The following is a 47,691-nucleotide window of genomic DNA, read 5'->3' on the forward strand; positions in this document are numbered from 1 at the left end:
CCACCGCCTCCCTCGCACCCCGGCGGCCCGCCGCCCGGCCAGGGCCCGTCAGCGGGGTACCGGCCGAGCCGCCGCCCGCCCGGACCGCGAGGAGCCCGGCGCCCGGCAGGCAGGCCAAGGGAACCGCCCCGCTGCTGCCGTCGCCGCCAATTTCCCTGCACCCCGGCGGCTCGCCGCCCGGCCGGGGTCCGGGAGTGGGGGACCGGCTTCGCCGTTGCTGCCCATCACGGTGACCACGCACGCACCCGGTGGCCTACTGACCCGCAGGTAGGGCCGCTGACCTCCGTCGTCGCTGCCGTCCACCCCACACCCCGGCGGCCCGCCGCCCGGCCGGGGCCCGCAAGCGGGGGACCTGCCGAGCCGTCCCCTCCCTTCGGGGATGTCCGGGTCAGGCCGCCCCGTCTCCCGCCAGGCCCAGCTCGTGGGCGGCGGCGATGCCCTTGCGCACGATGTCCACGATGAAGTAGTCGCCCGGGTCGCGGTCGTCGTGGAGGAGGTCCTCCCGCCCCTCCTCCACCCACATGAACTCGGTGTGCTTGCCCTCCTCCAGGCGCGGCGCCGACAGGTCGCCGTCGACGCGGACCAGGTAGTCCACCTCGTGCCGCTCCACACCGTCGTCCGGGGTCCACACCAGGCGGTACAGCTCCGCCTCGACCGAGCGCAGCCTCCACCCCGTCTCCTCGGCGATCTCGCGGGCCAGCGCCTCGGGCGCCGACTCGCCCGGCTCCACGTGCCCGCCCACCACGTCCCAGCAGTTCGGGAACGCCTTCCGGTCGGGGGAACGGCGCTGGGCGAAGGCCCGTCCGCGCCCGTCCACCACCACGGCGCCGACCACCCACCGGTTCCCGTCCCCGGTGTCCGGGAAGGCGATCCCCTCCCGCACCGCGACGCCGCCCGACCCTGTACCGTCCGTGTCCGTGCCGTCCATGACCGCGACCGTACCGCCCGCCCGAGCCTTCCGGCGGCCGCAGGGGCCGCGATAGCGTAGGCGCCCCTGACGCGTAGGCCACCCCCGAGCCGGCACGAGGGAGACGATGGACGTCCAGCCCATGCTCACCCGCGACCTGGTCCTGCGCGTATGCGCCAACTCCACCGAGTTCGACACCGCGTGGACCGACGACGAGCGCAAGGTCGTCGCCCCCTTCCTGGCGCCCCGCGACACCGCCCTCATCGACGCGGTCGTGCGCGGCGCCGCCGCCATGGGGGTGGAGCGGATCCTGGTCTGCCGCACCCGCGCCGAGCACGCCTACGAGCCGGTCACCGACGCCCCCGCCACCACGGGCGGCATCGTGGAGGTCATTCGCGGGTGGGGCGAGGACCCCACCGACCTGCTCGTGGCCGTGGAGGACCTGTCGGCGGCCGTGCTGGTCACCGCCGACGAGCTGACCGTGGCGGCCGGCCCCGACGCCTTCGTCCGCGCGGTCGTGGGCGCCGACGTGCCCGGGGTGCGCGCCGGGTTCGCCGAGGAGGCCCAGGACCGGCGCGACCCCGATCTGATGCGGTCCGCCCAGCGGTACGGGTGCCTGGAGCCCGGCGGCAGGCACGCCCGCACCTCCCGCGCCCCCGGCCCCGACCTGGCCGAGAAGCTGGCCGAGCGCGGCCGGTCGCTGCGCGAGCACGCCCCCGGCGCCGCCCGCGCGCTCCGCGCGGTGCGGGGCACCGTGTGCTGGGCGCTGCTCATCGTGCTCGGCATCGCCGCCGTGTTCTCGCCCGGCGTGTCCGCGGCCGTCCCGGCCGCCTTCGGCATGCTGTGGCTGCTGGTGCAGCTCGCGGTCCCCGCCCGGTCCCGCACGGTCGGGTTCGGCAGCCTGGTGCGGATCGTGCCGCTCGGGGCGCTGATGCTGTGGCCGGTGGCGTTCGCGCAGCAGACGCTCGCCGCCGCCCTCGGCCCGGCGGCGATGGACGCCGGGGCCGGGGTCTACGTGGCCGTCTACACCGAGGAGATCGGCAAACTGGTGCCGCTGCTGGTGCTGTGGCCGGTCGCGCGCCGCCGGCTCCGCCGCCTGGCCGCCGTCGACTACCTGCTGCTCGGCGCCGCCTCCGGCGCCGGATTCCACCTGGCCGAGCAGGGCCTGGCGGCGCTGGCGAGCCGCGGGGCGGTCGTCGGGGCGGCGGAGCACGGGCTGTTCACGCTGCTGCCCGGGGCGACCCAGCTCCTCCCGGACGGCCCCGTCTTCCCGGGGCACGCGGTGCTGACCGCGCTGGTCACCGGAGCGTTCGGGCTGGCCGCCGTCGGGCGCCGGCGCGCCGGGCGGTGGCTGTGGGCGCTGCCGGTGCTGGCGGCGGGCACCGCCGCCGTCGTGCACACCCGCTACAACGCGGCGGTGGAGGGGCTGGCCGTCGACCCCGTCGGGGCCTTCCTGGCCGCGCTCACCGGAGACGGCGCGCTGGTGCGGTGGATGCTCCTCGCGGTGCTGGCCGCCGCCGTCCTCCTCGACTACCGGCTGGCGCGGCCCACCGCCGACACGACGCCCCCGCTCCCCGGGGATGAACCGCTGGCGGGGCTGACCCGCGCCGCTCGCGGCCGCCAGGTGCGGGCGCGGGTCCGGGTCCCCGGCGACATCGCACCGGTGTTCCGCCGGGCGGCGCTGGCCGCCATCGGCGTGCCGGTGACGCTGGCCACCGGGGCGGCGGCGGTGGCGCACGAGCTGCAGGTGCAGTGGCGGGCGGCCCGGACGGGCCCGTCGGCGCTCTTCGACTCCTGGCGCTTCCTGCGGCACCGCCGCGCCCACGCGATGGGCGCCGCCCGGGCGGCCGGCCGCCCGTGGCGCCGGTACCCCTCGCACGCCCTGCTCGACGCGGCCCGGCGGCGCCTGGAGTCGGGCACGCCCGGGGCCGCCGCCGCGGCGGTCGTGGGCACCGCGGCCGCGGCGGCCGCCGCCCTGCCCGCACCGCCCCCGCTCGGCGCGGAACCCCAGGGGGCGGCGTACGCCCTGCCGGTGCTGCGGGCGGCGCTCGACACACTGGCGAACGGGCCGGGCGCGGAGACGGGCTGGGCCGTCGCCGGGGCCGCGGCGATCCTCGCCCTGGCCGTCGGCGGATGGTCGGTGCCGTGGTCGCCGCCCGCGGCGCGCACCCTGCTGCGCAGCCCCGGGCGGGCGGGTATGGAGATCATGGGCATGGCGGCGCCGGGCCAGCTGCCCTACGCGGCCGCGGGCCTGGCCTGCCTGCTGGTCCCGCGCCCCCCGAGGCAGTGACCGGGCGGGGCCCGCGAAGATCGCGGCAAAGGTGCGGTCGGGGAGGCGATCAGTTTGACCGCACGGGTCGGCACGATCGTGCGCAGCAGGCCGCCCCGGGCCAGGCAAGGCCGCTTGGGGCGGAGCCTGCGCTCGTCGGTGCGGGCCTGGGGCCAGTGGGCCCGGTAGCCGGTCCCGTAGCGCTTGCGCAGCCGGTGTCCGGGCGGGGAGTGGTGCATGCGGGGGTAGTGCGCTCCGCGGTGGTGGGCGCCGTTGCGGTCCGGCTCCCGGCCCACGGTAGCCGGGGCACGCCTCTGGCCCGGGCGGTGGCGGCCAGGGACGCGCCCTGGGTCCACATGTTCTCCAGCACCCCGGGTTTTGACAGCCCACTCGTCGAGATCATCGCCGACCCGCCGATGTGACGCGGGCGGTTTCCCCAGCGTGCAAAACTGATTCCATGCCACCGAACTCCGCCGAAGCCCACGTCGACCTGGGGGCCGTCGCCGAGAACACCGCGCTGCTGGCCCGCCGGGCGGGCGGCGCCGAGGTGATGGGCGTCGTCAAGGCCGACGGGTACGGGCACGGCATGCTCCCCGCCGCCCGCGCCGTGCTCGCGGGCGGCGCCACCTGGCTGGGCACGGCGTTCGTCGAAGAGGCCCTGGAGCTGCGCGCCGCCGGGATCACCGCCCCCACCGTGGCGTGGATCCTCCCGCCCGGCGCCCCGCTCGGCGCGGCCGTCGCCGCCGGCATCGAGCTCGGCGTCTCCGCCGGGCACGTGCTCGACGACGTGATCACCGCCGCCCGGACCGAGGGCCTGCCCGCCCGGGTCCACCTCAAGGCCGACACCGGGCTCAACCGGGGCGGCGTCACCGCCGACGCCTGGCCCGCCCTGACCGCCGCGGCCGCCGCCGCCGAGGCCTCCGGCGAGATCGAGGTCACCGGCGTGTTCTCGCACTTCGCGTGCGCCGACGAGCCGGGCCACCCGTCCATCGCCGCCCAGGCCTCCGCCTTCTCCGAGGCCCTGGAGATCGCCGAGAAGGCCGGGCTGCGCCCCCGCGTGCGCCACTTCGCGAACTCGGCGGCCACCCTCACCCTCCCCGAGACCCACTACGACCTGGTGCGCCCCGGCATCGCCTCCTACGGCCTGTGCCCGATCCCCGGCATGGACGTGCCCGGCCTGCGCCCGGCGATGACGATGCGCGCCCGCGTCGCCCTGGTCAAGCGGGTCCCCGCGGGCAGCGGCGTCTCCTACGGCCACCGCTACACCACCGCCGCCCCCGCCAACCTCGCGCTGGTGCCGGTCGGCTACGGCGACGGGGTGCCCCGGGCCGCCACCAACACCGCCGAGGTGCTGGTGGCCGGGCGCCGCCGCACCATCTCCGGGACGGTCTGCATGGACCAGTTCATGGTGGACCTGGGCGACGACACCGCCGAGCCCGGCGACTGGGCGGTGCTCTTCGGCGACCCCGCTCGGGGCGAGCCGGGCGCCCGGGACTGGGCGCGGCTGCTCGGCACGATCCCCTACGAGATCGTCACCCGGGTGGGGCCGCGGGTCGCGCGCACCTATTCGGGTCCCGGGGCGCCCTGAGGCCGCCTACCCTGGTACCCGTGAACCAGACCGACCTGATCCCGACCGACGCCGCCATGCGCGACCTGGGCGTGCGCCTGGCCGGCGTGCTCGCCGCGGGGGACCTGGTCATCATGTCCGGGCCGCTCGGTGCGGGCAAGACCACCCTCACCCAGGGCCTCGCCGAGGGCATGAAGGTCCGCGGCCCCATCACCTCGCCGACCTTCGTGATCTCGCGCATCCACCCCGCGCTCGCGGGCGGCCCGTCCCTGGTGCACGTGGACGCCTACCGGCTCTCCGGCGCCGACGAGCTCGACGACATCGACCTGGACATGACCCTGCCCGACGCGGTGACCGTCGTGGAGTGGGGCGAGGGCGTGGCCGAGGGGCTGAGCGACGAGCGCCTGGAGGTGGCGATCGACCGCCGCCCCGACGACACCCGCGAGGTGCGCCTGACCGGCATCGGCGCCCGCTGGGACGGCGTGCGGCTGTAGGCTGGTCGACCGTGCTGCTCCTGGCTTTCGACACCGCGACCCCGGCCGTCACCGCCGCGGTCTGCCAGGCCCCCGAGGGCGGGGGCCCACAAACCGTCCGCACCGCGGCCGCCACCTCCTCGGTGGACGCGCGCCGCCACGGTGAACTGCTCGCCCCGGCCGTCCGGGACGTCGTCGCCGAGGCCGGCGCCCGGCTCGCCGACATCGCGCACATCGCCGTGGGCGTGGGGCCTGGGCCCTACACCGGGCTGCGCGTCGGCCTGGCCACCGCGCTCTCCCTGGCCGACGCCCTGGGGGTGCCCTGCCACGGGGTGCCCACCCTGGACGCCGTCGCCTACGCCTCCGGGCGCACCGGCCCGTTCATCGCGGCCAGCGACGCCCGCCGCAAGGAGGTGTTCTGGGCCCGCTACGCCGACGCCTCCACCCGCACCGGGGAGATCGCCGTGGACCGGCCCGCGGACGTGGACACCGGCGGGCTGCCGGTGATCGGCCACGGCGCCGCGCTCTACCCCGCCGAGCTGGGCGGCGGAGCCGTCGACGCCTCCGCGTTCGAGCCGCTCTACCCCTCGGCCCCGGCCCTGGGGGAGCTGGCCCTGCGCCGCCTGCTGGCCGGGGAGGAACTGGAGCCGCCCCGGCCGCTGTACCTGCGCCGCCCCGACGCTGTGGAACCGTCCGCGCCGAAGAAGGTGGGCCAGTGGAAGGCGTGAGCGGGGACCGGCCCGGGGACGGCGGCGTCCGTATCCGGCCCATGGCGAACGAGGACGTCGCCCCGGTCATGGGACTGGAGCGCGCCCTGTTCCCCAAGGACGCCTGGACCGAGGACATGCTCCGGGGCGAGCTGTCCGAGCCCACCCGGCACTACTACGTCGCCGACCGCGGCGGCGAGCTGCTCGGGTACGCGGGCCTGCGCGCGGTGCCGCCCGAGGGCGACGTGCAGACCATCGCGGTGCGCGCCGACGCCCAGGGCCACGGCCTGGGGGCGCGCCTGCTGACCACCCTGCTCGCCGAGGCGCAGGAGCGGGGCGTCACCGAGATGTTCCTGGAGGTGCGCTCGGACAACCCGCGGGCGCGTGAGCTCTACCGCCGCTTCGGCTTCGGGGAGATCGGGGTGCGCCGCAAGTACTACCGGGACGCCGACGCGGTCGTCATGCGCCGTTCGGCGACGCCGGCCGAGCGGTCGGGCGAGGAGAGGATCCGATGAGCCGAGACGACCTCCCCCTGGTCCTGGGCATCGAGACGTCGTGCGACGAGACCGGGGTGGGCCTGGTGCGCGGCTGCACGCTGCTGGGCGAGGACGTCGCCTCCAGCGTGGAACAGCACGCCCGCTTCGGCGGCGTGGTGCCGGAGGTGGCCAGCCGCGCCCACCTGGAGGCCATGGTGCCCACGGTGCGCCGCGCCCTGGACAAGGCCGGGGCGGCGCCCTCCGACGTGGACGCGGTGGCGGTCACCGCGGGCCCGGGGCTGGCCGGGGCCCTGCTGGTGGGGGTGTCGGCGGCCAAGGCCTACGCGATGGCGCTGGACGTGCCGCTGTACGGGGTGAACCACCTGGTCGGCCACGTGGCCGTGGACCAGCTGGAGCACGGGCCGCTGCCCAAGCCCGCGGTGGCGCTGCTGGTCTCCGGCGGCCACACCTCGCTGCTGCTGGTGGAGGACCTGGCGACGCGGGTGCGGTCGCTGGGCGACACCGTCGACGACGCCGCCGGGGAGGCCTACGACAAGGTGGCCCGCCTGCTCGGGCTGCCCTACCCGGGCGGCCCGCCGATCGACCGCGCCGCCCGCGAGGGCGACCCGGGGGCGATCCGGTTCCCGCGCGGCAAGTGGGGCGACGGCACCTACGACTTCTCCTTCTCGGGGCTGAAGACGGCGGTGGCCCGCTGGGTCGAGGACGCCGGGCGCGCCGGGGAGGACCTGCCGGTGTCCGACATCGCCGCGGGGTTCCAGGAGTCGGTGGTGGACGTGCTGACCCGCAAGGCCGTCGACGCCTGCGTGGACAACGGCGTCGAGCACCTGGTGATCAGCGGCGGCGTGGCGGCCAATTCGCGGTTGCGCGCGCTGGCCGAGGAGCGCTGCGCCGAGGCCGGGGTGGAGCTGCGCGTGCCGCGCCCGAAGCTGTGCACCGACAACGGCGCGATGATCGGCGCCCTGGGGGCCGAGGTGGTGGCCGCCGGGCTGCCCCCGTCCCGCCTGGACCTGGCCACGGACACCTCGCTCCCGGTGACCCAGCCCCTGGCGCCCTGACCGGCGCCGGCCGAAGGGAAAGGGGGCGGGCCGTCGGCCCGCCCCCTTCGTGCGTCCCGCGCGGTACTACCCGTCGCCGGACCTACTCGTCGTCGTCATCGTCCTCGTCGCGGCGGCGCTTCTTGCGGCCGTCCTTGCCGCCCGGGCGCAGCAGCGCCTCGGCCAGGGCCAGCATCGTCTCCTCCAGCGCCGCCAGCCGCTTGGTCACGTCGTCGTGCGACGTCTCCACGGCCTCGCTCAGCGCCTCCTCGAACTCGTGGCGGTCCGGGCGGGCCTGTACGTCCTTGGCGATCGGGGTGAGCGCGCCGGTCAGCGCCTTCTCCAGGGCGTCCAGGCGGTCGCCGTGGTCGACCACCGGGCGCTCCACCAGCTCGGTCAGCCGCCGGTGCAGCTCGGAGACCTCCATCACCGAGGGGAGCTGCGACAGCCGCTGGTTGAGCGCCTCCAGCCGGTCGTCCACCGCCTCCAGGCGCCCGTCCACGCCGTCGATCTGGCCGTCGACGCCGTCCAGGTGGCCGTTGACCCCCTCGAACTTGCCCTCGACGCCGCCGAGCCGCCCCTCGATGCCCTCCAGGCGCCCGTTGACGCCGTCGAAGCTGCCCTCGAAGTGGCCCTCGAAGGTGTCGAACCGGTCGGTGAGCCGGCCGAGCCCGCTGTCGAAGCGGCCGCCGACGGCCTCCAGGTGCGCGTCGATGCGCTCGCCCACCGACGCCCGGTGCTCATCGGCCCGGGCGGTGAGCGCGTCGATGCCCGACTCCAGCGCGGTCTTGAGGGCCTCCAGCTCCGCCGCGGCGGCCGACCGGTCCTCGTCGGCCTGCGAGCGCAGGGTGCGCGCGGTCTCCTCCAGCCGCTCGGCCAGGTGCTCGCGGTACTGGTCGTCGCGCTCGCGCAGCTCCGAGCGGTGCAGTTCGAGCTGCTCGTGCAGCTCGCCGAGGCGCTCGCGCATGTGGGTGCGCAGCTCGCCCAGGCGCTCCTCGGTGGAGGCGGCCAGCTTGCCCACCGCGCCGGTGACGTCGGCGACCGCCGCGGTCGCCTCGGCGTGGTTCTCCTCGTTCTGGGCGGTGAGTTTGGCGGCCGCCTTGGCCAGCTCGGAGGTGAGCGCCTCGCGCTGCTCGCCGAGCGCGGTGGTCAGGGCCTGGTGGTTCTCGGCGGCGCGCGTCTCCAGTGCTTCGCGCTGCTCCTGCAGGGCCGTGGTGAGCGCCTCGTGGTTCTCGCCCACGCGCGTCTCCAGCGACTCGCGCTGCCCTTCGAGCGTGGTGGTGACGGCCTCGTGGTTCTCCGAGACGCGGGTCTCCAGCGCCTCGTGCTGCTCCCGGAGGGTCGAGGTGAGGGCCTCGTGGTTCTCGCTCGCGCGCGTCTCCAGGGCCTGGCGCTGCTCCTGCAGGGCCGTGGTCAGGGCCTCGTGGTTCTCGCTCGCGCGGGTCTCCAGGGCTTCGCGCTGCTCGCCGAGCGCGGTGGTGAGCGCCTCGTGGTTCTCGCCGACCCGGGTCTCCAGCGCGTCGTGCCGCTCGGCCAGGGCCGCCGTCAGCTCCCCGGCGCGCGTCTCCTCGGCCTCGGACAGCGACCCCAGCGCCGACTCCAGCGAGGCGACCCGCTCGGCCAGCGCCGCGACGCGCTCATCGACCCCGGTGCCGACCTCGTCCAGGCGGGTGCGGGTGCGGGCCTGGTCGTCGGAGAGCTCCTTGATCCGGTCCAGGGCGCTGGTGACGTGGTCGGCCACCCCGCGCACGTCGGCCCGCAGCGCCGGGATCTCGGCGAGCGGCTTGACCCGCTGGCCCACCATCTCGATGTGCTCGGCCAGGGTCTCGGCCCACTCCGGCGGGCGCGCCCCCAGCTCGTCGACCTTGCCCTGGACGGAGGCGACCGCCTCGGCCAGCGTGGTGAACTCGCGTTCACGGAACTCGCGCAGGAGCCATTCCATGCCCTCCAGGCGCTGACGCATCTCCTCGGTGACGGCGCCCTGGGACTTCTGCTCGGAGACCTGCTCCTGGGCGGCCCGGGACAGCAGGTCCCGCATCCGGTCGGAGATGCCGGTCTGACCTCCCCCGTTGAGGAAGTTGTGGCTGCTCTGTTCCACCGAGGCGCTCCTTATGTGCTCTGAAGAGGGCCCCCGGCCCGGACGGAAGGGACGGGGGTGGGAGAAGTCGGGACGTCGGCGCGGGGGCGGCGGGGCGCATCACCCAGCGCCAGGGGTCGAACGCGTGCGGTGACCGTCACGGGCGCGGCGGCCTGCCGGGGCGCACCGGGCCCACGGGCCGCCGCCGGACGCACCCACCGCACGGGGAGACGCCGACCGCGCGGGCCAGTTTAACGACATGGGCCTCGCTCGCCGCGGTCGAGTACCGAAGATCGGTTCCCTCCTGGAAGGTCCCCACCGCAACGCTAGTACCGGAATCTCCGGGAGTCATCGCTGTTCCGCGGAATTCCTGAAAAACGAATTTCGTCCCTTTTGTTCACGATGCGGCGCTGACCTCGGAACACAGCAGGCAGAACGGCTTCTCGCCGATCCGGGTGAGCACGACCACCACGGATCCGGGCCCCGACGGGCGGAGGTCGCGGCGGAGCCGCTCCACGTCCACGGCCGAACCGCGTTTCTTAATCGTTACGGTTCCGGCCCCCCGTGCGCGCACCGCGGCGCGCAGCCGCTTCAGCGAGAAGGGCATCGCCTCGTGCACTTCATAGGCGCGGCAGAACGGCGTCTCCACGTGTTCATCGGAGGCGATGTAGGCGATCCTCGGGTCCAGCAGCGCCCCGCCCACGCGTTCGGCCGCCTCGGCCACCAGGTGCGCCCGCACCACCGCCCCGTCCGGCTCGTACAGGTACCGCCCCACCTCCCCGACCGGCGCCTGCGCCTCCTCCGCCCCGCCGGACAGGGTGTCGGCGCGGCCGCCGCGCAGCAGGGTGGCCCGGCGCGCCGCACCGTCGGCCAGCCGGCCGAACCACAGGGCGGCCTCCTTCACCTCGCCGCCGACCGACACCCACTCGGCCGACACCCCCTGCGGGATCCGCGCGTAGGGCAGTCCGGGCGCGGCCTTCACGCAGGCCGCGGGGGCCGCCGACGCCAGCTCCTCCACCGTGCCCCACGCGGGGGAGTAGGCGTCGGGGTCGAACACCCGCCCCCGGCCGCCGCGCCGCGCGGGGTCGCAGAAGACGGCGCCGGTGTCCGGGCCGGGCCTCCAGTCCGGACCGACCGTGCCGACGCGGGCGCGCGCCCGGTCGTCCACGCCCAGCGCCGTGAAGTTGGCGGAGGCCGCCGCCGCCGTGGCGGGGTCGGCGTCCACCGCGTCCACCCGCATCCCCGCCTCGGCCAGTGCCACCGCGTCCGCCCCGATGCCGCAGCACAGGTCGGCCACCCGGGTCCCCGGCCCGAGCGCGGAGGCGAACCGGGCGGCCCGGTGCCGCGCCGCCTCGGCGCGTGTGGCCTGCTCCAGCCCGTTGGGGGTGAAGAACATGCGGTCGGCGCGTTCACCGAACTTCTCTCTCGCGCGCGAGCGCAGGCGCGCCTGCGTCAGCGCCGCCGCGGCCGCGTCGGCGGGGGAGGGCGGAGCGCCCTGCCCGGCGAGCTGTCCGGCCAGTTCGTCCGCGCGCTCCTCGGCGAACGCCCGCAGCCGGGTCGCGGCCCGGAGCGCGTCCGCGCCCTCCTCCTCGCGCGCCGCCCGCTCCAGCAGCTCCGCGCCCACCGGCGTGAGCAGCGCCGCCAGCGGCGCCGCGGCCCGCTCACCAGGCCCTGTCCCGGACAATGCTTTCCCCCTGTGACCAGTTGTTTGACGCGCCCGAGAGGCCGGGCTAATGTTCCGTACTGGCACTCTCGACGGTAGAGTGCTAACCGCGACGAGGCCGGTCTGGCACCCGCGACGGCAGGCCGCCGTGGTCGCCCCTTTTGACAAGAATGCCGTCCCGCATCATCGAACCTGAAGGGGGAGGTCACACCCGTGTCGACCGCCACCAAGACCGTCCTGAAGCCGCTTGAGGACCGCGTCGTCGTCAAGACGCTCGAGGCCGAGCAGACCACCGCCTCCGGCCTGGTCATCCCGGACACCGCCAAGGAGAAGCCCCAGGAGGGCGAGGTCCTGGCCGTGGGCCCGGGCCGCTGGGACGAGGACGGCGACAAGCGCATCCCGCTGGATGTCAAGGTCGGCGACGTCGTTCTGTACAGCAAGTACGGCGGCACCGAGGTCAAGTACGACAACGAGGAGTACCTCGTCCTCTCCGCCCGCGACCTGCTCGCGGTCGTCGAGAAGTAGGACCTCCTCGCCCGCGCTCCGCGCGCGGTGCACCAGCCCCGGCCGGCCCACGTGCCGGGCGGGGCTTTCGCACATCACCGTACTTGCGCGAAAGAGGCAACCATGCCCAAGATCCTGGAATTCAAGGAGGAGGCCCGCCGCTCCCTGGAGCGCGGCGTGGACCGCCTCGCCGACGCCGTCAAGGTGACGCTCGGCCCCAAGGGCCGCAACGTCGTCATCGACAAGAAGTTCGGCGCCCCGACGATCACCAACGACGGCGTCACCGTGGCCCGCGAGATCGAGCTGGAGGACCCCTACGAGGACCTGGGGGCCCAGCTCGTCAAGGAGGTCGCGACCAAGACCAACGACGCCGCCGGCGACGGGACCACCACCGCCACCGTGCTGGCCCAGGCCCTGGTCAAGGAGGGGCTGCGCAGCGTCGCCGCCGGCGCCTCCCCGGTCGCGCTGAAGAAGGGCATCGCCGCCGCCGCCGAGGCCGTCTCCGCGGCCCTGGTGGAGCGCGCCCGCGAGGTCGGCGAGCGCGCCGACATCGCCTACGTGGCCACCAACTCCGCCCAGGACGCCCAGATCGGCGACCTGATCGCCGAGGCGTTCGACAAGGTGGGCAAGGACGGGGTCATCACCGTCGAGGAGTCCCCGGCCATGGGCCTGGACCTGCAGTTCACCGAGGGGCTGCAGTTCGACAAGGGCTACGTCTCGCCCTACTTCGTCACCGACGGGGACCGCCAGGAGGCCGTCCTGGAGAACGCCCTGATCCTCATCCACCAGGGCAAGATCTCCAACCTCAACGACCTGCTGCCGCTGCTGGAGAAGATCGTCCAGCAGAAGAAGCCGCTGCTGATCATCGCCGAGGACATCGAGGGCGACGCGCTGGGCGCGCTGGTCCTCAACAAGATCCGCGGCGCCCTCAACGTCGCCGCGGTCAAGGCGCCCGGCTTCGGTGAGCGCCGCAAGGCGATGCTGCAGGACATCGCGGTCCTCACCGGCGGCCAGGTCATCGCCGAGGAGGTCGGCCTGACCCTGGAGAACGCCGAGATCGACGTGCTGGGCACCGCCCGCCGCATCACCGTCACCAAGGACGACACCACCGTCGTCGACGGCGGCGGCGAGCAGTCCGAGGTCGACGACCGGGTCCGCCAGATCCGCAAGGAGATCGAGGCCAGCGACTCCGACTGGGACCGCGAGAAGCTCCAGGAGCGGCTGGCCAAGCTGGCCGGCGGGGTCTCGGTGCTGCGCGTGGGCGCGGCCACCGAGGTCGAGCTCAAGGAGAAGAAGCACCGCCTGGAGGACGCGATCTCGGCCACCCGCGCCGCGATCGAGGAGGGCATCGTCCCCGGCGGCGGCGCCTCGCTGGTGCACGCCGCCGCGGCCCTGGACGGCCTGGAGCTGTCCGGCGACGAGGCCACCGGCGCCGACATCGTGCGCCGCGCCCTGCCCGAGCCGGCCCGCTGGATCGCGGTCAACGCCGGCGAGGAGGGGTACGTGGTCACCTACAAGATCGCCGAGATGGACCCGGGGCAGGGCTTCAACGCCGCCACCGGCACCTACGGCGAGCTGATGTCGCAGGGCATCATCGACCCGGTCAAGGTCACCCGTTCCGCGGTGGAGAACGCCGCCTCCATCGCCGGCATGCTGCTCACCACCGAGGCCCTGGTGGTGGACAAGCCGGAGGAGGACGAGGGCGAGGCCGCCGGGCACGGCCACGGCCACGGGCACTAGAGCCCGCGCTGCACTACCATGCGTGCCCCGGGGTCCCACCCGGGGCACGCGTGTTTTACCCGGCATTTCCGCCAAATGTGATCATTCTGTATCCGTGGTTCGTGACGTTAAGGGGCCGTGCTCGGGGCATGATTCGGAGCGTGACGGATCAACGCGCCGCCGGGGCCACGCTGGCCAGGCGCTCGGCACCCCGGCGCCCAGCGACCGATGACGCGGAGCTGGGGCGGCTGACCTCGCTCGCGGTCCAGGGGGACCACGGCGCGGTCGACTCGCTCCTACGCGAGATCCGCCCCATGGTGGTCCGGTACTGCCGGGCCCGGCTCTCCCGGGTCTCCGGGTACGCCCACTACTCCGACGACGTGGCCCAGGAGGTGTGCATCGCGCTGCTGTCGGCCCTGCCCCGCTACGAGGACATGGGCCGCCCCTTCGCCGCGTTCGTCTTCGGGATCGCCGCCCACAAGGTCGCCGACGCCCTGCGCACCTCCACCCGTGCCGACGTGCCCACCGACGCGGTCCCCGACCGGCCGGACGATGGGCCCTCGCCCGAGGAGGCGGCGGTGCGCAGCGTGGAGGCCGAACGGGCCCGGGCCCTCCTGGAAGAACTCCCCGAGCAGCAGCGGCGGCTGCTCGTGATGCGCGTGATTGCGGGACTATCAGCGGATGAGACCGGACATGTACTCGGAATGTCGGCGGGCGCGGTACGGGTTGCCCAGCACCGAGCTCTTGCTCGGCTTCGGCATGTGGCCCTGGCGAACCGCCTCTTCTGAGCGGCCCGGCCACGCCGCCCGCACCCCCGGCCCGCGCGGCTGCCGCCGCCCCTCCCGCATCACGCGCGACCGCTGGTGCCGCGCCCGCCTCCCCCGCCTGTGAGCCCGTTCACGGGGTGGACGCGTGTCCAGGGGATCCAGGGCGTGCTGTGCGGGTCACGACCTACTGCGCGACGCCCGGGCACGCCCCTCGCTGCGTCCTCATCGGTCGACGGAACACCCAGGCTGACTCCCTCTTCGTCCTTGCGATGAACGCACCCGGACGCCGCTCGCTACGGCCGTGACCCGCACAGCACGCCCTAAGATGGACACCAACGCGCGAGTGGTTGGGATATCCATGACACAGCTTTACACGGGGGAGGGCGGCAAGGTCCTTCCGCCCGGACTCACCTACGACGACGTCCTGCTGGTGCCGGCGTACTCGGACCTGCAGCCCGGCGGGGCCGACACCTCCACGCGGCTGTCCCGCGGCATCGAGCTGCGCATCCCGCTGCTGTCGGCGGCCATGGACACGGTCACCGAGGCGCGCACCGCGGTCGCCATGGCCCGCCAGGGCGGCGCCGGGGTGCTGCACCGCAACCTCTCCGCCGAGGACCAGGCCGCCCAGGTCGACCTGGTCAAGCGCTCCGAGGCCGGGATGGTCACCGACCCGGTCACCTGCGCCCCCGACGACACCCTCGCCGACGTGGAGCGCCTCAGCGCCCACTACCGCATCTCCGGCGCCCCCGTCACCGACGCCGACGGCCGCCTCGTCGGCATGGTCACCAACCGCGACATGCGCTTCGAGACCGACCGGGGCCGCCGCGTGCGCGACGTGATGTCCCCGATGCCGCTGGTCACCGCGCCGGTGGGGGTCGGCCGCGAGGAGGCGCTGCGCCTGCTGCGCGAGAACAAGGTGGAGAAGCTCCCCCTGGTCGACGCCGAGGGGCGGCTGCGCGGGCTCATCACCGTCAAGGACTTCATCAAGAGCGAGCAGTTCCCCGACGCCACCAAGGACGCCGACGGGCGGCTGGTGGTCGGCGCGGCCGTGGGGGTGGGCGCCGACGCGGTCGAGCGCGCCAAGCGGCTCGTCGAGGCCGGGGTGGACTTCCTGGTCGTGGACACCGCGCACGGCCACTCCGCCGGGGTGCTGGAGACCGTGTCCACCCTCAAGGGCAACGCCGACGTGGACGTGGTGGCGGGCAACATCGCCACCCGGGACGGCGCGCAGGCCCTCATCGACGCCGGCGCCGACGGCGTCAAGGTCGGGGTGGGCCCCGGCTCCATCTGCACCACCCGGGTCGTCGCCGGGGTGGGCGCCCCCCAGGTCACCGCCGTGATGGAGGCCGCCAAGGCGGCCGGCCCGGCCGGGGTGCCGGTCATCGCCGACGGCGGCCTGCAGTACTCGGGCGACATCGCCAAGGCGGTCGTCGCCGGGGCGAGCACCGTGATGCTGGGCAGCCTGCTGGCCGGGGTCGAGGAGAGCCCGGGCGAGCTGATCTTCATCAACGGCAAGCAGTACAAGACCTACCGCGGCATGGGGTCGCTGGGCGCCATGCGCGGCCGCTCCTTCTCCAAGGACCGCTACTCCCAGGCCGAGGTCACCACCGAGGAGAAGCTCGTCCCCGAGGGCGTGGAGGGGCAGGTGCCCTACCGCGGACCGCTGGAGGCCGTCGCCCACCAGCTCGTGGGCGGGCTGCGCCAGTCCATGTGGTACGCCGGGGCGCGCACCGTCGACGATCTGCGGGAGAACGGGCGCCTCATGCAGATCACCGCGGCCGGGCTCAAGGAGAGCCACCCGCACGACATCCAGATGACCGTCGAGGCGCCGAACTACAGCGGCCGCAAGTAGCAGGACGTAGCAGCGAGGAGAGCGAAGCGTTGGCTCAGGTGGAGATCGGGCTGGGCAAGAACGGGCGCCGGGCGTACGAGCTCGACGAGATCGGGATCGTCCCCGCCCGCCGCACCCGCGACCCCGAGGAGGTGTCGATCGCCTGGCAGATCGACGCCTACCGGTTCGAGATGCCGCTGGTCGCCAGCCCCATGGACAGCGTGTCGTCCCCGAGGACCGCGGTCGCCCTGGGGCGCCACGGCGGTCTGGGCGTGCTGGACCTGGAAGGGCTGTGGACCCGGTACGAGGACCCCGAACCGCTGCTGGCCGAGATCAGCGAACTGGACGACGAGGCCGCGACCGAGCGCCTGCAGGCGATCTACGCCGCGCCGATCAAGGAGGAGCTGATCGGCCGCCGGATCGAGGAGATCCGCTCCTCCGGCGTCGTCGCCGCCGCGCGGCTCTCCCCGCAGCGCACCGCCCAGTACCACAAGGCGGTGCTGGACGCCGGGGTGGACCTGTTCGTCATCCGCGGCACCACCGTCTCCGCCGAGCACGTCTCGGGCCGCGCCGAGCCGCTCAACCTCAAGCAGTTCATCTACGACCTGGACGTGCCGGTGGTGGTGGGCGGCTGCGCCACCTACACCGCGGCGCTGCACCTGATGCGCACCGGCGCCGCCGGGGTGCTGGTGGGCTTCGGCGGCGGCGCCGGGCACACCACCCGTTCGGTGCTGGGCGTGGCGGTGCCGATGGCCAGCGCCGTCGGCGACGTGGCCGCCGCCCGCCGGGACTACCTCGACGAGTCCGGCGGCCGGTACGTGCACGTCATCGCCGACGGCGGGATGACCGGCAGCGGCGACATCGCCAAGGCGCTGGCGTGCGGCGCCGACGCGGTGATGGTCGGCTCCCCGCTGGCCCGCGCCGCCGAGGCCCCGGGCGGCGGCTACCACTGGGGCAGCGAAGCGCACCACGGTGAGCTGCCGCGCGGCGAGCGGGTGCAGGTGGGCACCGTCGGCGACCTGGAGGCCATCCTCAACGGCCCGGCGCACGCCGGGGACGGGTCGATGAACCTGCTCGGGGCGCTGCGGCGGACCATGGCCACCGCGGGCTACTCCGACCTGAAGGAGTTCCAGCGGGTCGAGGTCGTCGTCAACCCGCACCGGTAGCGCGCCGCCGCGCCGCACCGCCGACGCGCCCTCCCCGCCCCGACGTGTCACCCGGGCCCCGCGCGGGCACCGGGTTAGCCTGAGGGGCGGGGAGTAGCGGCAGGAACCGTTCGGGAGGCGGCAATGGCGGCGACCACACGCTTGGGACCGGAGGAGCGGGCCGAGAGCCTGGCCCGCATGTCGACCGAGGAGCTGGACGTCCTCGTCGTCGGCGGCGGAATCGTCGGGGCGGGCACCGCCCTGGACGCGGTGGCGCGCGGGCTGAAGGTGGGCCTGATCGAGGCCCGCGACTTCGCCTCGGGCACCTCCAGCAGATCCAGCAAGCTCATCCACGGCGGCCTGCGCTACCTGGAGCAGCTCGACTTCGAGCTGGTCCGCGAGGCCCTGACCGAGCGCGGGCTGCTGCTCCAGCGCATCGCCCCGCACCTGGTGCGCCCGGTGCCGTTCGTCTTCCCCTTCACCCACCACTGGGAGCGCCCCTACATCGGGGCCGGCGTCGCCCTGTACGACACCCTGTCGATGACCATGGGCACCTCCCGCGGGCTGCCGCACCACCGCCACCTGACCCGGTCGGGGGCGCTGCGGGTGTTCCCCGCGCTGCGCCGCGACGCCCTGGTCGGGGCGGTGCAGTACTGGGACGCCCAGGTCGACGACGCCCGCTACGTGGTCACCGTGCTGCGCACCGCCGCCGGGCTCGGCGCCCGGGTGGCCTCCCGGGTGCAGGCCACCTCCTTCCTGCGGGAGGGGGAGCACGTCACCGGCGCCCGCGCCACCGACCTGGAGACCGGCGAGGAGCTCCAGATCCGGGCCAAGCAGGTGGTCAACGCCGCCGGGGTGTGGACCGACGACATCCAGGAGATGGTCGGCGGGCGCGGGCAGATCCACGTGCGCGCCTCCAAGGGCATCCACCTGGTGGTGCCGCGCGACCGCATCCAGGCCTCCTCCGGGCTGATCCTGCGTACCGAGAAGAGCGTGCTGTTCGTCATCCCGTGGGGGCGGCACTGGGTGATCGGCACCACCGACACCTCCTGGGACCTGGACAAGGCGCACCCCGCCGCCAGCCGCAGCGACATCGACTACCTGCTCGACCAGGTCAACCGGGTGCTGCGGGTGCCGCTGACCCGCGACGACGTGGAGGGGGTGTACGCCGGGCTGCGGCCGCTGCTGTCCGGCGAGTCCGACGAGACCTCCAAGCTGTCCCGCGAGCACACGGTGGCGCACCCCGTGCCGGGACTGGTGCTGATCGCCGGGGGCAAGTACACGACCTACCGGGTGATGGCCAAGGACGCGGTGGACGCGGTCGCCCACGGGCTGGACGGGCGCATCCCGGACTCGGTGACCGACCGGCTGCCGCTGGCCGGGGCCGACGGGTACGCGGCGCTGTGGAACCAGCGCCGGGCCATCGCCCGCGACGCCGACCTGCACCCCTCGCGGGTGGCGCACCTGCTGCGCCGGTACGGGTCGATGGCCTCCGAGGTGCTGGACCTGATGAAGGAGGACCCGGAGCTCAAGGAGCCGCTGGCGGGGGCCGACGACTACCTGCGGGCCGAGGTGGTCTACGCGGCCCGCAGCGAGGGGGCGCGCCACCTCGACGACGTGCTCACCCGGCGGACCCGGGCGGCGATCGAGACGTGGGACCGCGGCATCGCGGCCGCCCCGGAGGCGGCGCGCCTGATGGCGGGCCCGCTGGGATGGGACGACGCGCAGGTCGAACGCGAGGTCGAGTACTACCGCAAGCGCATCGAGGCCGAGCGCGCGGCCCAGGAGCAGGACACCGACCAGGAGGCGGACGCCGCACAGCACGGCGCGCCCGAGGTCGTCCCCGAGGACCTGGTGACCTGACCGGGAGGGGCGCCCCCCTCGTCGATGATCTCGGGAAGAACGGCGCTACGAACGCGGTTTTAGCGTCGCTTTTCCCGAGATCAACGGGACTGGGCTGGGCCCGGCCCCGTCCGTCCTTTGTGGTCCTTTGTCGGACTTTTGCCCGCGGCCCGGGACGCCCTCCCGGGCCGCGTCCTAACCTGCAGACGTGGCCGTACTCAGCGCAGTCGTGTGCGTCGCGGGCACCGGGGACGAGCGTGACGACCCCCGGGAGTGCCTGCGCTCCATCGCCGGGCAGACCCTCGGGGACGTGGAGACCCTCGTCGTCGAGGCCGACGGCGACGGGCCCGGGGCGGCGCGCAACGCCGGCGCCGCGCGCGCGACCGGCGAGTTCCTCGCCTTCGTCGACGCCGCCGACCGCCTGCCGCCCTACGCCTTCGGCGCCATGGTCAACGGCCTGCGCGCCTCCGGCTCCGACTTCGCCACGGCCGCACAGTGCGCCGCCGCGTCCCGCGTGCCCGAGGCGCCCGTCCTGGGCACCCACATCAGCGAGCGGCCCGAACTCCTCGGCGACCACTCCGCCACGGGGAAGGTGTGGCGCCGCGCCTTCTGGGAGTCCGAGGGGCTGGCCTTCCCCGAGCACACCGGGCGCGCCGCCGAGATGCGCCTGGTCGTCCCCGCGCACTTCGCCGCGGGGGCCGTCGACGTGCACACCGGGCGCTTCGCGCTGGGGCCCGACCCCGCCGCGGCGGCCGCCGGAGCCCCGCCCGAGGAGCTGTTCGCCGTCGTGCGGGCCACGGCGGGCGCCGTCGCCGCCGCTGCGGGCGAGGCCGACCGGGGCGACTGGGACGCCCACGCGCTGACCGGGGTGCTCGCCGACGCGCTGCGGCGGGCCGCCGCCGAGGACGAGGGCGCCGGGCTGGGCGCCTTCGGCGAGGTCGCCAACTCCTACCTGGACACCGTGGACCCGCGGGTGCTGCGGCGGCTCCCGGTGCTCGACCGCCTCGCCTGGTACCTGGTCCGCCGGCACATGCCCGACGAGCTGCAGCGGCTGCTCGCCTTCGCCCGCGAGGCCGGTCCCGAGGGCCTGCGCGCGCACGCCTACGCGGTGCGCCACGGCACCCGCTGGTACGCCGACTACCCCTTCCACGACGACCCGCTGGCCGAGGTGCCGCAGGCCCTCTACCGGCTCGACTCCGAACTGGACATCGAACAGCGCGCCGAGGAGGCGCGCTGGGACGGGCCGCGGCTGGCCGTGCGCGGGCGGCTGCGCCTGGGGTTCCTGCCGCCGGACGGGCGGTTCCGCCAGTACCTGAGGGCCCGCGCGGTCAACCGCGGCACCGGGGCCAAGGCGCGCGTGCGCGTGTGGATCCGCCCCGCCAACGCCTTCGACGAGCCGCGCGGGGCCGTCGCCGCCCGCCGCGACTGGGGCGGGTACGAGCTGCGGCTGGACGCGCGCGACCTGACGGCCAACGGCACCTGGCGCCCGGGGGAGTGGAACGTCGACCTGTGGGCGGTCAACCGGGGGGTCACCCGCCGCGCGCGGCTGGCCGCGCCCGAGCACGGCGCGGCGTGCCGCCCGCCCGCCGCGGAGGTGGAGCCGGGGGTGTGGGTGCGCCCCGAATGGCGGCGCGACGGGCTGGTGCTCGTCGTCGACCCGCTGCGGGCGCGCATCGACGCCTGCGCGTTCGAGGACGGGCGGCTGGAGCTGTCCGGCCCCGTCGCCGCCGAGGTGCTGGACCGGACGCGGCTGCGCCTGACCCGGCGGCCCGGCGACGCGGCGCTGGACGTGCCGATGGAGCGGGACCGCGCCCAGGGGAGGTTCACCGCCAGGGTGCCGCTGGACGAGCTGACCGGGGGGTTCGCCGAGCGCAGCGCCGCACCGGGGGGACCGGAGTCGGCCGAGCTGTGGGACTGCGCCCTGGTGGTGGACGGCAGGGTGGAGGCCCGCGTCGCCCTGGAGGGGAACAAGGCCGAGGGCGCCGGGCAGGTGGGGCCGGACCGCGCGGTCGCGGTCGAGCACGATGGGCCCGGCTGGGCGGTGCTCCGGGCCGGGCTGACGGCGCCGGTGGTGGCCGGAGCCGAGTGGCGCGACGGCGAGCTGCGGCTGTCGGGGCCGTTCCCGGTCCGGGCGGCCGCCGCCGAGCTGGTGCTGACCGACGCGGCGACGGGCGCGTCCACCCGGGCCTCCGCGAGCGTGGACGGTGAGCACTTCTCCGCCGTGGTCCCCGCCGACCTGCCGGACGGCCGGCACCGGGCGGTGCTGGACCTCGCCCGCGACGACGGCTCCCGCGAACGCCGCCCCCTAGTGGTGGAGGGGGCGCTTCTCGATGAACTCCCCTTCGCGGGGTCGGCGGCGGGCGGCCGCCCGCTGTCCCTGGACGCGGATTCCCCGAGGGAACCGCTGCTGGTGGCGGGCCCGGACGCGATGCCGTAGCGGTCGGAGCCGGGGAACCCGCTCCGCCCGTGCCGTCGCCGCCGACCTTCCGCCCCGCTCCTTGGGCGAGCCTTTGCCCGGCCGTGACCGTGTCGCGGTTCAGGGCGCCGGGGCTCGGGAGGAGGGTGGGACGCGACCGACCGGTGCTCCACCGGACTGAGCAGCATTCGCAGAAGGCGAGGCGAGCGGAGATGACCGCGCTCGACCACCGCGTCCACGAGGGACACGGGCATTCCCACGGCCCCGACTGCGGGCACGTGGCCGTTCCCCACGGGGACCACACCGACTACGCGCACGACGGCCACCTGCACCGCGAACACGACGGGCACTATTGCGAGTGCGACCCCTCCGGCCACAGCGCCCACGGTGAGCACCCGCACGAGCACGGCCCCGGCTGCGGGCACGTGGCCGTGCCGCACGGGGACCACACCGACTACGTGCACGACGGCCACCGGCACGCCGCCCACGACGGCCACTGGGACGAGCACTAGGTCCTCGTCGATGATCTCGACGAAAGTGCTGTCATTCCGGCGGATTTGGCAACACTTTCGTCGAGACCAACGTCTCAGGCCGGCCAGTACACCTAGCCCTCGACGGCCGTCGGCTCCTGGGTCCCGATGTCGATCTCGTGGCTCGCGTCGGGGCCGCTGAGGGTGACCCGGGTGCCGTCCAGCCGGTCGAAGACGGCGAGGTTCTCCTTCACCGGGACGGTCTGGCTGCCGTCGGAGGCCTCCTCGAAATCGTCGGCGACCAGGAGGGACAGGCGCGGGGGGTCGCCCATGGCCGCGGACTCGGCCATGTAGATGCCGATCCCGGTGAGCGCCTCGGGGGCGTTGCAGGTGGCGGCCACGCCGCCGGAGTCCTCGACGTACACCAGGCACAGCCGCCCCTCGGTGCCGTCGACGTAGTAGTAGTCCCGGCCGTCCACGGTGCGCAGGTAGCGGGACGACTCGGTGTCGCCGATCCTCTGGCCGAGCGGCGTCGTGGCGATCGATTCCTCGGCCTCGGGGGGAAGCGCGTCGCCCTCGGCCGGAGGGCGCTCCTGCACGCTGAGCACGTCCGGCACCGCCGTGGGCGAGGGCCCCGCGGGCGGGGACTCCGCGGGTGAGGGGTCGGGCTTCGGCCCGGGCGCGCACGCCGCCGCGGCCACGAGGGCCGCGGCGGCGGCGGCGCGCGGGACGCGCCGGAAGGGGTGCCGGTCCGTCATGTGGTCCGGACGTAGTCGCAGTGGGCCGAGGAGGTCCTCGACGAGGAGCGGTTCCAGCACAGGGCCCATGCGGACGTATCCGGGACGGTCTTGTAGACGTACCCTGTCCCGTTCACGACATGGAACTTCGATCCGTTGCTCTCCATGTAGATCCCGACGGGCAGGGAACCGCCCTCGTACATCTCGTTGTAGTGCTTCTTGGCGTTGCTGTAGTTGGTGTAGGCGGTGGCCGGCCGGACGGTGTCGCACCAGTAGCGCACGCGCGGCGAGCTGACCGAGCAGTTCGCCGCCTCGGCGTCCGAGGTCTGGGCCTGCGCCTCGTGCGTCTTCTGCGGGGCGGGGGCGGTGTCCTCGGCCCACGAGGGCGAGACGGCGGCGGCGGTGAGGGCCAGGGCGGACAGAAGCGTCGCGGTGAGACTCTTGGCTGACGGCATGCAGGAAGTCCTTTTCCTGTGGGGGAGTCAGGGAGCTCTGCCTCGCCGAGAGTACGCCGGGCCGTACGGAGCGTGTCAACGCGCGGAACGGGGCCGCCGACGGCGGCCCCGCGCCCTGCGGTACGGGCGGTGCCCGTGTGGTGGACATCGCACCATCAAGCCGGGCAATCCGGCCGCGTGGCCGCATGCGGACGCCGGGACCCGGGCCGGATGTGCAGCGCCGTTCAGATCCGCAGCGCCGCTCAGATCCGCAGTACCGTCTTGCCCCGTGCGCCTCCTGAGCGCAGGCGGGTCAGGGCCGACGGGGCGTCCGCCAGGTCGGCCTCGTGGTCGATGCGCACCTGCAGCCGTCCCGCGTCGATCAGGTCGGCCAGGACCGCGAGCAGCCGCGCGCTGCCCCGGTTGCTGTAGTTGATCCCGGTGAGGCCCCGCTCGGCCAGGCCGCCCGTGTCCACCGCCCCCTGGGTGCTGGCCACCGTCCCGCCCGGGCGGTGCACCGCGGGGAGCAGCGACGCCACGCCCTCGGCGTCCTGCACCAGGTCGATCACCGTGTGCACGCCGTCGGGGCACAGCTCCAGCAGGCGCTCCACGATCGGCCCCCGGGTGTGGTCCAGCACCGCCGACGCGCCCAGGTGGCGCATCCACTCCTCGGCCTCGGCGCCCGCGGCGGTGGCGGCCACCGCCGCCCCGCGGTCCCGGGCGAACTGCACCACCGACTGGCCCACCCCGCCGGTGGCCCCCACCACCAGCACCTTCTGCCCGGCGTCCACCCCGGCCGCCTCCACCAGCCCGTAGGCGGTCATGGTGGCCGTGGGCACCGCCGCCGCCTGGGTGAACAGCATCCCGTCGGGCATCCGCGCGACCGCGTCCTCCTCGGTGGCCAGCGCGTACTCCGAATAGCTGCCCAGCCCCTGCGGCAGCCGCAGGAACTGGCCGTACACCCGGTCGCCCGGGCGGAAGGCGCTCACCCCGCCGCCGACGGAGTGCACCGTGCCCGCGCCGTCGCTGCCCAGGATCAGCGGGAAGGCGTGGTGCACCGCCCTGCGCAGCAGCCCCTCGGCCACCTTCCAGTCGAACGGGTTCACCCCGGCCGCGCGCAGGTGCACCAGGAACTCCCCCGGTCCCGGCACCGGCTCGGGCAGGTCCATCACTTCGGGTTCGGCGCCGAAATCGGCGACGGCGACGGCACGCATCGGACGGTCCCCCCTCGACCAGCACGCGTGAAAACGCGTCATGTGCCCCCTGACGTGGGAAATCGTCCCCGCGTCGGGCAGCGGCCAACCCTTCTGGGCCCCTTCGGGACCTCATTCGGCCAGGGAAAAGGCCCGGGGCCGGGAAAATTCGGTCGAAACCCCCGCCTGGCGTGGGCCACACTCGGACGCGTGCTTCTGACGATCACCGCCCGATTCCGGCCCGCCACCGATCTGGGGTACCTGCTGCACAAGCACCCCGACCGGGTGCAGGAGTTCGCGCAGACCCACGGCACGGCCCACGTGTTCTACCCCGAGGCCGGCCCCGACGCCTGCACGGCCGCCCTGCTGCTCGACGTCGACCCCGACCGGCTGCGCCGCGCCCGCACGCACGCGGCCTCGGCGTCCTTCGCGCTGGCCTCCTACGTCAACGACCGGCCCTACGCGGCGTCGTCGCTGATGTCGGTCGCGATCGGCGACGTGTTCCGCACCGCCCTCCGGGGCCGCTGCGCCGCCCGTCCCGACCTGGCGGCCACCGCCCTCCCGCTCACCCTGTCGCTGCCCGCCGTGCCCTGCCGCGGCGGCCCCGACGAGGCGCGGGCGCTGTTCGAACCCCTGGGCTGGGAGGTGCGGGCCGACCCGGTCCCGCTCGACCCCGGACTGCCCGGCTGGGGCGACTCGCGCTACGTCTCCCTCACCCTCACCGGGGAGCGGCGCCTGTCCGACGCCCTGTCCCACCTGTACGTCCTGCTGCCGGTGATGGACGGCGCCAAGCACTACTGGGTGGCCGACGACGAGGTGGACAAGCTCGTCCGCAACGCCGGCGGCTGGCTGGCCGGGCACCCGGCGCGCCCCCGCATCACCTCCCGCTACCTGGCGCGCCGCCGCCGCCTCTACCGGCAGGCCTCCGCCCGCCTCGACGCCCTGGGCGCCCTGGAGGACCTGCCCGAGGAGCCGCAGAACGAGCGGCCCCCGGAGGAGGAGGCCCGCGAGCGCGAACCCACCCTGGCCGAGCGCCGCGCCGGGGCGGTGCTCAGCGCCCTCAAGGCCGAGGGCGCCCGCACCGTCCTCGACCTGGGCTGCGGCGCCGGGCAGCTGGTGCGCCGCCTGCTCGGCGACGCCGACGTCACCCGCGTCACCGGGGCCGACCCGTCCGCGGACGCGATCGCCGCCGCCCACCGCCGCCTGCGCACGGCGCGCATGTCCGAGCGGGAGAGCGCCCGGCTGGACCTGTTCTGCGGCTCCGCGGTCTACCGCGACCCGCGGTTCCGGGGCCACGACGCCGCCGTGCTGATGGAGGTCGTCGAGCACCTCGACCCGTGGCGGCTGCCCGCCCTGGAGCACGTGGTCTTCGGCGACGCCGCCCCCCGCACCGTCGTCGTCACCACGCCCAACGCCGAGTACAACGCCAACTACCCGGGACTGGGGGACGGCCGGATGCGCCACCCCGACCACCGGTTCGAGTGGACCCGGGCCGAGTTCGCGGCCTGGGCCGAACGGGTCGCCGCCGCCCACGGCTACCGGGCGCGGCTGCTCCCGGTCGGCCCCGAGGACGCCGCGACCGGATCACCGACCCAGATGGGGGTGTTCACCCGATGAGCGAGGAGCGCGAGAGCACCGAGATCGCCGAGGGCGCCGGGCGCGTGCTGCGCGTGCCCGACACCGGGCTCGTGCTGCTGGTCGGGGTCTCCGGCTCCGGAAAGTCCACCGCCGCCGCACGCTGGTTCCGCCCCACCCAGGTCGTCTCCTCCGACGCCTGCCGGGCGCTGGTCAGCGACGACGAGAACGACCTGTCCGCCACCGGCGACGCCTTCGAGCTGGTGAACGCCATCGTCGCCAAGCGCCTCAAGCGGCGCCTGCTGACCGTGGTCGACGCCACCAGCGTGCGCAAGGACGACCGCGCGCAGCTGGTGCGCATCGCCAAGGAGCACGACCTGCCCGCCGCGGCGATCGTGCTGGACGTCACCGAGGGCACCGCCAACAAGCGCAACGCCGGGCGCACCGACCGGGACATCCCGCCCCGGGTGGTCTCCCGCCAGCGCCAGAACCTGCGGCGCGACCTCAAGCGCATGGACCGGGAGGGCTTCCGCCGCCTCCACGTGCTGCGCGGCGAGGAGGAGATCGCCGCCGCCCGGGTCGAACCCGAGCGGTCCTGGAACGACAAGCGCGACCTGGCCGGTCCCTTCGACATCATCGGCGACGTCCACGGCTGCCGCGCCGAACTGGAGGAGCTGCTCGGCAAGCTCGGCTACGGCGTCGAACGCGACGGCGCGGGCCGCGCGGTCGGCGCCCGCCACCCCGAGGGGCGCACCGCCGTGTTCGTCGGCGACCTCGTCGACCGCGGCCCCGACTCCCCGGGGGTGCTGCGGCTGGCCATGGGCATGGTGGAGGCGGGCGACGCGCTGTGCGTGTCCGGCAACCACGAGGCCAAGCTCGTGCGCGCCCTCAAGGGGCGCAACGTCAAGCGCACCCACGGCCTGGCCGAGACCCTGGACCAGCTCGCCTCCGAGGACGAGGGGTTCAGCGCCCGCGCGCTGGAGTTCTGCGACCGCCTCGTCTCCCACTACCTGCTGGACGGCGGGAGGCTGGTCGTCGCCCACGCCGGGCTCAAGGAGTCCTACCACGGCCGCTCCTCCGGGCGGGTGCGCTCCTTCGCCCTGTACGGCGACACCAGCGGCGAGACCGACGAGTACGGGCTGCCCGTCCGCCACGACTGGGCCGCCGAGTACCGGGGCCGCGCCGCCGTCGTCTACGGCCACGTGCCCACACCCGAGGCCGAGTGGGTCAACAACACCCTGTGCCTGGACACCGGGTGCGTGTTCGGCGGGCGCCTCACCGCGCTGCGCTACCCCGAGCGGGAGACCGCCGCCGTCGACGCGCACGCCACCTGGTACGAGCCCACCCGGCCGCTGCGCCCCGAACCCGCCCCGGCGGCGACGGACCCCGGCGCGCCGGGCGTGGTGGACGCCGCCGTCACGGGCGTCCTCGGCCGGGGCGGCGGCACCGCCGTGGAGACCGCCCACGGCAGGGTGCGCGTGCCCGAGGCCAACGCCCTGGCCGCGCTCGAGGTGATGAGCCGGTTCGCCGCCGACCCGCGGTGGCTGCTCTACCTGCCGCCGACCATGGCGCCCGCGCCCACCTCCGCCGACCCGGCGCTGCTGGAGCGGCCCCAGGAGGCCTTCGAGCGGTTCCGCGCCGACGGGGTCGGCCGCGTGGTGTGCCAGGAGAAGCACATGGGTTCGCGCGCCGTGGCCGTGGTGTGCCGCGACGCCGAGGCGGCCGCGCGGCGCTTCGTGCCCGGCGCGCTCGGCGCCGTCTACACCCGCACCGGCCGCCCGTTCTTCCCGGACCCGGCCGCCGAACAGGAGGTGCTGGAGGAGCTGCGGGCCGGGCTGACCGCCTCCGGGGCCTGGGAGCGGCTCGGCACCGACTGGGTCGCCCTGGACGGGGAGCTGCTGCCCTGGTCCGCCAAGGCGGAGGGGCTCATCCGGGAGCAGTACGCCGCGGTGGGCGCCGCCGCCCGCGCCGCGCTGCCCGCCGCGGCCGAGGCGCTGGACCGCGCCGCCGGGCGCGGCCTGGACCTGGGCGCCCTGAGCGGGCGGGTGGCCGCCGCGCAGGAGGACACCGAGGCCTTCAGCGCCGTCTACCGCCGCTACACCTGGCCCACCGAGGGCGCGGCGGGCCTGCGGTACGCCCCGTTCGCGGTGCTGGCGGCCGAAGGGGCGGCGTTCACCGGCCGCGACCACCTGTGGCACATGCGCTTCACCGAGGCCCTGGCCGAGCACTGCCCCCTGGTGCGCACCACCCGCTACCTGGTGGTGGACGCCACCGACCCGGACGCCGTCGCCGAGGCCGTCCGCTGGTGGGAGGGGCTGACCGGGGCCGGGGGCGAGGGCATGGTGGTCAAGCCCTTCGACGGCGCGGAGGCCGCCGGGGCCAAGGGGCTCGCCCAACCGGGGCTGAAGGTGCGCGGACCCGAGTACCTGCGCATCATCTACGGCGCCGACTACCTGCGCCCCGAACGGCTGGAAGGGCTGCGGGAGCGCCGCCTGGGCCGCAAGGCCTCGCTGGCCCTGCGCGAGCACCGCCTCGGGCTGGAGTCCCTGGCCCGGCACGCCCGGGGCGAACCCCTCGCCCGGGTGCACGAGCCGGTGTTCGGCGTGCTGGCGCTGGAGTCCGAACCGGTCGACCCGCGGTTGTAGGCGCGGCACCGCCGTCGCGCCGGTGCGCCGGTGCCCGTCCGCGGGCACCGGCGTGCATATGCTGGTGGGCGAACCGACGAGGGGAGCTGCACGTGAAGGTCCTGCTGACCGGGGGAGCGGGCTACATCGGCACCCACACCGCGGTCGAACTGGCCGCGGCGGGGCACGAACCGGTGGTCTTCGACGCGCTCTACAACAGCCGCCCCGAGGCGGTGCGCAGGGTGGAGCGCATCACCGGGCGCGCCGTCCCCTTCGTCGAGGGCGACTGCGCCGACCGCGCCGCCGTCGAGCGGGTCTTCGACGAGCACCGCCCCGACGCGGTGGTCCACTGTGCCGGGCTCAAGGCGGTCGGCGAGTCCACCGAGCGGCCGCTGGCCTACTACCGCAACAACCTCGACGGCGTGCTCGCCCTGGGCGAGGTGATGGCCGAGCGCGGCGTGTTCCGCCTCGTCTTCAGCTCCTCGGCCACCGTGTACGGCGACCCGGCCACCGTCCCCATCACCGAGGACATGCCGCTGTCGGCCGCCAACCCCTACGGTGCCACCAAGCTGTTCGCCGAGCGCATCCTCGCCGACGCGGCCGCCGCCGACCCGCGCTGGCACGCGGTCTCGCTGCGCTACTTCAACCCGATCGGCGCCCACCCCAGCGGCCTCATCGGGGAGGACCCGCGCGGCGTGCCCGCCAACCTCTTCCCCTACATGTCCCAGGCGGCCACCGGCCGCCGGGGGGCGCTGCGGGTCTTCGGCGACGACTACCCCACCCCCGACGGCACCGGGGTGCGCGACTACCTGCACGTGGTCGACCTGGCCCGGGGCCACGTGGCCGCGCTGGAGCACCTGGACGACGCCCCCGGCCACCGCGTGTACAACCTGGGCACCGGCCAGGGGACTTCGGTGCTGGAGGCGGTGCGCGCCTTCGAGGAGGCCACCGGCGTGCCGGTCCCGCGCGAGGTGGTCGGCCGCCGCCCGGGCGACATCGCCGTGTGCTACGCCGACCCGTCGGCGGCCCTGCGCGACCTGGGGTGGAAGACCGAGCTGTCGATGGCCGAGGCCTGCGCCGACGCATGGCGCTGGCAGACGCGGAACCCGGACGGGTACGCGGGCACGGAATAGCGGGGTCCCCTGGCCACTCCCGTTGTCGGTCTCGGGAAGAACGGCCCGCGCTTGCAGCGTCGTTGTCCCCGAGATCAGAGCGTCGTTGTTCCCGAGATCAACGGGAATCCGGACAGGACCGAGGGCGGCGCCCCCGACCTCGCCGGATCGTGGTTACCGAACGGTAGTCAGCGTCCGCCCGCCGAACTATGCTCCCCGCATGGGTACCGACACGCGAACCACCGCAGAGCCCCCCGTCCTGGACCCCGCGCTGGTCGACCGCCTCACCGCACGCGTGCAGAGCAGCACCGGCCACACGGCGGCCACCCACGCCCCCTTCACCGGCAAGCCCCTGGCCGAGCTGCCGGTCTCCTCCGCCGGGGACGTCGCCCGCGCCTTCGAACGGGCCCGCACCGCCCAGCGCGCCTGGGCCGAGCTCACCCCCGCCGAACGCGCCGCACCCGTCCTGCGCTTCCACGACCTGGTGCTCGACCGCCAGCGGGAGATCCTCGACATCATCCAGCTGGAGACCGGCAAGGCCCGGCGCCACGCCTTCGAGGAGGTCTACGACGCCGCCGCCGGCCCCCTGTACTACGCCCGCAGCGCCCCCCGCCTGCTCGGCCGCCGCCGCGTCCCCGGCGCCATGCCCCTGGCCACCCGCGCCTACGTGCACCACCAGGCCAAGGGCGCCGTCTCGGTCATCACCCCCTGGAACTACCCGCTGGCGCTGCCCGTCAGCGACGCCGTCCCCGCCCTGCTCGCCGGGAACGCCGTCGTCGCCAAGCCCGACACCCAGACCGCCCTCACCGCCCTGTGGGCGATCGACCTGCTCATCGAGGCCGGCGTCCCTGAGGACCTGTGGATCCCCGTCATCGGCGAGCCCGCCGAGATCGGCGACCCGCTCATCGACCACGCCGACTACGTCGCCTTCACCGGCTCCAGCGCGGCCGGGGCGGCCATCGCCCAGCGCGCCGCCGCCCGCCTCGTCGGCTGCTCGGCCGAGCTCGGCGGCAAGAACCCGATGATCGTGTGCGAGGACGCCGACGTCGCGTGGACCGTCGAGGGCGCACTGCGCTCCTGCTTCAGCAACGCCGGGCAGCTGTGCATCTCCACCGAGCGGATGTACGTGCACGACGCCGTCTATGACACCTTCGTGCCGCGCCTGGCCGAGGCCGTGCGGGACATGGAGCTGTCCACCGCCTTCGACTTCTCCGCCGACATGGGGTCGCTCACCTACAAGCGCCAGTACGACCGGGTCGTCCAGCACGTCGAGGACGCCCGTGCCAAGGGCGCCGAGATCCTCGCCGGCGGCCGCCCCCGCCCCGACCTGGGCCCACTGTTCTACGAGCCCACCCTCATGACCGGGGTCGAGCCCGCCATGGAGGCCTGCGGCGGCGAGACCTTCGGCCCCGTCGTGTCCATCTACCGCTACCGCGACGACAACGAGGCCGTGGACCTGGCCAACGACACCGACTACGGCCTCAACGCCAGCGTGTGGACCCGCGACACCGCGCGCGGGCGCCGCCTGGCCGAGCGCATCCGCTCGGGCACCGTCAACATCAACGAGGGCTTCGCCGCCGCCTGGGCCAGCTACGGCGGCCCCATGGGCGGCATGAAGCGCTCCGGCCTGGGCCGCCGCCACGGCGCCGAGGGGCTGCTGCGCTTCACCGAGCCGCAGACCATCGCCAGCCAGCACTACATCGGCTTCGGCGGCCCGCCCGGGATGGACTACGAGAAGGTGGCCGCGCTCATGACCACCGGGGCGCGGCTGATGAAGCGGTTCCGGCTCCGCTGAGGCCCTAAACTGGTGTCGATCCACATCTACCTGCGGGAAGGCCGATACGTGTCCCTTGCCGGTGCTGGCGACAGCACGTTCGACACCGTTCTCGTCGTCGACTTCGGCGCGCAGTACGCGCAGTTGATCGCGCGGCGGGTGCGCGAATGCCACGTCTACAGCGAGATCGTCCCCTCGACGATGCCCGTCGAGGAGATGCTCGCCAAGAAGCCCAAGGCGATCATCCTGTCCGGCGGCCCCTCGTCGGTGTACGCCGACGGCGCGCCGCAGGCCCCCGAGGGCCTGTTCGGCACCGGGGTGCCCACGTTCGGCATCTGCTACGGCTTCCAGGCCATGGTGCAGGCGCTGGGCGGCACCGTCGCCCGGACCGGCCTCAGCGAGTTCGGCCGCACCCGCGCCGAGCTGGGCACCGACTCCGTGCTGTTCGCCGGGACCCCGGCCGAGCAGTCGGTGTGGATGTCGCACGGGGACTCGGTCACCGAGGCGCCGGAGGGCTTCCGCACCACCGGCACCACCGCCGGGGCGCCCGTCGCCGCGGTCGAGGACACCGACCGGGGCCTGTACGGCGTGCAGTTCCACCCCGAGGTGATGCACACCGAGCACGGCCAGGAGGTGCTGCGCCGGTTCCTCTACGAGGGCGCCGGGTGCCGCCCCACCTGGACCATGGTGAACATCGTCGACGAGCAGGTGGAGCGGATCCGCGCCGAGGTCGGCTCCAAGCGGGTCATCTGCGGGCTCAGCGGCGGCGTGGACTCCGCGGTCGCCGGGGCGCTCGTCCAGCGGGCCGTCGGCGAGCAGCTCACCTGCGTCTTCGTGGACCACGGGCTGCTGCGCAAGGGCGAGGCCGAGCAGGTGGAGAAGGACTACGTGGCCGCCACCGGGGCGCGCCTGAAGGTCGTCGACGCCCAGGACCGGTTCCTGGACGCGCTGGCCGGGGTGAGCGACCCCGAGGAGAAGCGCAAGATCATCGGCCGGGAGTTCATCCGCGTCTTCGAGCAGGCCGCCCGCGAGGTGGTCGCCGAGGCCGGGGCCGGGGGCGAGGAGGTCGAGTTCCTCGTCCAGGGCACGCTCTACCCCGACGTGGTCGAGTCCGGCGGCGGCACCGGCACCGCCAACATCAAGTCCCACCACAACGTCGGCGGGCTCCCCGACGACCTGGCGTTCACCCTGGTCGAGCCGCTCCGCGAGCTGTTCAAGGACGAGGTGCGCCGCGTCGGCGAGGAGCTGGGCCTGCCGCCGGAGATGGTGTGGCGCCAGCCCTTCCCCGGCCCGGGGCTGGGCATCCGCATCGTGGGCGAGGTCACCCGCGACCGCCTGGAGGTGCTGCGCGACGCCGACGCCATCGCCCGCGAGGAGCTCACCCGCGCCGGGCTGGACCGCGACATCTGGCAGTGCCCGGTGGTGCTGCTGGCCGGGGTCCGGTCGGTGGGCGTGCAGGGCGACGGGCGCACCTACGGCCACCCCGTGGTGCTGCGCCCGGTCAGCAGCGAGGACGCGATGACCGCGGACTGGTCGCGGCTGCCCTACGACGTGCTGGCGGCCATCTCCAACCGGATCACCAACGAGGTGCGCGAGATCAACCGGGTGGTGCTGGACGTCACCAGCAAGCCCCCGGGCACCATCGAGTGGGAGTGACCGAATGGGCCCCGGCGAGGCGATCGCCGGGGCCCTTCGCCGTCAGCGGGGCCCTCAGCGGGGCCCTCGGCGGGACCGTCAGTCCAGCCGGATGAAGTCGGCGCGCTGCACCAGGGCGGGGTAGTCGAGCCCGCAGGAGCCCGCGTCCTCGCTGTCCCGGCGGATGTCCACGCTCGCCGTCGGCTGGAGGCCGCAGTACCAGCCGTCGATGTCCTCGACCACGTACCCGGTGCCGACCTTCTCCTCGTCGGGCATGTCCAGGTAGGTCTCGGTGGCCGCGCGGGCGGACGCGCAGGACACCTCCTCCGAGGTGCCGACGAGCATGGCCTCGCCCACCCGGGGGACGCCGCTCACGGTCCCGCACAGCCAGGTGTCCAGCTCCCCGTCGAACCCGGAGTACTCCAGGGTGACGGCCGGGTCCTCCGGGTCCGTGCCGTACTCCAGGCGCAGCGGGCGGCCGTCCTGCGCGACCCACAGGGAGAAGCCGTTCTCGGCCTCCCCCTCCGGGGCCGCCGCGGCTTCCGGGGCCGCCGCGGTGAAGGTGCCGGTGAACCGCGTGGCCGCGGCGCCGTCGACCTGCTCGTCGGCGCGCTCCTCCACCTCCATGCTCTCGGCGAGCTCGGTGAAGGGGGCGGCGACCGCGTCCCGGTCCAGCCGCTCCGCCCGCGGCGTGCCCTCGACCCGCACCCGCACGTAGTGGTCGGTCAGGCCCTGGTTCAGCGCGGGGTCGGAGTAGACACGGCGCTGCTTCCCGGCGCCCGACCCGGGCAGCCACATCGTCTCGGTGCCCGGCTCCCCCTCCTCGATCAGCAGGAACACGTCCGGGTCGGCGCGGAAGACGAGCTCGGAGCGGCGCGGCTCGGGGCCGCCGTCGTCGACCTCCTCCTGCACCCGGTAGGAGCCGGTCTCCTCGACGAGGGCGACGATGCCGTCCACGACCTCCTCGGCGCTGCCCAGCTCGGGGGCGGGGGAGGCCGACGGGGACGGCGACGGCGCGGGGGAGCCCCCGGCGACCGTGCCGGCCGTGTACAGCCCGCCCACCCCGACGGCGGTGGTGCCCAGGACCGCCGCCGCGACGACCGCCGCCAGCTTCCCGCCGGGGATGCTCCCCATGGCGGCCGGCGGCGCGGACGCGCCGCTCCCCGAGGGGTCCGCCCCCGAGGCGCCCGCCGCGGCCTCCTGCGGTGCGGCGGCCGCGTCCCAGTCCCCGTCGGGCCAGCCCGCCGCCGTGCGGGCCACGTCGGCCCACACCCGCGACAGCAGGGCGCGCAGCAGTCCCTCCAGGTCCTCCGTCGGCACCGAGCGGATGTCCTCGTCGACCGCGAAGTCCACCAGGCCCCGGTAGATCGCCTCGGCCTCCGGGCGCGCCAGAGGGCGCGCGTCCATCGCCGCGCTCAGCATCGGCCGCAGCGACGCGGGGACCCCCTCCAGGTCCGGGGACCCGTCCGGACCATAGGGGGAGCGGCCGGTCCCGGCCGCGGCGACCAGGGCGCCCCACGCCGCCACATCGGCCGATTCGTCGGCGCCCGGACGCGGCGCGCCCGTCCCCTCCGGGCGCGGCCCCCCGGGGGACAGCACCACCCGGGACGGGCGCAGGTCGCCGTGGACCACGCCGACGGCGTGCATCCGGGCCACCGCCTCGGCGGTCGCCGCGGCGAAGGCGAGCAGCGCGTCCGGCCCGAGGGGGCCGTGCGCGCGCAGGTAGGACTCCAGGTCCGGCCCGGGGGCGTGGGCGGTGGCGATCCACGGCGGGTCGGCCGCCGGGTCGGCGGCGACGACCTCGGGGGCGCATACGCCGCCGGCCCCGTGCAGGGCGGCGGCGCGGTGGGCGAACGCCTCCCGCGCTCCGGGGTCGGCGGCGAACGCGGGTGCGAGCACCTCGACGGCGGCGCGGTGCCCGGCGCCGTCCAGGGCCCCGTACACGGTTCCCCAACCGCCCTGCCCCAGCCGGCCGGCCAGGCGGTAGGGGCCGATGCGCGCGGGATCGCCCGGCGCCGGCGGTCCGAGTCCGGCCATGAGCGTCTTCCTTACTAATGCGGGGAGCCCGCACGAGCACGGAAGGAGGGGGATGGGCTCGCACGGGGGGTGTCAGGCACGTATGCGAGCCGATCCTACGCCGAACCGGTGAATCGTAAGGGGAGATGCCAGTGAGATGGGCCCCGCCCCGGCCGGGCTACCCCTGTCTTCTCCTCCTGCCCCGGCGCCTCAGCCAGCGGGCGCCCAGGAGCAGCACCACGGCCACCGCGGCCACCGGGGCGAGGCGCTTGAGCACCGGCACCCCGGCCGTCCGCAGCGCGTCCAGGGCCTCCTCCTCGGCCTGCGCGGCGCGGCCGGCCGCCCGGTGGACCTCGTGGACCGCGCTCGCGGCCTCCCGGTCGGGGACCCTGCCGTCGGCCCCGGACGCGGCGCCGGGCCGCTCCTCCTCCGGCCCCGAGGGCGAGGGCTCCGGGTCCTCCGGGGCGGCCAGCTCCTCCGCCAGGGACTCGGCGAACCTGTTCACCAGGCGGCCGCTCACGTCCGCCATCACCCCGCGCCCGAACTGGGCCACCCGGCCCGTCACCTTCAGGTCCGCCGCGACCTCCACCCGCGTCGCCCCGGCGCCGTCGTCGGACAGCGACGCCACCACGGACGCCGACGCCGTGCCGCTGCCCCTGGCCTCCTTGCCCGAGGCCTCGATGCGCACCCTCCGCGCGTCCGCGTCCCTCTCGGTGAAGCGGGCCTCGCCGCGGTAGGTCACGGTGATCGGCCCGACCTTCACCCGCACCTTCCCGGTCACGGTGTCCCCGTCGACCGACTCCAGGGTCGCGCCCGGCACGCACGGCGCCACCCGCTCCGGGTCCAGCAGCACCTCCCACGCGCGCCCCACCGGGACCGGGACCCCGAACTCGTGCTCCAGTCGCATGCTCACGCCTGAACCGCCTCCATTCCGGCCGCCCGCGCCAGCGCCCGCCCGGCCAGCACCCCGGCCAGGTGCCGCCGGTAGTCGGCGCCGCCGTTCAGATCGCTCGGCGGGGAGCCCGCCTCCCGGGCCAGGGCCCCGGCGGCGCGCAGGTCCTCGGCTCCGGCCGCGCCGCCGCAGGCCCGCTCGGCCTCCCCGGCCCGCACCGGCACCGGCGCCATGCTGGCCAGCCCGACCCGGGCCTCGGCCACGGCACCGTCCTCCCGGCGGACCGCCGCGGCCACCCCGACCACCGCCCACGCCTGCGCGGTGCGGGAGAACTTCTCGTAGTGGAACCCCCAGCCGGTGAGCTTGGGGACCCGCACCGCCGCCAGCACCTCGCCCGGCTCCAGGGCGGTGGTCAGGTAGTCCGCGAAGAACGCGGACGCCGGGACGGTGCGGGCGCCGTCCGGCCCCTCCACCTCCATCTCGGCGCCCAGCGCCAGCACGGCGGCGGGCAGGTCGGCGGCCGGGTCGGCGTGCGCCAGCGACCCGCCCAGCGTGCCGCGGTGGCGCACCGCCGGGTCGGCCACGGTGCGCGCCGCCATCGCCAGCAGCGCGCAGTGCTCGGCCACCAGCGGGTCGCGGACCACCTCGTGGTGGGTGGTCAGGGCGCCGATCCGGAGCGCGTCGCCGTCGTCGGCCACCCCGCGCAGCCCGTCCACCCCGGACAGGTCCACCACGGTGGTGGGGGCGGCCAGCCGGAACCGCAGCAGCGGCACCAGGCTCTGCCCGCCCGCCAGCGCCTTGGCGTCCTCGTCGGCGGCCAGCGCCGCGACGGCCGCGCCCAGCGAGTCGGGGCGCAGGTACGCGAACGGGGCCGGGATCATCGGCCCTCACCTCCGTTCCGGGCCCTCTGGGCCTCCTGGAGCGCCCGCCACACCCGTTCGGGCGTGCAGGGCATGGGCACGTCCCGCACCCCGAACGGGCGCAGGGCGTCCACCACCGCGCCGACCACCGCCGGGGTGGAGGCGATGGTGCCGGCCTCGCCCACCCCCTTGGAGCCCAGCGGGTTGGTGGTGGACGGGGTCACCGTCCGGTCGGTGGTGAAACCGGGCAGGTCGGCCGCGGACGGCAGCAGGTAGTCCGCCATGGTCGCGGTGACCAGGGTGCCGTCGGCGTCGTGCACCGCCTCCTCGAACAGCGCCTGGCCGATGCCCTGGGCCAGCCCGCCGTGCACCTGCCCCTCCACGATCAGCGGGTTGACGACGGTGCCCACGTCGTCCACGGCCGTGTAGCCGCGGATGCGCACCGCCCCGGTCTCGGTGTCCACCTCCACCGCGCACAGGTGCGTGCCGTGCGGGTAGGAGAAGTCGGACGGGTCGAAGGCGGCGTCGGAGTCCAGGGACGGCTCGGCCCCCTCCGGCAGGTCGTGCGCGGCGAACACGGCCAGCGCCACCTCCTGGATGGCGGCCGACGGCCGCTCGGTGCCGCGCACCCGGAACCGCCCGCCCGTGAACTCCAGGTCGTCCTCGGCGGCCTCCAGCATGTGCGCCGCCATCACCCGGGCCTTGTCCACCACCCGCTCGCAGGCGTGCACCAGCGCCGACCCGCCCACGACCAGCGACCGCGACCCGTAGGTGTCCAGCCCGCGCGGGGAGACCCGGGTGTCGCCGTGCAGCACCCGCACGTCCTCCACCGGCACGCCCAACCGGTCGGCGGCGATCTGCGACCAGGCGGTCTCGTGCCCCTGCCCGTGCGCCGAGGAGCCCGTCACCACCTCGACCTTGCCGCTGGGCAGCATCCGCACCGACGCGTGCTCCCACCCGCCGGCGCCGTAGTTCAGCTCGCCCAGCATGCGCGAGGGCGCGATCCCGCACATCTCCGTGAACGTCGACACCCCGATGCCGAGCTGTACCGTGTCGCCGCTCTTGCGCCGCCGCTCCTGCTCGGCCCGCAGCTCGTGGTACCCGGCCAGCTCCAGCGCGCGCTCGGTGGCCGCCTCGTAGTTCCCGGTGTCGTAGGTGAGCCCGGCGATGGTGGTGTAGGGGAACTCGCCGTGGCCGATCCAGTTGCGCCGCCGCAGCTCCACCGGGTCCATGCCCAGCTCGTCGGCGAGCTCGCCCATGATCCGCTCGATGGCGTAGGTGGCCTCGGGCCGCCCCGCACCCCGGTAGGCGTCGGTGGGCATGGTGGTGGTGAACACCCCGGTGCAGGTGAAGGAGTAGGCGTCCATCTTGTAGATGCCCGGGTACATGAACGCGCCCAGCAGCGGAACCCCCGGGGTGACCAGCATCAGGTAGGCGCCCATGTCGGCGAGCAGGTCCACCTTCAGCCCGCGCAGCCGCCCGTCGGCGTCGGCGGCGATGGACACGTCCTGGATCTGCGCCCGCCCGTGGTGCGTGGTCTGGAACCCCTCCGACCGGGTCTCGGTCCACTTCACCGGGCGGCCCAGGCGGCGGGCGAGCAGGAGCAGCAGCACCTCCTCCGCGGTCACCTGCAGCTTCGACCCGAAGCCGCCGCCCACGTCCGGGGCGACCACCCGGATGTCGTGCTCGGGGACGCCGGTGACCGTCGCCAGCATGAGCCGCAGCACGTGCGGGATCTGCGTGGCCGACCACAGCGTGTACCCGCCCTCCTCGGGCTGGCACACCACCGAACGCGGCTCCATGGCCGCGGGGATGAGCCGCTGCTGCCGGTAGCGCCGGGTCAGCACCATGTCCGCCCCCGAGAACGCCGCGTCGACGTCCCCGTTGGAGAACGGCCACACGTAGGCCCGGTTGGTGCCCGCGTCGGCGTGCACCGGGTCGGCGCCGTCGGCCAGGGCCTCCTCCAGGTCGAGCACCGCGGGCAGCGGCTCGTAGTCGACGTCGATCTCCTCCAGGGCGTCGGCGGCGCTCTCCGGGTCGCGGGCGACGACGCAGGCCACCGCCTCCCCGGCGTAGCGCACCTCGTCCACGGCCATCGGCGGGTGCGGAGGGGTGACCATGTCCTCGGTCACCGGCCAGGCACAGGGCAGCGACCCCTGCTCATCGGCGACGTCGGCCCCGGTGAACACCGCCGCGACGCCGGGCACCCCCCGCGCGCGCGAGGCGTCGACGTTCCCGATCCGCGCGTGCGCCATGGGGCTGCGCAGGAACGCCACGTGCAGGGTGCCGGGGGGTTCGATGTTGTCGGTCCAGCGGGTGCGCCCGGTGAGCAGCCGGGCGTCCTCCTTGCGGGGCAGCGGGCGGCCGGTCTGCGGAGCGGTGTCGGGGATGCTCTCTGCGCTTCCGGGGGTGCTCTCGGGTGCGGTGGTCATGCGGTGCCACCTCCCACCGGGGTGCGCGTGTGGGCCCCGCGCATCTCGGCCGCGGCGTCGAGGACGGCGGCGACGATGTTCGCGTAGCCGGTGCACCGGCACAGGTTGCCCTCGAGGCCCTCGCGGACCTCCTCCTCGGTCGGGTCGGGGTTGTCCTGCAGCAGGTCGGAGGCGGCCATGAGCATGCCGGGGGTGCAGTAGCCGCACTGGAGCGCGTGGCGGCGGTGGAACGCGGACTGCAGGGGGTGCCATTCGCCGTCGGCGGCCATGCCCTCGACGGTGCTGATCCGGCTGCCGTCGGCCTGAACGGCCAGGACGGTGCAGCTCTTGACGGACGCGCCGTCCATCAGGACGGTGCAGGCGCCGCAGTTGCTCGTGTCGCACCCCACGGGGGTGCCGACCTTTCCGAGGCGGCGGAGATGGTGGACGAGGAGTCGGCGGGCTTCGACTTGGTCGTCGTAGCGCACGCCGTCGACGGTGACGCGGATGTCGGGCATGGGGGCGCGGCCTCCCGTTCCGGATCGGCGGTCGCGCCCCAACCTAAATCAAAGTGATATGGATCACTAGAGGTTGCAGAGGGTTGGGCCCCGCCCGATCGCGGCCCGGTCCTGTACGGCGTCCCGTCACCCGCCGTCGGCGGACTCCCGGTCGCGCGAGCGCACCATCGCCCGCGCGATCCCCGCCAGGCCCAGACCGACCGCCAGCGCGGGCAGCACCCACACCAGGTCGAACCCCCACCCGCCGGTCCCGCGCACCAGGAAGGCCGCGCCGAGGACGACGAAGCACAGGCCCGCGATGAGCGAGCCCCAGTCGGTCCTACGCCTTCTCACGCCGCACCTCCAAGTCCCCCACATAGGAGGACAGCGTCACGTCCAGCACCGGGGCGCCCCCGGCCGCGCCGTCCCCGCCCCCGGCACCGCCGGCGGCGGGCTCCAACGTCTCCCGCACGTCCAGCCGCGGCCCGGACCGCATCGACTCGTCCACCCGGATCTCCCCGAACGCCGACGTGCCGTGTACCCGCACCCGCGCCTCCTGCGGAACGACGACCTCCATCCCGCCGAAGCCGACCTTCACGCGCACCGCCACCTCGTCGCCCGGCTCCAGCTCCATCCGGGTCAGGTCGACCGCGGCGGTGCCCCCGGTCAGCTCGAACGGGCGCTGCGCCTCGGCGACCGTCCGCGGCCGCCACTGGGCCTCGCCGAAGCGCAGCCCCGTCAGGTCGGTGGCCGACGCCGCCACCAGCAGCACCGCAACCAGTACCCCCACCACCGCGAGGCCGCGCGCATCGCCGACCCACGCCCCCGCGACCAGCGCCAGCCCGATGACCACCGCGACGCTCCCCAGATAGAGCGGCCCCGTCTGGGGCCCGACCAGGGCCGCGAGCGAGAACTCGCCCGTGGCGAGCATGAACCCGCCGGCGGCGGCCACCGCCGCCCAGAACGCGAACGCCAGCAGGCGGACCCCCCGCGCGCGCTTGCGGCGCGGACGGCACTCCTGCCGGGGCTCCGGGGCGTCCGAGGGGTTCGAGAGCTCCGAGGACTCCGAGGGCCGGGGGGGATCCGAGGACTCCGGGGGCTCCGAGGAGGAGTCTGAGGGCTCCGGAGCGCCCTGCGGCGCCGGAGCCGCGGCACCGCGCGGCGCCCCGCCGCCGCCCAGCACCGCCAGGTCGATCGGCCCCGCCGGGGCCTGCGCCCACGGCTGCGCCGGGTTGTAGTACGCCGGGCCCGGCTCCGGCTCCGGGGCGGGAGGCGGAGGCGCGTGCCGCCGCAGCAGCGACGGCAGTGCGCGGAACTCCCTCTGCAGCACCACGCCCCGCCCGTGCGCCGTCAGCAGGCCCAGCACCAGCGGCGCCGCCAGCACCAGCGTCCCCCAGGCCACCCCGCCCACCAGGCTCAGCGCCGTGGCCACCGCCAGCGCCGCCGCCAGCAGCGTCGGCACCGCCCGCGCCGGGACCCGCCGGTTGAGCAGCTGCTCGGCCATCGCCGGGCCGCCCCGGGCGTCCCGCATCACCAGCCAGGCGCCCACGTACAGCAGCACCCCCACCAGACCGGCCAGCCCGGTCAGGCAGAACGCCACCCGCCACAGCACCGGGTCCGTCCCCGTGTAGCGGCCCAGCCCCGCGCACACCCCGGTGAGCACGCCCGCGTCGGGGCGGCGGCGCAGCCCCTCGTCCGCGGTCGCCTCCCCGGCGGTCGTGTCCCCAGCGGTCTCCATGCTCTCCATCGTCGCCCTCCGCAGGCCCCGTGCCCATCCGGGACCACCCTGACCCCTCCCTGAGGCGCACCCCTCCCCACCCCGGCCGCGTCTTCCGGGCGCGCCCCTGATGCCCCGCCGCCCGCGCCGGGGGCATCCTGGAGACCCGCGGAGGAAAAGGGGAGCACAGGCGATGTCGGACACGGCGGCGGCCGAGGAGCCGCCGCGCATGCAGCGCGCCCGCGACGGACGGCTGGTCGCGGGCGTCGGCGCGGGCATGGCCCGCCACCTGGGCGTGTCCACCACCGTGGTGCGCCTGGCGCTGCTCGCCCTCGGCTTCGCCGGGATCGGCATCGCCGTCTACTTCGCCCTGGTGTTCTTCGTCCCCGCCGAGGCCGAGGCGGACCCCGAGGAGCGCGCCGAGTCCGCCCGCCGACAAGGCCGCGACCTGGCCCAGCTGCTCGCCTACCTGGCCGTCGCCGGGGTCGTCGGCCTGCTCTTCCTGCTCTTCGGCGGGCTGTTCGACCCCCTGCTGTGGCTCATCGTCTTCGGCGCCATCGGCGGCGCCATCCTCTGGCAGCAGGCCAACCCCGCCCAGCGCGACGAATGGGTGTCGGCGACCTCGCTGCGCTCCCGGACCGGCCTGCTGCGCGGCGGGGCCGGGGTCCTGCTCATCGTCATCGGGGTCTTCGGCTTCCTCGCCTTCCAGCAGCAGCTCCAGGACGCCCGCGCCGGGCTCACCTTCGCCGTGGCCACCCTCGCCGGGATCAGCCTCGTCGCCGCCCCCTGGATCGTGGGGCTCATCCGCGAGCGCGACAAGGAGCGCCGCGAACGCATCCGCAACCAAGAGCGCGCCGAGCTCGCCGCGCACATCCACGACTCGGTGCTGCACACCCTCACCCTCATCCAGCGCCGCGCCGAGGACCCCCGGGAGGTGCAGCGCCTGGCCCGCGTCCAGGAGCGCGCGCTGCGCGGGTGGCTCTACCAGCGCCCCGCCGACGCGGAGACCACCGTCAAGGCCGCCCTGGAGCGCGTCGCCGCCGAGGTCGAAGAGGTGCACGGGGTGCCCATCGACGTGGTGTGCGTGGGGGACGGGGACGTCGACGACGCGGTCCACGCCGAACTGCGCGCCGCCCGCGAGGCGATGGTCAACGCCTCCAAGTACGCGGGCCCCGAGACCGTCTCCGTGTACGGGGAGGTGGAGCCCGAACAGGTCCTGGTGTTCGTGCGCGACCGCGGCCCCGGATTCGACCTGGACGCGGTGCCGGCCGACCGCATGGGGGTGCGCGGCTCCATCGTCGGGCGCATGGAGCGGCACGGCGGCAGCGCCCGCATCCGCACCGCCCCGGGGGAGGGGACCGAAGTACAGCTCACCATGCCCCGCATCAAGAGCGCCGAGTGAACGCGGGAGCGGGGGTGGGGCGTGGGGAGCAATTATGCGGGGAGCACATGTGCGGGGAGCGGTTGCGGGAGCGGTGACGGGGCCGGTCTCCGTCGCCGGCGGTGTACACGCCGTGTCCGCCGCGCCCGCCAAGCCCCTCATTCCCGCGCGCGCATGGCCGGGGTCGGGCAGCGGCGCCCTATCGGAGGCCCGGATGGGTACAGTCGCCTATGTGGGTGACGACAATGAGACCTTTGCCGGAGGCGCGGCGGTGCCCCGCGTCGTGATCGTCGACGACCACCGGCTGTTCCGCAGTGGGGTGCGCGGCGAACTAGGCGACGCCGTCGATGTCGTCGGCGAGGCCGGGGACGTCGACTCCGCCGTCCGCGTCATCGCCGAGCACAGCCCCGACCTGGTGCTCCTCGACGTGCACCTGCCCGGCGGCGGCGGGGTGGAGGTCCTGCGCCGCGTCCTGGCCCGCCAGCCCGAGGTGCGGTTCCTCGCGCTGTCGGTCTCCGACGCGGCCGAGGACGTCATCGGCGTGGTGCGCGGCGGCGCCCGCGGCTACGTCACCAAGACCATCTCCGGCCGCGAGCTGGCCGACGCCATCGTGCGGGTCGCCGAAGGCGACGCCGTGTTCTCACCGCGGCTGGCCGGGTTCGTGCTGGACGCCTTCGCCGCCACCGACGCGCCGCCCATGGACCCCGAGCTGGACCGGCTCACCCAGCGCGAGCGCGAGGTGCTGCGGCTCATCGCCCGCGGCTACGCCTACAAGGAGGTCGCCAAGGAGCTGTTCATCTCGGTGAAGACCGTGGAGACCCACGTGTCGTCCGTGCTGCGCAAGCTCCAGCTCTCCAACCGCCACGAACTCAGCCGCTGGGCCACCGCCCGCAAGCTGGTCTGAACCGGCGTCCCCGTTGATCTCGGGAAGAACGACCCTACGCGCGCGGTTTTGGCGTCGTTTTCCCCGAGATCAACGGGGGAGGGGCCAGCGGCCACCGCCTACCGCAGGGCGTCGGCCATCCGCTCCAGGAAGGTCGTGGCGTCGGCGTCCTGCACCAGGGTCACGCAGGGGCGGTCCTCGTCGCCGGGCTTCGAGAACGGGCGCAGGTCGGCGATGGTCAGCCCGCGCGTGTACTCGCCCTTCAGCTCCACCCGGATCGGCCGCTCCACCGACCGCGTCACCAGCTCGGGGTCGACGAGGATGCCCGCGGCCAGAGGGTCGTGCATCGCGCTCTGCCGCACCCCGAACACGCTGCTGTACCAGCCGAAGTAGAAGTCCAGGAAATCGGCGGTGCGCTGTGCTCGCTCACCCGCGGCCCCGCGGAGCGCGTCCAGCCAGGAACCCGGCATGACCGCCTTCATCGTCACGTCCAGCGCGACGAGCGTCAGGTCGAACCCGGCGGCGAACACCCGCTCGGCGGCCTCCGGGTCGTTGGAGGTGTTGGCCTCCGCCCACGGGGTGACGTTGCCCGGCTCCTGCACGGCGCCCCCCATCACCACGACGCGGCGCAGCAGCCGTGGCAGCTCCGGCTCCAGCCCCAGCGCCAGCGCGATGTTGGTCAGCGGGCCGACCGCCAGCAGGTCGATCTCGCCCGGGTTGGCGCGGGCCAGCCGCACCAGCAGTTCGGCCGCCGACTCCTCCACCGGGGACCCCTTGGGCGCGGGCAGCACGACATCGCCCAGCCCGTTGGCGCCGTGCACCGACTCGGCCAGCGACGGCTCCTGCACCAGGGGGCGCCCGGCACCGCGGGCCACCGGCACCTCGGGGGCGCCGTAGAGCTCCAGCAGCCGCAGTGCGTTGTCGGTGGTGGTGTCGACGGCGTTGTTGCCGAAGACGGTGCCGACGCCGACGAGTTCCACCTCGGGCTGCGCGGTCAGGTAGGCGAGCGCGAGCGCGTCGTCGATACCCGGGTCGCAGTCGATGAAGACCCGCACGGGAATCCCCCCAATTCACATGATCATCGTTGGTTCCGGTCCAGAATAGGGCTGCTCAGAGGGCGTCCCGCCGAGGCGCGCGCCCCCGGGGCGGCCGCGTCGGCCCCCGGGGCGGCGCGGCCGTGGGCCGGCGGGAGGAGCCCGGAGGGCGGGAGGGGGAGCGATGAGGAGGAACCAGGGGGCGACTGCTCATAGGCTTGTCGCGTGTCCTCCTCTGAGCTACTCGAAGGTCTGAACGCACCGCAGCGGGAAGCCGTCACGCACTCCGGGTCGCCGCTGCTCATCGTCGCGGGCGCCGGATCGGGCAAGACCCGCGTCCTCACCCACCGCATCGCCCACCTGCTCTCCGAGCGCGGCGTGCGCCCCGGCGAGGTCCTCGCGATCACCTTCACCAACAAGGCCGCCGCCGAGATGAAGGAGCGCATCGAGGGCCTGCTCGGCTCGCGCGTCGCCCGCACCATGTGGGTGATGACCTTCCATTCGGCGTGCGTGCGCATCCTGCGCCGCGAGGCCGCGCGGCTGGGCTACCCGAGCAGCTTCACCATCTACGACGCGGCGGACTCCAAGCGCCTGATGCAGCTCGTCTGCAAGGAGCTGGACCTGGACCCCAAGCGGTTCCCGCCCAAGTCGTTCTCCGCCCAGGTGTCCAACCTGAAGAACGAGCTCGTCGACTACGACACCTTCGCCGAGCAGGCACAGAGCGAGCAGGAGAAGAAGCTCGCCGAGGCCTACGCCCTGTACCAGCGGCGGCTGCACGAGGCCGGGGCGATGGACTTCGACGACCTGATCATGGTCACGGTCAACCTCCTGCAGATGTTCCCCGACGTCGCCGAGCACTACCGTCGGCGGTTCCGGCACGTCCTGGTCGACGAGTACCAGGACACCAACCACGCCCAGTACGCGCTCATCCGCGAACTGGTCGGGGAGGACGGGCAGGAGGACGGGACCCCGGCCGCCGTGCCGCCCCCGGAGCTGTGCGTGGTGGGCGACGCCGACCAGTCGATCTACGCCTTCCGCGGCGCCACCATCCGCAACATCCTGGAGTTCGAGCGGGACTACCCGTCGGCGCGGACCATCCTGCTGGAGCAGAACTACCGGTCCACGCAGAACATCCTGAACGCGGCCAACACGCTGATCGAGCGCAACGACGGCCGCCCGGAGAAGAACCTCTGGTCCGAGCAGGGCGTCGGCCCGACGATCACCGGCTACGTGGCCGACAACGAGCACGACGAGGCGGCGTTCGTCGTCGGGGAGATCGACCGGCTCACCGACGAGGGGAAGGCGACCCCGTCCGAGGTCGCGGTCTTCTACCGGACCAACGCCCAGTCGCGCGTCTTCGAGGACGTGTTCATCCGGACCGGGCTGCCGTACAAGATCGTCGGCGGGGTGCGCTTCTACGAGCGCAAGGAGATCCGCGACATCCTGGCCTACCTCAGGGTGCTGGCCAACCCCGAGGACACGGTGAGCCTGCGGCGCATCCTGAACGTCCCCAAGCGCGGCATCGGCGGCCGCGCGGAGGAGGCGGTGGAGCTGTTCGCCGCGCGGGAGCGCACGTCGTTCGCGCAGGCGCTGCGCCGCGCCGGGGAGGCGCCGGGGCTGGCGACGCGGTCCCTGAAGGCGGTCAAGGAGTTCAACGCGCTTCTGGAGGACCTGGCGGAGTACGCGCGGGACGCGTCGCCGTCGGAGATCGTCGAGGCGGTCCTGCAGCGGACGGGATACCTGTCGGAGCTGACCGAGTCGAAGGACATCCAGGACGAGAGCCGGGTGGAGAACCTGGAGGAGTTCGTCGACGTCGCGCGCGAGTTCGAGAACACCTTCTCCGGGCCGCTGTACCCGGAGGACACCGAGCCCGAGCCCGAGCCCGAGCCCGAGCCCGGGTCCGGGTCCGGGTCCGGGTCCGAGCCTGGGCCCGAGGGCGGAGAGCCTGAGGGGGCGGAGCCGGGGGGACCGGGAGACGCCCCGGAGCCGACGCTGGTGGACTTCCTGGAGCAGATCTCCCTGGTGGCCGACACCGACCAGATCCCGGACGAGGAGGACGGCGGCGGCGTGGTCACACTGATGACGCTGCACTCCGCCAAGGGACTGGAATTCCCGGTGGTGTTCCTGACGGGCATGGAGGACGGGGTCTTCCCGCACATGCGCACGCTGGGGGACAAGGCCGAACTGGAGGAGGAGCGGCGGCTCGCGTATGTGGGCATCACGCGCGCGCAGGAGCGGCTGTACGTCAGCCGGGCCGCCGTGCGCAGCGCGTGGGGGTCGCCCTCGTACAACCCGCCGTCGCGGTTCCTGGACGAGGTTCCCAAGGAGCTGCTGGACTGGCGGCGGTCGGAGTCGTCGTTCTCCAGCCTGGGATCCCCGAGGCCGCGCAAGGAGCCGGCGGCGCGCAAGGCGTCGAAGGACGTCCCGACGCTGAGCCCGGGGGACAAGGTCACCCATGACAAGTTCGGCATGGGCACGGTGATGCTCGTGGACGGCGCGGGCGACCGGACGAAGGCGCGCATCGACTTCGGAGCGGACATCGGGGAGAAGGACTTCGTCGTGAAGTTCGCGCCCATCGAGAAGATCTGAGCCGCGGAGCGGCGGGAACGCCGTTGACGGGCAGGGCACGGGCAGGTGACGGGCACGGCGGCGCCTCCGCTGCGTCGGCCGGTGGGCGCGGCGGCGTACGAAGCACCCTCCGAAGCCTGTAATCTAGAGACATCGGCACGGACGACGCGGTGCGAACCGCGACCGGGCCGGCCCCACACTCCAGCGGATGGCACGAGCACTCGTGCGGCCGGGGTAGGGTGGGAACCACTCCGGAACGACCACCGGTCCTTGACAGGTGGGAGAACCTGAGTAAGATAGAAGGGTTGGCCTTCGATCGGACCTTCTGGTAAGGTTCTGACCGGGGGCGACGCCCCGAAATACAGTGGAAAGCCGCCTCTAGCGGAAGAGCGGCCGGGCCGGGAACGGATCCGGGGCTTGTACGGGATGAGCGGTTGCTTCTTGAGAACTCAACAGCGCG

General features: G+C 74.7%; 36 protein-coding genes. 22 read left to right on the top strand and 14 right to left on the bottom strand.

Going from position 1 to position 47,691, the window contains the following annotated elements; all coding sequences use genetic code 11:
• Positions 1-388: 388 nt before the first annotated feature.
• A complete protein-coding gene (locus O4U47_RS23440; protein WP_270680112.1) occupies positions 389-928 on the bottom strand; it encodes an NUDIX domain-containing protein in 540 nt (179 codons plus the stop codon).
• A gap of 106 nt (positions 929-1,034) precedes the next feature.
• Between O4U47_RS23440 and O4U47_RS23445 the strand changes: the two genes are divergently transcribed.
• The 6 genes from O4U47_RS23445 to tsaD all read left to right on the top strand — a co-directional run bounded on the left by O4U47_RS23445 (position 1,035) and on the right by tsaD (position 7,475).
• Positions 1,035-3,197, top strand: a complete 2,163-nt coding sequence (locus O4U47_RS23445) for a PrsW family intramembrane metalloprotease (protein ID WP_270680113.1) — start codon at positions 1,035-1,037, stop codon at positions 3,195-3,197.
• 436 nt (positions 3,198-3,633) lie between these two features.
• Positions 3,634-4,764, top strand: a complete 1,131-nt coding sequence (gene alr / locus O4U47_RS23450) for an alanine racemase (protein WP_270680114.1) — start codon at positions 3,634-3,636, stop codon at positions 4,762-4,764.
• A 20-nt stretch (positions 4,765-4,784) separates the two neighbouring features.
• Positions 4,785-5,237: a tRNA (adenosine(37)-N6)-threonylcarbamoyltransferase complex ATPase subunit type 1 TsaE gene (gene tsaE / locus O4U47_RS23455; protein WP_270680115.1), complete on the top strand. Its 453-nt coding sequence runs from the start codon at positions 4,785-4,787 to the stop codon at positions 5,235-5,237.
• An 11-nt stretch (positions 5,238-5,248) separates the two neighbouring features.
• Positions 5,249-5,944, top strand: a complete 696-nt coding sequence (tsaB, locus tag O4U47_RS23460) for a tRNA (adenosine(37)-N6)-threonylcarbamoyltransferase complex dimerization subunit type 1 TsaB (protein WP_270680116.1) — start codon at positions 5,249-5,251, stop codon at positions 5,942-5,944.
• Between the two features lie 41 nt (positions 5,945-5,985).
• The gene (gene rimI / locus O4U47_RS23465) at positions 5,986-6,438 is read left to right on the top strand and encodes a ribosomal protein S18-alanine N-acetyltransferase (protein WP_270680144.1); all 453 of its coding nucleotides are present in this window, start codon (positions 5,986-5,988) and stop codon (positions 6,436-6,438) included.
• The gene (gene tsaD / locus O4U47_RS23470) at positions 6,435-7,475 is read left to right on the top strand and encodes a tRNA (adenosine(37)-N6)-threonylcarbamoyltransferase complex transferase subunit TsaD (protein ID WP_270680117.1); all 1,041 of its coding nucleotides are present in this window, start codon (positions 6,435-6,437) and stop codon (positions 7,473-7,475) included. Before rimI ends, tsaD begins: the two co-directional genes overlap by 4 nt.
• Positions 7,476-7,557: 82 nt before the next feature.
• On the opposite strand, the gene O4U47_RS23475 is transcribed toward tsaD, so the two are convergent.
• Positions 7,558-9,552, bottom strand: a complete 1,995-nt coding sequence (locus tag O4U47_RS23475) for a hypothetical protein (protein WP_270680118.1) — start codon at positions 9,550-9,552, stop codon at positions 7,558-7,560.
• Between the two features lie 376 nt (positions 9,553-9,928).
• Complete coding sequence (locus tag O4U47_RS23480; RefSeq protein WP_270680119.1) at positions 9,929-11,215, bottom strand: class I SAM-dependent methyltransferase; 1,287 nt, start codon at positions 11,213-11,215, stop codon at positions 9,929-9,931.
• 192 nt (positions 11,216-11,407) lie between these two features.
• Here O4U47_RS23480 and groES point away from each other — a divergent pair, with 192 nt between their 5' ends.
• From groES to O4U47_RS23520, 8 genes are all read left to right on the top strand, one after another.
• Positions 11,408-11,719: a co-chaperone GroES gene (groES, locus tag O4U47_RS23485; RefSeq protein WP_184392486.1), complete on the top strand. Its 312-nt coding sequence runs from the start codon at positions 11,408-11,410 to the stop codon at positions 11,717-11,719.
• A 102-nt stretch (positions 11,720-11,821) separates the two neighbouring features.
• A complete protein-coding gene (gene groL / locus O4U47_RS23490) occupies positions 11,822-13,438 on the top strand; it encodes a chaperonin GroEL (protein WP_270680120.1) in 1,617 nt (538 codons plus the stop codon).
• Positions 13,439-13,578: 140 nt separating this feature from the next.
• Positions 13,579-14,205 carry a sigma-70 family RNA polymerase sigma factor gene (locus O4U47_RS23495; RefSeq protein ID WP_270680121.1) on the top strand — a complete coding sequence of 209 codons (627 nt, stop codon included), beginning with the start codon at positions 13,579-13,581 and terminating at the stop codon, positions 14,203-14,205.
• Positions 14,206-14,542: 337 nt separating this feature from the next.
• On the top strand, positions 14,543-16,036 hold the full coding sequence (gene guaB, locus O4U47_RS23500) for an IMP dehydrogenase (RefSeq protein ID WP_270680122.1): 1,494 nt from the start codon (positions 14,543-14,545) through the stop codon (positions 16,034-16,036).
• Between the two features lie 38 nt (positions 16,037-16,074).
• Positions 16,075-17,181 (top strand): GuaB3 family IMP dehydrogenase-related protein, encoded by a 1,107-nt coding sequence (locus O4U47_RS23505; RefSeq protein ID WP_270680145.1) that lies wholly within the window; start codon positions 16,075-16,077, stop codon positions 17,179-17,181.
• Positions 17,182-17,304: 123 nt separating this feature from the next.
• The gene (locus O4U47_RS23510; protein WP_270680123.1) at positions 17,305-19,023 is read left to right on the top strand and encodes a glycerol-3-phosphate dehydrogenase/oxidase; all 1,719 of its coding nucleotides are present in this window, start codon (positions 17,305-17,307) and stop codon (positions 19,021-19,023) included.
• A 187-nt stretch (positions 19,024-19,210) separates the two neighbouring features.
• Positions 19,211-21,439: a glycosyltransferase gene (locus O4U47_RS23515; protein ID WP_270680124.1), complete on the top strand. Its 2,229-nt coding sequence runs from the start codon at positions 19,211-19,213 to the stop codon at positions 21,437-21,439.
• Between the two features lie 191 nt (positions 21,440-21,630).
• Positions 21,631-21,930 carry a hypothetical protein gene (locus O4U47_RS23520; RefSeq protein ID WP_270680125.1) on the top strand — a complete coding sequence of 100 codons (300 nt, stop codon included), beginning with the start codon at positions 21,631-21,633 and terminating at the stop codon, positions 21,928-21,930.
• A 92-nt stretch (positions 21,931-22,022) separates the two neighbouring features.
• On the opposite strand, the gene O4U47_RS23525 is transcribed toward O4U47_RS23520, so the two are convergent.
• The 3 genes from O4U47_RS23525 to O4U47_RS23535 all read right to left on the bottom strand — a co-directional run bounded on the left by O4U47_RS23525 (position 22,023) and on the right by O4U47_RS23535 (position 24,273).
• A complete protein-coding gene (locus O4U47_RS23525; protein ID WP_270680126.1) occupies positions 22,023-22,706 on the bottom strand; it encodes a hypothetical protein in 684 nt (227 codons plus the stop codon).
• Positions 22,643-23,080 (bottom strand): hypothetical protein, encoded by a 438-nt coding sequence (locus O4U47_RS23530; RefSeq protein ID WP_270680127.1) that lies wholly within the window; start codon positions 23,078-23,080, stop codon positions 22,643-22,645. Before O4U47_RS23530 ends, O4U47_RS23525 begins: the two co-directional genes overlap by 64 nt.
• 242 nt (positions 23,081-23,322) lie before the next feature.
• The gene (locus O4U47_RS23535; RefSeq protein WP_270680128.1) at positions 23,323-24,273 is read right to left on the bottom strand and encodes an NADP-dependent oxidoreductase; all 951 of its coding nucleotides are present in this window, start codon (positions 24,271-24,273) and stop codon (positions 23,323-23,325) included.
• Positions 24,274-24,462: 189 nt separating this feature from the next.
• On the opposite strand from O4U47_RS23535, the gene O4U47_RS23540 reads away from it, so the two are divergent.
• From O4U47_RS23540 to guaA, 5 genes are all read left to right on the top strand, one after another.
• Positions 24,463-25,869, top strand: a complete 1,407-nt coding sequence (locus O4U47_RS23540) for a 3' terminal RNA ribose 2'-O-methyltransferase Hen1 (protein ID WP_270680129.1) — start codon at positions 24,463-24,465, stop codon at positions 25,867-25,869.
• Positions 25,866-28,472, top strand: a complete 2,607-nt coding sequence (locus O4U47_RS23545) for a polynucleotide kinase-phosphatase (RefSeq protein ID WP_270680130.1) — start codon at positions 25,866-25,868, stop codon at positions 28,470-28,472. The genes O4U47_RS23540 and O4U47_RS23545 overlap by 4 nt, the downstream gene beginning before the upstream one ends.
• 92 nt (positions 28,473-28,564) lie before the next feature.
• Positions 28,565-29,584: a UDP-glucose 4-epimerase GalE gene (gene galE / locus O4U47_RS23550; protein WP_270680131.1), complete on the top strand. Its 1,020-nt coding sequence runs from the start codon at positions 28,565-28,567 to the stop codon at positions 29,582-29,584.
• Between the two features lie 199 nt (positions 29,585-29,783).
• Entirely contained in the window at positions 29,784-31,358 is a 1,575-nt protein-coding gene (locus O4U47_RS23555; RefSeq protein WP_270680132.1) for a succinic semialdehyde dehydrogenase, read from the top strand.
• A 48-nt stretch (positions 31,359-31,406) separates the two neighbouring features.
• Positions 31,407-32,993, top strand: a complete 1,587-nt coding sequence (gene guaA, locus O4U47_RS23560; protein ID WP_270680146.1) for a glutamine-hydrolyzing GMP synthase — start codon at positions 31,407-31,409, stop codon at positions 32,991-32,993.
• Between the two features lie 78 nt (positions 32,994-33,071).
• Here guaA and O4U47_RS23565 read toward each other — a convergent pair whose 3' ends face one another.
• The 7 genes from O4U47_RS23565 to O4U47_RS23595 form a co-directional block, all read right to left on the bottom strand.
• The gene (locus O4U47_RS23565; protein ID WP_270680133.1) at positions 33,072-35,009 is read right to left on the bottom strand and encodes a serine/threonine-protein kinase; all 1,938 of its coding nucleotides are present in this window, start codon (positions 35,007-35,009) and stop codon (positions 33,072-33,074) included.
• Positions 35,010-35,166: 157 nt separating this feature from the next.
• Positions 35,167-35,901, bottom strand: coding sequence for an SRPBCC family protein (locus tag O4U47_RS23570; RefSeq protein WP_270680134.1), 735 nt, complete (start codon positions 35,899-35,901; stop codon positions 35,167-35,169).
• Entirely contained in the window at positions 35,898-36,761 is an 864-nt protein-coding gene (locus tag O4U47_RS23575) for an FAD binding domain-containing protein (RefSeq protein WP_270680135.1), read from the bottom strand. Before O4U47_RS23575 ends, O4U47_RS23570 begins: the two co-directional genes overlap by 4 nt.
• Positions 36,758-39,172 (bottom strand): xanthine dehydrogenase family protein molybdopterin-binding subunit, encoded by a 2,415-nt coding sequence (locus tag O4U47_RS23580; protein ID WP_270680136.1) that lies wholly within the window; start codon positions 39,170-39,172, stop codon positions 36,758-36,760. Before O4U47_RS23580 ends, O4U47_RS23575 begins: the two co-directional genes overlap by 4 nt.
• The gene (locus O4U47_RS23585) at positions 39,169-39,669 is read right to left on the bottom strand and encodes a (2Fe-2S)-binding protein (RefSeq protein WP_270680137.1); all 501 of its coding nucleotides are present in this window, start codon (positions 39,667-39,669) and stop codon (positions 39,169-39,171) included. Before O4U47_RS23585 ends, O4U47_RS23580 begins: the two co-directional genes overlap by 4 nt.
• A 126-nt stretch (positions 39,670-39,795) precedes the next feature.
• Positions 39,796-40,002 (bottom strand): hypothetical protein, encoded by a 207-nt coding sequence (locus O4U47_RS23590; RefSeq protein WP_270680138.1) that lies wholly within the window; start codon positions 40,000-40,002, stop codon positions 39,796-39,798.
• Positions 39,989-41,386 carry a PspC domain-containing protein gene (locus tag O4U47_RS23595; RefSeq protein ID WP_270680139.1) on the bottom strand — a complete coding sequence of 466 codons (1,398 nt, stop codon included), beginning with the start codon at positions 41,384-41,386 and terminating at the stop codon, positions 39,989-39,991. Before O4U47_RS23595 ends, O4U47_RS23590 begins: the two co-directional genes overlap by 14 nt.
• A 172-nt stretch (positions 41,387-41,558) precedes the next feature.
• Between O4U47_RS23595 and O4U47_RS23600 the strand changes: the two genes are divergently transcribed.
• Complete coding sequence (locus O4U47_RS23600) at positions 41,559-42,767, top strand: ATP-binding protein (protein ID WP_270680140.1); 1,209 nt, start codon at positions 41,559-41,561, stop codon at positions 42,765-42,767.
• Positions 42,768-42,960: 193 nt separating this feature from the next.
• Positions 42,961-43,650, top strand: coding sequence for a response regulator (locus O4U47_RS23605; RefSeq protein ID WP_408639020.1), 690 nt, complete (start codon positions 42,961-42,963; stop codon positions 43,648-43,650).
• 98 nt (positions 43,651-43,748) lie between these two features.
• Here the strand turns inward: O4U47_RS23605 and O4U47_RS23610 are convergent, their stop codons facing one another.
• Positions 43,749-44,684 (bottom strand): nucleoside hydrolase, encoded by a 936-nt coding sequence (locus O4U47_RS23610; RefSeq protein ID WP_270680142.1) that lies wholly within the window; start codon positions 44,682-44,684, stop codon positions 43,749-43,751.
• A 204-nt stretch (positions 44,685-44,888) separates the two neighbouring features.
• On the opposite strand from O4U47_RS23610, the gene O4U47_RS23615 reads away from it, so the two are divergent.
• Positions 44,889-47,252, top strand: coding sequence for a UvrD-helicase domain-containing protein (locus O4U47_RS23615; protein ID WP_270680143.1), 2,364 nt, complete (start codon positions 44,889-44,891; stop codon positions 47,250-47,252).
• Positions 47,253-47,691 lie beyond the last annotated feature (439 nt).

It is taken from the genome of Nocardiopsis suaedae, from assembly GCF_027706745.1.
Classification (GTDB): Bacteria; Actinomycetota; Actinomycetes; order Streptosporangiales; family Streptosporangiaceae; genus Nocardiopsis_A; species Nocardiopsis_A suaedae.

Excerpts from the sequence above, each read along its gene's own strand:
- O4U47_RS23440 (WP_270680112.1), bottom strand. The coding sequence starts at position 928 with ATGGACGGCACGGACACGGACGGTACAGGGTCGGGCGGCGTCGCGGTG.
- O4U47_RS23445 (WP_270680113.1), top strand. The coding sequence starts at position 1,035 with ATGGACGTCCAGCCCATGCTCACCCGCGACCTGGTCCTGCGCGTATGC.
- alr (WP_270680114.1), top strand. The coding sequence starts at position 3,634 with ATGCCACCGAACTCCGCCGAAGCCCACGTCGACCTGGGGGCCGTCGCC.
- rimI (WP_270680144.1), top strand. The coding sequence starts at position 5,986 with ATGGCGAACGAGGACGTCGCCCCGGTCATGGGACTGGAGCGCGCCCTG.
- tsaD (WP_270680117.1), top strand. The coding sequence starts at position 6,435 with ATGAGCCGAGACGACCTCCCCCTGGTCCTGGGCATCGAGACGTCGTGC.
- groL (WP_270680120.1), top strand. The coding sequence starts at position 11,822 with ATGCCCAAGATCCTGGAATTCAAGGAGGAGGCCCGCCGCTCCCTGGAG.
- guaB (WP_270680122.1), top strand. The coding sequence starts at position 14,543 with ATGACACAGCTTTACACGGGGGAGGGCGGCAAGGTCCTTCCGCCCGGA.
- O4U47_RS23510 (WP_270680123.1), top strand. The coding sequence starts at position 17,305 with ATGGCGGCGACCACACGCTTGGGACCGGAGGAGCGGGCCGAGAGCCTG.
- O4U47_RS23520 (WP_270680125.1), top strand. The coding sequence starts at position 21,631 with ATGACCGCGCTCGACCACCGCGTCCACGAGGGACACGGGCATTCCCAC.
- O4U47_RS23530 (WP_270680127.1), bottom strand. The coding sequence starts at position 23,080 with ATGCCGTCAGCCAAGAGTCTCACCGCGACGCTTCTGTCCGCCCTGGCC.
- O4U47_RS23535 (WP_270680128.1), bottom strand. The coding sequence starts at position 24,273 with ATGCGTGCCGTCGCCGTCGCCGATTTCGGCGCCGAACCCGAAGTGATG.
- O4U47_RS23545 (WP_270680130.1), top strand. The coding sequence starts at position 25,866 with ATGAGCGAGGAGCGCGAGAGCACCGAGATCGCCGAGGGCGCCGGGCGC.
- O4U47_RS23555 (WP_270680132.1), top strand. The coding sequence starts at position 29,784 with ATGGGTACCGACACGCGAACCACCGCAGAGCCCCCCGTCCTGGACCCC.
- O4U47_RS23565 (WP_270680133.1), bottom strand. The coding sequence starts at position 35,009 with ATGGCCGGACTCGGACCGCCGGCGCCGGGCGATCCCGCGCGCATCGGC.
- O4U47_RS23575 (WP_270680135.1), bottom strand. The coding sequence starts at position 36,761 with ATGATCCCGGCCCCGTTCGCGTACCTGCGCCCCGACTCGCTGGGCGCG.
- O4U47_RS23580 (WP_270680136.1), bottom strand. The coding sequence starts at position 39,172 with ATGACCACCGCACCCGAGAGCACCCCCGGAAGCGCAGAGAGCATCCCC.
- O4U47_RS23585 (WP_270680137.1), bottom strand. The coding sequence starts at position 39,669 with ATGCCCGACATCCGCGTCACCGTCGACGGCGTGCGCTACGACGACCAA.
- O4U47_RS23595 (WP_270680139.1), bottom strand. The coding sequence starts at position 41,386 with ATGGAGACCGCTGGGGACACGACCGCCGGGGAGGCGACCGCGGACGAG.
- O4U47_RS23600 (WP_270680140.1), top strand. The coding sequence starts at position 41,559 with ATGTCGGACACGGCGGCGGCCGAGGAGCCGCCGCGCATGCAGCGCGCC.
- O4U47_RS23605 (WP_408639020.1), top strand. The coding sequence starts at position 42,961 with ATGGGTACAGTCGCCTATGTGGGTGACGACAATGAGACCTTTGCCGGA.